This is a genomic window from Actinomadura coerulea, assembly GCF_014208105.1.
GTDB lineage: Bacteria > Actinomycetota > Actinomycetes > Streptosporangiales > Streptosporangiaceae > Spirillospora > Spirillospora coerulea.
Genome location: NZ_JACHMQ010000001.1, coordinates 4,007,341 through 4,065,011, shown reverse-complemented (window position 1 = coordinate 4,065,011; position 57,671 = coordinate 4,007,341). Strand labels below are relative to the sequence as shown.

46 protein-coding genes (1 of these 46 running past the window's edge) are annotated in these 57,671 nt (G+C 73.5%); 18 read left to right on the top strand and 28 right to left on the bottom strand.

Going from position 1 to position 57,671, the window contains the following annotated elements; all coding sequences use genetic code 11:
- The 3 genes from pdxR to BKA00_RS18595 all read left to right on the top strand — a co-directional run.
- Positions 1–62, top strand: partial view of a MocR-like pyridoxine biosynthesis transcription factor PdxR gene (gene pdxR / locus BKA00_RS18605; protein WP_185026699.1) — the final stretch only. The gene continues 1,348 nt to the left of window position 1, outside the view; the window shows 62 of its 1,410 coding nt (coding positions 1,349–1,410); the start codon falls outside the window, past its left edge; the stop codon is at positions 60–62.
- Between the two features lie 104 nt (positions 63–166).
- On the top strand, positions 167–1,135 hold the full coding sequence (locus BKA00_RS18600) for an acyl-CoA desaturase (RefSeq protein ID WP_185026697.1): 969 nt from the start codon (positions 167–169) through the stop codon (positions 1,133–1,135).
- Entirely contained in the window at positions 1,132–2,889 is a 1,758-nt protein-coding gene (locus BKA00_RS18595; protein WP_185026696.1) for a fatty acyl-AMP ligase, read from the top strand. Before BKA00_RS18600 ends, BKA00_RS18595 begins: the two co-directional genes overlap by 4 nt.
- Positions 2,890–2,905: 16 nt before the next feature.
- Here the strand turns inward: BKA00_RS18595 and BKA00_RS18590 are convergent, their stop codons facing one another.
- Both BKA00_RS18590 and BKA00_RS18585 read right to left on the bottom strand, forming a co-directional pair.
- The gene (locus tag BKA00_RS18590) at positions 2,906–4,150 is read right to left on the bottom strand and encodes a PucR family transcriptional regulator (protein ID WP_230298542.1); all 1,245 of its coding nucleotides are present in this window, start codon (positions 4,148–4,150) and stop codon (positions 2,906–2,908) included.
- A 143-nt stretch (positions 4,151–4,293) separates the two neighbouring features.
- A complete protein-coding gene (locus BKA00_RS18585) occupies positions 4,294–4,578 on the bottom strand; it encodes an EamA family transporter (RefSeq protein WP_185026691.1) in 285 nt (94 codons plus the stop codon).
- A gap of 36 nt (positions 4,579–4,614) precedes the next feature.
- Here BKA00_RS18585 and selA point away from each other — a divergent pair, with 36 nt between their 5' ends.
- The 3 genes from selA to selD are packed head-to-tail and all read left to right on the top strand — an operon-like array spanning position 4,615 to position 8,689.
- Positions 4,615–5,934: an L-seryl-tRNA(Sec) selenium transferase gene (gene selA / locus BKA00_RS18580; RefSeq protein ID WP_185026689.1), complete on the top strand. Its 1,320-nt coding sequence runs from the start codon at positions 4,615–4,617 to the stop codon at positions 5,932–5,934.
- Positions 5,931–7,697, top strand: coding sequence for a selenocysteine-specific translation elongation factor (gene selB, locus BKA00_RS18575; RefSeq protein WP_185026688.1), 1,767 nt, complete (start codon positions 5,931–5,933; stop codon positions 7,695–7,697). Before selA ends, selB begins: the two co-directional genes overlap by 4 nt.
- Positions 7,694–8,689, top strand: coding sequence for a selenide, water dikinase SelD (gene selD / locus BKA00_RS18570; RefSeq protein ID WP_185026685.1), 996 nt, complete (start codon positions 7,694–7,696; stop codon positions 8,687–8,689). Before selB ends, selD begins: the two co-directional genes overlap by 4 nt.
- A gap of 179 nt (positions 8,690–8,868) precedes the next feature.
- On the opposite strand, the gene fdh is transcribed toward selD, so the two are convergent.
- The 6 genes from fdh to BKA00_RS18535 all read right to left on the bottom strand — a co-directional run bounded on the left by fdh (position 8,869) and on the right by BKA00_RS18535 (position 17,303).
- On the bottom strand, positions 8,869–12,120 hold the full coding sequence (fdh, locus tag BKA00_RS18565) for a formate dehydrogenase (RefSeq protein WP_230298541.1): 3,252 nt from the start codon (positions 12,118–12,120) through the stop codon (positions 8,869–8,871).
- A gap of 147 nt (positions 12,121–12,267) precedes the next feature.
- On the bottom strand, positions 12,268–13,005 hold the full coding sequence (locus tag BKA00_RS18555) for an SCO6745 family protein (RefSeq protein ID WP_185026681.1): 738 nt from the start codon (positions 13,003–13,005) through the stop codon (positions 12,268–12,270).
- 79 nt (positions 13,006–13,084) lie between these two features.
- A complete protein-coding gene (locus tag BKA00_RS18550) occupies positions 13,085–14,491 on the bottom strand; it encodes a PP2C family protein-serine/threonine phosphatase (protein WP_185026679.1) in 1,407 nt (468 codons plus the stop codon).
- A 264-nt stretch (positions 14,492–14,755) separates the two neighbouring features.
- A complete protein-coding gene (locus tag BKA00_RS39040; RefSeq protein ID WP_185026677.1) occupies positions 14,756–15,280 on the bottom strand; it encodes a MarR family winged helix-turn-helix transcriptional regulator in 525 nt (174 codons plus the stop codon).
- A gap of 258 nt (positions 15,281–15,538) precedes the next feature.
- Positions 15,539–16,108 (bottom strand): TetR/AcrR family transcriptional regulator, encoded by a 570-nt coding sequence (locus BKA00_RS39910; RefSeq protein WP_185026675.1) that lies wholly within the window; start codon positions 16,106–16,108, stop codon positions 15,539–15,541.
- Positions 16,109–16,139: 31 nt separating this feature from the next.
- Positions 16,140–17,303 (bottom strand): acyl-CoA dehydrogenase family protein, encoded by a 1,164-nt coding sequence (locus BKA00_RS18535; RefSeq protein WP_185026673.1) that lies wholly within the window; start codon positions 17,301–17,303, stop codon positions 16,140–16,142.
- A 98-nt stretch (positions 17,304–17,401) separates the two neighbouring features.
- Here BKA00_RS18535 and BKA00_RS18530 point away from each other — a divergent pair, with 98 nt between their 5' ends.
- From BKA00_RS18530 to BKA00_RS18520, 3 genes are read left to right on the top strand one after another with little or no spacing between them, the layout of a single operon-like run.
- The gene (locus BKA00_RS18530; RefSeq protein WP_185026671.1) at positions 17,402–18,526 is read left to right on the top strand and encodes an enolase C-terminal domain-like protein; all 1,125 of its coding nucleotides are present in this window, start codon (positions 17,402–17,404) and stop codon (positions 18,524–18,526) included.
- A gap of 12 nt (positions 18,527–18,538) precedes the next feature.
- Positions 18,539–19,099 carry a DUF2243 domain-containing protein gene (locus BKA00_RS18525; RefSeq protein WP_185026668.1) on the top strand — a complete coding sequence of 187 codons (561 nt, stop codon included), beginning with the start codon at positions 18,539–18,541 and terminating at the stop codon, positions 19,097–19,099.
- Positions 19,096–20,025 (top strand): cytochrome c oxidase assembly protein, encoded by a 930-nt coding sequence (locus tag BKA00_RS18520; RefSeq protein WP_230298540.1) that lies wholly within the window; start codon positions 19,096–19,098, stop codon positions 20,023–20,025. Before BKA00_RS18525 ends, BKA00_RS18520 begins: the two co-directional genes overlap by 4 nt.
- Here BKA00_RS18520 and BKA00_RS18515 read toward each other — a convergent pair.
- The 6 genes from BKA00_RS18515 to BKA00_RS18490 form a co-directional block, all read right to left on the bottom strand.
- Positions 20,000–21,235, bottom strand: coding sequence for a cytochrome P450 (locus BKA00_RS18515; RefSeq protein WP_185026666.1), 1,236 nt, complete (start codon positions 21,233–21,235; stop codon positions 20,000–20,002). The genes BKA00_RS18520 and BKA00_RS18515 overlap by 26 nt on opposite strands.
- Positions 21,232–21,873 (bottom strand): GTP-binding protein, encoded by a 642-nt coding sequence (locus BKA00_RS18510; RefSeq protein ID WP_185026664.1) that lies wholly within the window; start codon positions 21,871–21,873, stop codon positions 21,232–21,234. The genes BKA00_RS18515 and BKA00_RS18510 overlap by 4 nt, the downstream gene beginning before the upstream one ends.
- Entirely contained in the window at positions 21,854–22,216 is a 363-nt protein-coding gene (locus BKA00_RS18505) for a DUF742 domain-containing protein (protein WP_185026662.1), read from the bottom strand. The genes BKA00_RS18510 and BKA00_RS18505 overlap by 20 nt, the downstream gene beginning before the upstream one ends.
- A complete protein-coding gene (locus BKA00_RS18500) occupies positions 22,213–22,617 on the bottom strand; it encodes a roadblock/LC7 domain-containing protein (RefSeq protein ID WP_185026660.1) in 405 nt (134 codons plus the stop codon). Before BKA00_RS18500 ends, BKA00_RS18505 begins: the two co-directional genes overlap by 4 nt.
- A 129-nt stretch (positions 22,618–22,746) precedes the next feature.
- Complete coding sequence (locus BKA00_RS18495) at positions 22,747–24,414, bottom strand: sensor histidine kinase (protein WP_185026658.1); 1,668 nt, start codon at positions 24,412–24,414, stop codon at positions 22,747–22,749.
- A gap of 224 nt (positions 24,415–24,638) precedes the next feature.
- Positions 24,639–25,862, bottom strand: coding sequence for a cytochrome P450 family protein (locus tag BKA00_RS18490; protein WP_185026656.1), 1,224 nt, complete (start codon positions 25,860–25,862; stop codon positions 24,639–24,641).
- 264 nt (positions 25,863–26,126) lie between these two features.
- On the opposite strand from BKA00_RS18490, the gene BKA00_RS18485 reads away from it, so the two are divergent.
- The 7 genes from BKA00_RS18485 (at position 26,127) to BKA00_RS18455 (ending at position 39,838) form a co-directional block, all read left to right on the top strand.
- Positions 26,127–26,915 (top strand): DeoR/GlpR family DNA-binding transcription regulator, encoded by a 789-nt coding sequence (locus BKA00_RS18485; RefSeq protein WP_185026654.1) that lies wholly within the window; start codon positions 26,127–26,129, stop codon positions 26,913–26,915.
- A 197-nt stretch (positions 26,916–27,112) separates the two neighbouring features.
- Positions 27,113–29,809, top strand: a complete 2,697-nt coding sequence (locus BKA00_RS18480; protein ID WP_185026652.1) for an alpha-L-rhamnosidase — start codon at positions 27,113–27,115, stop codon at positions 29,807–29,809.
- Between the two features lie 79 nt (positions 29,810–29,888).
- Positions 29,889–31,169, top strand: a complete 1,281-nt coding sequence (locus tag BKA00_RS18475; RefSeq protein ID WP_221493204.1) for an ABC transporter substrate-binding protein — start codon at positions 29,889–29,891, stop codon at positions 31,167–31,169.
- Between the two features lie 3 nt (positions 31,170–31,172).
- Positions 31,173–32,144 carry a carbohydrate ABC transporter permease gene (locus BKA00_RS40495; RefSeq protein WP_185026650.1) on the top strand — a complete coding sequence of 324 codons (972 nt, stop codon included), beginning with the start codon at positions 31,173–31,175 and terminating at the stop codon, positions 32,142–32,144.
- The gene (locus BKA00_RS18465; protein WP_185026648.1) at positions 32,141–32,968 is read left to right on the top strand and encodes a carbohydrate ABC transporter permease; all 828 of its coding nucleotides are present in this window, start codon (positions 32,141–32,143) and stop codon (positions 32,966–32,968) included. The genes BKA00_RS40495 and BKA00_RS18465 overlap by 4 nt, the downstream gene beginning before the upstream one ends.
- 157 nt (positions 32,969–33,125) lie before the next feature.
- Positions 33,126–36,815 carry a glycosyl hydrolase gene (locus BKA00_RS18460; protein ID WP_185026646.1) on the top strand — a complete coding sequence of 1,230 codons (3,690 nt, stop codon included), beginning with the start codon at positions 33,126–33,128 and terminating at the stop codon, positions 36,813–36,815.
- 491 nt (positions 36,816–37,306) lie between these two features.
- Positions 37,307–39,838, top strand: a complete 2,532-nt coding sequence (locus tag BKA00_RS18455; protein WP_230298539.1) for a collagenase — start codon at positions 37,307–37,309, stop codon at positions 39,836–39,838.
- Positions 39,839–39,956: 118 nt separating this feature from the next.
- On the opposite strand, the gene BKA00_RS18450 is transcribed toward BKA00_RS18455, so the two are convergent.
- From BKA00_RS18450 to BKA00_RS18430, 5 genes are read right to left on the bottom strand one after another with little or no spacing between them, the layout of a single operon-like run.
- Entirely contained in the window at positions 39,957–40,913 is a 957-nt protein-coding gene (locus BKA00_RS18450; RefSeq protein ID WP_185026644.1) for an ABC transporter ATP-binding protein, read from the bottom strand.
- Positions 40,910–41,878, bottom strand: coding sequence for an ABC transporter ATP-binding protein (locus BKA00_RS18445; protein ID WP_185026642.1), 969 nt, complete (start codon positions 41,876–41,878; stop codon positions 40,910–40,912). The genes BKA00_RS18450 and BKA00_RS18445 overlap by 4 nt, the downstream gene beginning before the upstream one ends.
- A 44-nt stretch (positions 41,879–41,922) precedes the next feature.
- Positions 41,923–42,912, bottom strand: a complete 990-nt coding sequence (locus tag BKA00_RS18440) for an ABC transporter permease (RefSeq protein WP_185026640.1) — start codon at positions 42,910–42,912, stop codon at positions 41,923–41,925.
- A complete protein-coding gene (locus BKA00_RS18435) occupies positions 42,909–43,856 on the bottom strand; it encodes an ABC transporter permease (RefSeq protein WP_185026638.1) in 948 nt (315 codons plus the stop codon). Before BKA00_RS18435 ends, BKA00_RS18440 begins: the two co-directional genes overlap by 4 nt.
- The gene (locus BKA00_RS18430; RefSeq protein WP_185026636.1) at positions 43,856–45,520 is read right to left on the bottom strand and encodes an ABC transporter substrate-binding protein; all 1,665 of its coding nucleotides are present in this window, start codon (positions 45,518–45,520) and stop codon (positions 43,856–43,858) included. The genes BKA00_RS18435 and BKA00_RS18430 overlap by 1 nt, the downstream gene beginning before the upstream one ends.
- Positions 45,521–45,619: 99 nt before the next feature.
- Here BKA00_RS18430 and BKA00_RS18425 point away from each other — a divergent pair, with 99 nt between their 5' ends.
- Positions 45,620–47,065 (top strand): aminopeptidase P family protein, encoded by a 1,446-nt coding sequence (locus tag BKA00_RS18425; protein ID WP_185026634.1) that lies wholly within the window; start codon positions 45,620–45,622, stop codon positions 47,063–47,065.
- 67 nt (positions 47,066–47,132) lie between these two features.
- On the opposite strand, the gene BKA00_RS18420 is transcribed toward BKA00_RS18425, so the two are convergent.
- From BKA00_RS18420 to BKA00_RS18410, 3 genes are all read right to left on the bottom strand, one after another.
- The gene (locus tag BKA00_RS18420) at positions 47,133–48,404 is read right to left on the bottom strand and encodes a S1 family peptidase (RefSeq protein WP_185026632.1); all 1,272 of its coding nucleotides are present in this window, start codon (positions 48,402–48,404) and stop codon (positions 47,133–47,135) included.
- Positions 48,405–48,585: 181 nt separating this feature from the next.
- Positions 48,586–49,254, bottom strand: a complete 669-nt coding sequence (locus BKA00_RS18415; protein WP_185026630.1) for a GntR family transcriptional regulator — start codon at positions 49,252–49,254, stop codon at positions 48,586–48,588.
- Positions 49,255–49,388: 134 nt separating this feature from the next.
- Complete coding sequence (locus tag BKA00_RS18410) at positions 49,389–50,345, bottom strand: LysR family transcriptional regulator (protein ID WP_185026629.1); 957 nt, start codon at positions 50,343–50,345, stop codon at positions 49,389–49,391.
- A gap of 241 nt (positions 50,346–50,586) precedes the next feature.
- Between BKA00_RS18410 and BKA00_RS18405 the strand changes: the two genes are divergently transcribed.
- The gene (locus BKA00_RS18405) at positions 50,587–51,405 is read left to right on the top strand and encodes an ATP-binding protein (protein WP_185026628.1); all 819 of its coding nucleotides are present in this window, start codon (positions 50,587–50,589) and stop codon (positions 51,403–51,405) included.
- 13 nt (positions 51,406–51,418) lie between these two features.
- Here the strand turns inward: BKA00_RS18405 and BKA00_RS18400 are convergent, their stop codons facing one another.
- The 6 genes from BKA00_RS18400 to gcvPA are packed head-to-tail and all read right to left on the bottom strand — an operon-like array spanning position 51,419 to position 57,612.
- Positions 51,419–52,087: a GntR family transcriptional regulator gene (locus BKA00_RS18400; protein ID WP_185026627.1), complete on the bottom strand. Its 669-nt coding sequence runs from the start codon at positions 52,085–52,087 to the stop codon at positions 51,419–51,421.
- Entirely contained in the window at positions 52,084–52,728 is a 645-nt protein-coding gene (locus BKA00_RS18395) for a GntR family transcriptional regulator (protein WP_185026625.1), read from the bottom strand. The genes BKA00_RS18400 and BKA00_RS18395 overlap by 4 nt, the downstream gene beginning before the upstream one ends.
- Positions 52,729–52,780: 52 nt before the next feature.
- The gene (locus BKA00_RS18390; protein WP_185026623.1) at positions 52,781–53,539 is read right to left on the bottom strand and encodes an SDR family NAD(P)-dependent oxidoreductase; all 759 of its coding nucleotides are present in this window, start codon (positions 53,537–53,539) and stop codon (positions 52,781–52,783) included.
- A gap of 14 nt (positions 53,540–53,553) precedes the next feature.
- Positions 53,554–54,660 (bottom strand): ATP-NAD kinase family protein, encoded by a 1,107-nt coding sequence (locus BKA00_RS18385; RefSeq protein ID WP_185026621.1) that lies wholly within the window; start codon positions 54,658–54,660, stop codon positions 53,554–53,556.
- A gap of 10 nt (positions 54,661–54,670) precedes the next feature.
- Complete coding sequence (gcvPB, locus tag BKA00_RS18380; RefSeq protein ID WP_185026619.1) at positions 54,671–56,251, bottom strand: aminomethyl-transferring glycine dehydrogenase subunit GcvPB; 1,581 nt, start codon at positions 56,249–56,251, stop codon at positions 54,671–54,673.
- Positions 56,248–57,612 (bottom strand): aminomethyl-transferring glycine dehydrogenase subunit GcvPA, encoded by a 1,365-nt coding sequence (gene gcvPA / locus BKA00_RS18375; protein ID WP_185026617.1) that lies wholly within the window; start codon positions 57,610–57,612, stop codon positions 56,248–56,250. Before gcvPA ends, gcvPB begins: the two co-directional genes overlap by 4 nt.
- Positions 57,613–57,671: the final 59 nt, after the last annotated feature.

The following is a 57,671-nucleotide window of genomic DNA, read 5'->3' as shown; positions in this document are numbered from 1 at the left end:
ACCTCGCCGAGAGCGCGATCCGGGACGGGATCCGGGAGGTGGCCGACATCCTCCGACCTTGAGTTGAGTGCTAATAACGGCGCCCCGGCATGTGACACGACTTCATTCCGCGCGTCGCGCCGGGTGCGGCACAGTCGTCGCAACCCGGAATCGAAGGAGTCGTGACATGACAGCGGGCGTCGCCGACGTCGGCAGCCGCACCCCGCAGCCGGACCTGTCCGGCACCGTCCCGTTCCCCGAGCGCGTCGCGGTCGTGGTGTTCGTGGTGGGGCCCGTCATGGGGCTGCTGGGCGCCGTCCCCTTCCTGTGGGGCTGGGGGATCGGCTGGACCGACATGGCCATCTTCGCGTTCCTGTATCCGCTGAACGCGATCGGGATCACCGTCGGCTACCACCGGCACTTCACCCACGGCGGCTTCAAGGCCAAGCGGTGGCTGCGGATCGCCCTCGCGATCCTCGGCGGGCAGGCCATGCACGGCTCGGTGGTCCGCTGGGTCGCCGACCACCGCCGCCACCACAAGTACGCCGACCAGGAGGGCGACCCCCACTCGCCGTGGGCCTACGGACCCGGCGTGTGGGGCCTCACCAAGGGCCTCTACCACGCGCACATGGGCTGGCTGTTCGGCAAGGAGCGCACGTCCCGCAGCAAGTACGCGCCCGACCTGCTGAAGGACCGGGACATCCGGTTCCTGTCGCTCGACCCCGTGTACGCCGTGATCGTGCTGTCGACGTTCCTCGTCCCGATGGGGCTGGGCGCGCTGCTCACCTGGTCGTGGCACGGCGCCGTCACCGCGCTGTTCTGGGGCGGGGTGATGCGCGTCTTCGTCGGCGACCACATCACCTTCTCGATCAACTCGATCTGCCACGTGTTCGGCAAGGAGGACTTCAGAACGCGCGACCGGGCCCGCAACGTGTGGTGGCTCGCGATCCCGTCGTTCGGCGAGTCCTGGCACAACCTGCACCACGCCGACCCGACCTGCGCGCGGCACGGCGTCCTCAAGGGCCAGATCGACATCAGCGCCCGCGTCATCTGGGTGTTCGAGAGGCTCGGCTGGGTCTGGGACGTCCGCTGGCCCGACCACGAGCGCCTCGCCGCCCGCCGCGTGACCGCCCCCGCCACCGGAGAACGATCATGACCGCCCTCCCCGCGCTCGACCGCACGCCGCTGATCGAGCGGCTCGCCCGGTTCGCCAAGGACTTCCCCGGCGACCGCGCCTACACGTTCATGGACTACACGACGGACCCGGACGGCGTCGCCACCGACGTCACCTGGGGGGAACTGGACCGGCGCTCCCGCAGCACCGCCGCCGCGATCCGCCGCGCCACCGAGCCCGGACGGCGGGTGGCGCTGCTCGCCCCGCAGGATCCGCACTACGTCACCGCGTTCCTCGGCGCCATGTACGCCCGCGTCATCGGCGTCCCGCTGTTCTCCCCGGACCTGCCGGGCCACGGCGACCGGCTCCTCGCCGTCTACCAGGACGCCGAACCCGACGTCGTGATCACCACGGGCGCGTCGCTGCCGCACGTCCGGGCGTTCCTCGCGGGCGACGGCGTCCGGCAGCCCGCCGAGGTCATCGTCGCGGACGAGGTGGACCCGGCGCTCGACTGGACGCCCGAGCCGATCGACCCCGGCGACGTCGCGTACCTTCAGTACACCTCCGGCTCGACCCGCACCCCCGCGGGTGTGATCATTACGCACGGGAACTTCGCGACGAACGCCGAGCAGCTGTGGCGGACGTTCGAGGGCATCCCGCGCGTGTCGTCCGGAGTGAACTGGCTGCCCGTCTTCCACGACATGGGCCTGGTCACCACCGTCGCGCTGCCGCTGGTCTACGGAAACCCTGGGGTGATCATGGACCCGGTGGCGTTCGTGATGCGGCCCGTCCGCTGGCTGGAGCTGCTCAGCGCGCAGGGCCACGCGTTCACCGGCGGCCCCAACTTCGCCTACGAGTACCTCACCGCGCAGGTCACCGAGGAGGAGAAGGCGAAGCTCGACCTGAGCGGCGTGCAGGTGTTCATGAACGGCGCGGAGCCGATCCGGGAGAGCACGCTCACGGGCTTCTACGAGGCGTTCAAGGACTGCGGGCTGCGTCCCGAGGCGCAGGTGTGCGCCTACGGGCTGGCGGAGGCGACCGTGTACGTGTCGGCGTCGTCGCGGTTCCGGGAGCCGACCCGCGTCGCGTTCGACCACGAGGGGCTGCGCCGGGGCGCCGCCGAGCCGTGCGACCCGGACGCGCCCGGCGCGGTCCAGCTGATCGCCTGCGGGACGTCCTACGGCCAGCACGTCGCGATCGCCGACCCCGGGACCGGCGTGCGGCTCGCGGACGGCGCCGTCGGGGAGATCTGGGTGCACGGCCCGAACGTCGCGGCCGGCTACTGGGGACGTCCCGAGGCCACCAGGGAGACGTTCGAGGCGGAGCTGGCGGACCACGGCGACCTGCCGCGCTCCCCGTGGCTGCGCACCGGGGACCTCGGCGTCCTGCACGGCGGGGAGCTGTTCGTCACCGGCCGGATCAAGGACCTGGTCATCGTGGACGGCCGCAACCACTACCCGCAGGACATCGAGTTCACCGTCTCCGGCGCGCACAGGGCGATCCGCCCCGAGTACGCCTGCGCGGTGGCGGTCGACACCGGCGGCACCGAGGGCCTGGTCGTGGTGGCCGAGCGGAACCGCCGGGTGCCGGCCGCCCTGCTCGACCGGGAGGAGGCGGCGCGGGCGGTGCGGGCGGCCGTGAAGCAGCGCCACGACCTGCGCGTGCACGACTTCGTGCTGATCGAGCCCGGCGGCCTGCCGCGCACCAGCAGCGGGAAGATCGCCCGGTCGGCGTGCAGGCGGGCCTACCTCGACGGGACGCTGCCGGTCGCGGAGGCGGCGCTCCGGCCCGAGTGAGCCGGGACCGCGCCGCTCAGGCGTGCTCCCCGCCGGCGTCGCCCCGCAGCCAGACGGGGAGCAGCAGCATCAGCTCCAGCCGGACCGCCGGGTCCTCGATGTCGTAGTCGAAGAGCTCGTGCAGCTGCGCCAGCCGGTACCGGACGGTCTGCGGGTGCACGCACAGCGCCTCCGCCGCGTCCGTCGCGTTGAAGCCGTGCTTGAGGCACTCCAGGAGCGTGGCCGCCAGCCGGCCGCCGCGGTGCGGTCCGAGCGCGGTGAGCGGGGCCAGCCGGCGCCGGGCGGCCGCCTCGGCGAGCGTCCAGCCCTCCTCCAGCAGCAGGTCGGGCACGTACCGGTCGGCGTGGACGAGCGTGCCGGGGCCCTGCCGGGCGAGCCGTCCGGCCGCCATCGAGTCGAGCGTGCGGTGCGCCCAGCGCAGCGAGACCCCGGCCCGGTCCAGCGGCACCGAGGGCCCGACCGCGCCCGCCCAGCCGCCGAGGGTGGCGGTCAGCCGGTCGGGCCCGCCGGGGCGGTCCGGGTCGGGCATCACCAGGCACGGCCGCCCGCGGTCCAGGCCGCTCAGCAGGGACGGCGGCAGCCCGGCGGGCCCCTCCCCGGGGGTGCCGGGCCGCGGCTCCAGCACGATCAGCGCCAGCCGCTCGGGCAGCGGCCAGCCGGCGAGGTTGGCCTGCTCGGCGACGACGTCCCGGGGCGCGGCCGGGTCCGACAGCAGCAGGCTCATCAGCCGGGCGCGGCGCTGCTCCCGCTCGCCCGCGGCCTTCTCCCGCGCCCGGGCGTAGCCCCGCGCGGCGGCGGACGCCAGCAGGTCCAGGTAGGCGAGGTTCGCCTCGGTGAGCGCGATCGCCAGGTCGCGCGGCTTCTTCAGCCGGTCGGCCTCACGCGACAGGTACCGCCACGCGGTCCTGGAGGCGACCCGCATCGCGTTCTGCAGGTGCTCCAGCCCGCGCCCCTCGACCGCCTCCCCGTACCCGATGTCGAAGTAGACCTGGTGCAGCTCCTGCCAGGAGGCGTCGGGGTCGGCGATCATCTGCACGAAGTGCCCCATGGCCCGCGCCGTCGCCAGCCGCATTACCTCGGTGTAGACGGGGTCGTCGGGGCGCGCGTACTCGGGGACGTTCCGCAGCACGCCCTCCACCATGGAGTCGACCAGGGCCGGAAGGTGGGGGCGGATCCACTGCGCCTCTTCCCGCGGGACGTCGCGCCAGGGTTCCCCTGACAGATCGTCGGCCTGTGCGGACCTCTCGTGCAGCTCCGTCAAAGTGTCACCTCCGTCAGCGGACACCTGGGGCCGCCAGGCTAGGTAGCCCGCGTCGCACATGACACTCATCTCGGTGACAACGCCGTCCGATTCCTTGTCACCCGCGATGGATGCGCCTGGTGGCACCGGACAAGAAGTGGTCCTCATCCCGCGGCGAGGGTCAGCAGGACGACGGCCGCGGCGGCGCCGGCCAGGCCCGCGGCCTGCGTCCGGGACAGGCGCTCGCGCAGCGCCGTGACGCCGAGCAGCACGGGGACCACGGGGTACAGCGAGGACAGCACGACCGCGACGACGACGAGCTGCTGCCGGGTCGCGAGGAGGTAGCAGACGAGCGCCGCCGCCGCGAGGCCGCCGTTCACCGCCGACCAGAGCGGCACCGTCCCGCCCGGCATGCGCCGCCCTCCGGGGCGGCGCCGTTTGCGTGCCATGCTGGCGGGGTAGCGCTGCATGTCGGAGGTCGCCTGATGGATCGCGGAACCGGGTCCGCCGCGGGGGAGGACGAGCGGCGGCGGATCGCCCGAACGGACGTGCTGCTCGCCGAACCCCGCCTCGCGAGCGCGGCGGGGCGGCTCGGGCGCGGCGTCGTGAAGGCGGCGGTCGCCGCGGCCCAGCGCCGGGCCCGCGCCGGAGAGATCGCGCCGGAGGCGGTGGCCGACGCCGCCGTCGCCTCGCTGCCGCCGAGCGCCTCCGGCCTCCGCCCGGTGATCAACGCGACCGGGGTCCTGCTGCACACCAACCTCGGGCGCGCGCCGCTGTCGGCGGCGGCCCGCGAGGCCGTGGCGCTGGCCTCCGGGGCCACCGACGTCGAACTCGACCTGGAGACCGGCCGGCGCGCCAGGCGGGGGCGGTCGGTCCTCGCGGCGCTGCGCGAGCGGGTGCCCGAGGCGGAGGCCGCGCACGTCGTCAACAACGGCGCGGCGGCGCTGGTGCTGGCCGCCGCCGTCCTCGCGCCCGGCCGGGAGATCGTCATCAGCCGCGGCGAGATGGTGGAGATCGGCGACGGGTTCCGCATCCCCGAGCTGCTCGCCGCCACCGGCGCTCGGCTGCGCGAGGTCGGCACGACGAACCGGACCTCGCCGGACGACTACGCGGCGGCCGTCGGCGAGGAGACCGGGTTCATCCTCAAGGTGCACCCCTCGAACTTCCGCATGACCGGCTTCACGCGGGGCGCGAGCGTCGCGGAGCTGGCCGGGCTCGGGGTGCCGGTCGTGGCCGACATCGGCTCCGGCCTGCTCGCCCCCGAGCCGCTCCTGCCGGACGAACCCGACGCCGCGTCCATGCTCAAGGCCGGTGCCGGCCTGGTCACCGCCAGCGGCGACAAGCTGCTCGGGGGTCCGCAGTGCGGGCTGGTCCTCGGGAAGGACGAGACGGTGCGGCGCCTCGCCCGCCATCCCCTCGCGCGGGCCCTGCGGGTCGACAAGCTGACGCTCGCCGCCCTGGAGGCCACCCTCCGCGGGCCGCTCACCCCGACCGCCGAGGCGCTGCGCGCCGACGCGGCGGCCGTGCGGGAACGGGCCGAGCGGCTCGCCGCCCGGCTGCGGGACGCGGGAGTGGACGCGGCGGCCGTCGAGAGCGAATCGGCGGTGGGCGGCGGCGGTGCGCCGGGCGTCGTCCTGCCGAGCGCGGCGGTCTCGGTGCCCGAACCGTACGCGGCGCGGCTGCGGCGGGGGGCGCCCGCCGTGATGGGCCGGGTCGAGGACGGCCGGTGCCTGCTCGACCTGCGGTCCGTGCCGCCGGACCAGGACGGCGTCCTCGCCGAGGCCGTCCGGGCGGCGGCGCCATGACGCACGTCGTCGCGACCGCCGGCCACGTCGACCACGGCAAGTCCACGCTCGTCCGCGCCCTCACCGGCATGGAGCCCGACCGGCTGGAGGAGGAGCGGCGGCGCGGCCTCACCATCGACCTCGGCTTCGCCTGGACGGCCCTGCCGGGCGGCGACCGGATCGCCTTCGTGGACGTCCCCGGGCACGAGCGGCTCGTCACCACGATGCTCGCCGGGGTCGGGCCCGTCCCGGCCGTGATGTTCGTGGTGGCCGCCGACCAGGGCTGGCAGCGCCAGTCCGAGGAGCACCTGGCGGTCCTGGACGCGCTCGGCGTCCGGCACGGCCTCCTCGTCGTGACGCGCCGCGACCTCGCGGACGCGGCGGCGGCGGACCGGGTGCGCGAGGAGGCCCTCGCCCACCTCGCGGACACCTCGCTCGGCCGCGTCGAGGCGGTCATGGTCAGCGGCGCCACGGGCGACGGACTCGACGAGCTGCGCGCGGCCCTGGAGCGCCTCACCCGCTCCCTTCCGGAACCCGACCGGGACGCCGACGTCCGCCTCTGGATCGACCGGGTCTTCACCGTCCGCGGCAGGGGCACCGTCGTGACCGGCACGCTCGGCGCGGGGACGATCAGCGTCGGTGACCGCCTCGCCGCCGGCGGCGCCCTCCTGCGCGTGCGGGGGCTGGAGAGCCTCAAGGAGGACCTCCGGGAGGTCGGGGCCGTCGCCCGCGTCGCCGTCAACCTGCACGGGAGCGCGGAGGACATCGGCCGGGGCGACGCCCTGCTCGCCCCCGGGCGCTGGCTCACCGCCGACGTCGTCGACGTCCGGCTGCGCGGCGACGCCGCGTCCGGCCTGCCCCGCGAGCTGACGCTGCACGCGGGCACGGCGGCGGTGCCGGTCCACGTCCGGCCGCTGGGGGACGACACGGCACGCCTGTCGCTGCGCCGCCCGCTGCCGCTGCGCGTCGGGGACGTCGCCCTGCTGCGCGACCCGGGGCGCCACCGCGTCCCGGCGGGCGTGACGGTCCTCGACGTCCGCCCCGAGCCGTTCGCGCGGCGCGGCGCGGCGGCGGCGCGGGCCCGCGTGCTCGCCGCCATGACCGGGCGCCCGGACGGCGCCGGGGAGGTCCGCCGCCGGGGCCTGATCAGGCGGTCGGACCTGGTCGCGATGGGAGTGCCCGTCCCCTTCGAGCCGGTGGCGGGGGAGTGGCTCGCCGACCCCGCCCTCTGGAAGGACCTGCGCGGGCGCCTCGCGGCGGCCGTCGAGGAGCACGCCGCGGCGAACCCCGCCGACCCCGGGCTCCCGGCCGACGCCGCGCGCCGCGCCCTCGGCCTCCCGGACCGCGCCCTCGTCGACGCCCTCGCCGAGGGCCTGCGGCGGCGCGACGGCAGGATCTACGGGCGGGCGACCGCGCCCGAACTGCCGCCGCCCGTGCGCGAGGCCGTCGACGCCGTCCGCCGCGACCTGGCCGCGGCCCCGTTCCAGGCGCCGGACGCGAACCGGCTCGCCGAACTCGGCCTCACGCCGAGGATGCTCGCCGTCGCCGCCGCGACCGGCGCGCTCCTCAAGGTGGCCGACGGCGTCGTCCTGCTGCCCGGCGACGACGCCCGCGCCGCCGGACTGCTCGCCGGGCTCGGCGGCCCCTTCACGCTGAGCGAGGCCCGCCGCGCGCTCGGCACCACCCGCCGCGTCGCCGTCCCGCTCCTGGAGTACCTGGACGACCGGGGCTACACGGTCCGGGTCGACGACCTCCGCCGCCGCTGCACCGGAAGGAAGCAATGACCGACCCGAAACGGCTCACCCAGTACGCGCACGGCGGCGGCTGCGCCTGCAAGATTCCGCCGGGCGAGTTGGAGGAGGTCGTCGCCGGCCTCGGCGCCGCGCCCGCCTCGCCCAACGCCGACCTGCTCGTCGGCCTGGACACCGGCGACGACGCGGCCGTGGTCCGGCTCCGGGACGGCCTCGCCGCCGTCGCCACCGCCGACTTCTTCACACCCGTCGTGGACGACCCGTACGACTGGGGGCGCATCGCCGCCGCCAACGCCCTGTCGGACGTGTACGCGATCGGGGGCAGTCCCGTCGTGGCGGTGAACCTGCTCGCCTGGCCCCGCGACGTCCTGCCCTTCGACCTGGCGCGCGAGGTCCTGCGCGGCGGCCTCGACGTCGCCGCCGAGGCGGGCTGCCACGTCGGCGGCGGCCACAGCGTGGACGACCCCGAGCCGAAATACGGCATGGCCGTCACCGGGGTCGCCGACCCCGCCCGCCTCCTGCGCAACGACACCGGCAAGCCGGGCACGCCGCTCAGCCTCACCAAGCCCCTCGGCCTCGGCGTCCTGAACAACCGGCACAAGGCGACGGGCGAGGTCTTCGCGCACGCCGTCGCGACCATGGCCGCGCTGAACCGCGACGCGTCCGCCGCCGCGCTGGACGCCGGGATCGCCTGCGCCACCGACGTGACGGGCTTCGGGCTGCTCGGCCACCTCTACAAGATGGCCCGCGCGTCCGGCGTGACGGCCGTGGTCGACGCCGCCGCCGTCCCCTACCTCGACGGCGCCCGCGCCTCCCTGCGCGACGGGTACGTCAGCGGCGGCACCCGCCGCAACCTCGACTGGGTGGCCCCGCACACCGACTTCGGCGCCGCCGGCGAGGACGACCGCCTCCTGCTCGCCGACGCCCAGACCTCCGGCGGCCTCCTGCTCGCAGGCGAGATCCCCGGCGCCCCCGTCATAGGCGAACTCATCCCCGCGGCCGACCACCCCGTCATCATCCGCTGAAGCCCGGGTTCCGAGACCCCGCGACGATCGGGGTGGTCGCGATCGCGTCCGAAGGCAGGTTCGAGCTCGCGAGAACCTGATCGCGCAGCGAGCCTCTGGGCGAGTCGGAGCGATGCCGGCGATCGCCCGCGTTTCTCGACGATGGAGGCCCGCCAGGCCCGAAGGAGGAGAGAAAGGCCCTACAACTCGGTGCCGGTCTCCTCTGTGATGCCGGCGCGTTGCCGGTACTCGCGGACCAGGGCGGTGGCGGCGGGGCCGCGGGGGCGGCGGCCGGGGCGGATGTCGACCGACAGGGCCTTCGACTCCTGGATGTGGGTGTTCGGGTCCAGGGACAGGTGCAGCAGCTCGTTGGCCGCGTCGCCGCGGCTGTAGCCGTTCGGGCCCCAGTGGTAGGGCAGTCCGACCTGGTGCAGCTTGCGGCCGTCCACGGTCAGCGGCGACATCCGCTCGGTCACCAGGACCCGAGCCTCCACGACGCCGCGCGGGCTGACGATCGTCGCCCAGCCGCCGTGCTTCAGGCTCCGCTCGGCCGCCAGCTCCGGCGAGACCTCGCAGAAGAACTCCGGTTGCAGCTCCGCCAGGTACGGCTGCCAGCGCGACATGCCGCCCGCCGTGTGGTGCTCGGTGAGCCGGTACGTCGTCGCCACGTACGGGTAGACGTCGGCCCCCGGGTCCGTGCCGCTCGGCGCGTACCGGTTGTCGGGATGCGGCGCCGGCAGGTGCCGGACGGGGTTGCGCTGCTGCTTGTACAGCGCGTTCTGGAAAGGCGAGTCCTGCGGCTCGTAGTGCGTCGGAAGCGGCCCGTCCGTCAGGCCGGCCGGCACGTAAAGCCACGCCTTGCCGTCGGCCTGCATGATGAACGGGTCGTTGCCCGCGAGCGCGTCCGGACCCGTCGCGTCGCGCGGAGGCTTGTAGTCGGGCGGGCGGTCGGCGATGAAGTCGGGCACGTCGTGGCCCGTCCACTTGCCTTCGTCGGCGTCCCACCAGACCAGCGCCTTGCGGTCGCTCCACGGCTTGCCGTCGGGGTCGGCGGACGCCCGGTTGTAGAGGATGCGGCGGTTCATCGGCCACGCCCAGCCCCACTCGGGAGCCACCCAGTTCTGGTCCTTGCCGGGCTTGCGGCGCGCGGTCTGGTTGACGCCGTCGGCGTAGCAGCCGCAGTAGATCCAGCAGCCGCACGAGGTGGACCCGTCGTCCTTCAGCTGCGTGTAGGACGACAGCGGGTTCCCGTCCGCGTCCCGGCCGTTGATCTCGGCGAGCACCGCCTCGGCGTCCGGCTCGGCGAGCTCGCCCTTCGTCGGGTAGTCCCACGTCAGGTCCAGGACGGGCCGGTCCATCTCGTCGGTGGACCCGGCGAGCCTCTCCCGGACGAGGCGGCCGAGGTGGTACATGAACCACAGGTCGCTGCGCGTGTCCCCGGCGGGCTCCACCGCCTTGTGGTGCCACTGGAGCATCCGCTGCGTGTTGGTGAAGCTGCCGTCCTTCTCGGTGTGCGCGGCGGCGGGCAGGAAGAACACCTCGGTGCCGATGTCCTCGGTGCGCATCTCGCCCGACTCGATCTCCGGGCCGTCCTTCCACCACGTCGCCGACTCGATCAGCGAGAAGTCGCGGACGACGAGCCAGTCGAGGTTGGCCATCCCCAGCCGCTGGATCTTGGCGTTGGCCGACCCGACGGCCGGGTTCTCTCCCATCAGGAAGTAGCCCTTGCACACCCCGTCGATCTGCGCCATGGAGGTCTCGTAGGTGCTGTGCGACCCGGTCAGCCGCGGCAGGTAGTCGAAGCGGTAGTCGTTGTCGGCCGTCGCCGCGTCGCCCCAGTACGCCTTCAGCAGGCTGACCATGTAGGAGCGCATGTCGCCCCAGAAGCCCTTGCGCGCGGCCTCCGCCTGGATGAAGGTGTCGAGGTCCTCGTTGCTGTGGGCGTGCGGCATGGGGATGTAGCCGGGCAGCAGGTTGAACAGCGTCGGGATGTCGGTCGAGCCCTGGATGGACGCGTGGCCGCGCAGCGCCAGGATGCCGCCGCCGGGGCGGCCGATGTTGCCGAGCAGCCCCTGCAGGACCGACGCCGCGCGGATGTACTGGACGCCGACCGTGTGCTGCGTCCAACCCACCGCGTACGCGAACGCGGTCGTCCGGTCGCGGCCGGAGTTCTCGGTGACCATCTCGCAGACCTTGAGGAACTGGTCGCGGGGGACGCCGCAGATCCGCTCGACCATCTCCGGCGTGTACCGCGCGTAGTGCCGCTTGAGGACCTGGAACACGCACCGCGGGTGCTCCAGCGTCGGGTCCCTCTCCGGGTCGCCGACACCGATCGCGGCGCCGCCCGAACCGTGCGCCTCGCCGCGCGCCGCCTCCTCGACCGGGCCGACGCGGTCCTCGTACTCCATGTCGCGCTGGCCGGACGCCGCCTGGACCTCCATGCCCTCGTACTGCCACGTCCGGTGGTCGTAGCCGCGCTTCTCCGGGTCCAGGCCGGAGAACACGCCGTCCAGGTCCTCGGTGTCGCGGAACTCGTCGGTGAGGATCACCGACGCGTTGGTGTAGGGCACGACGTAGTCGCGGAAGTACTTCTCGTTCGCCAGGACGTAGTTGATGATCCCGCCGAGGAACGCGATGTCACTTCCCGCGCGCAGCGGGACGTGCGCGTCGGCGAGCGCGCTCGTCCGCGTGAACCGCGGGTCCACGTGGATCAGCTTCGCCCCGCGCGCCTTCGCCTCCATCACCCACTGGAACCCGACCGGATGGCACTCGGCCATGTTCGAGCCCTGGACGACGATGCAGTCGGCGTGCTGCAGGTCCTGCTGGAAGGTGGTCGCGCCGCCGCGTCCGAACGAGGTTCCCAGACCGGGAACGGTGGAGGAGTGTCAAACGCGGGCCTGATTCTCGATCTGCACCGCGCCCATCGCGGTGAACAGCTTCTTGATCAGGTAGTTCTCCTCGTTGTCGAGCGTGGCGCCGCCGAGGCTCGCGAAGCCCAGCGTCCGCCGCACCCGCACGTCGTCCTGCTCCCACTGCCAGCCCTGCCGGCGGGCCTCGACCACCCGGTCGGCGATCATCTCCATCGCCGTGTCGAGGTCGAGCGGCTCCCACTCGGTGCCGTGCGGGCGCCGGTACAGCACCCGCTGCTCGCGGGCCGAACCGGTGGTCAGCTGGAGGCTCGCCGATCCCTTCGGGCACAGCCGCCCGCGGCTGACCGGCGAGTCGGGGTCGCCCTCGATCTGGGTGACCTCGCCGTCCTTGACGTACACGTCCTGCCCGCAGCCGACCGCGCAGTAGGGGCAGACGGACTTCACGACCTTGTCGGCGGTGCTCACCCGCGGCCTGATCCGCTCGGTGCCGGCGCTCTTGGCCGCCGCGCCCCGCCCCAGGGGGTCGTCGCCGCTGAACTGGCGGTAGACGGGCCACGACTCGATCCAGGTACGAACGCCCACGTCCCACCGCCCTTCTCGGCTCTGCCCGCCGCCCACCTACCCGCCGCCCGCACCGCGAAACACGGGGTGCGCGGAGCGGGCGGGGTCCGCGGGTCGGGGGATGCGCGTCACCCGGCGGCGAACGCGGCGAGGTTCGCCGAGACGGTGTCAGCGCAGGACGGCGGCGCCGACCGCGCCCATCCGCTCCGCGAACTCGGCGCGCTCGGACGGGGACAGCGCCCGCTCGTAGACGGCGGCGGAGAGCCGGTCGGTGATCTCCTCCGCCTCGGCCCGGCGCGGCCGGAGCGCCGCGCAGTCGGGAAGGTCGCCCTGCCAGCCGAAGAAGCGCGCGGTGTCCGGCCCGTCCTGGGTCAGGATCGCCTCCAGCGGGGAGAGCCCGACAGAGGTCGTCGCGACGAGATGCAGCCCGCCGCGCAGCTCCCGCAGCACCTGCACCAGCTGCATGAGCCGGGCCCGGGCGCCGTCCGGCAGCGGTTCGGCGCGCCAGCCGCAGAACAGCGGCAGGCCCGACCCGTCGGCGGCGCGCGCGACGCGCTCGGCCAGCTCGCACAGGCGCGGGTCGTCCGGCAGGTGCGACTCGCCCCAGGCCGCGCACCCGAGGGCGTACCGCCGCGTCGCCTCGCGCGCGCCGGCGACGGCGACGCCCTCGTCCCACTGGGCGCGGACGAACCCCGGCTCGAACCAGCCGAGCGCCGCCGCGACGACGTCGGCGTCGACGTCGCCGAGCACCCCGCCGCGCCCGGCGAAGTAGTACGCGAACGGATTGCCGTACCCCTGCTTCTTGCCGTGCTCCGCCGTCCCGCGCGACAGCATCCACCGCGACCCGACACCGTGAATGATCCTGTCGGCGGAGCGGACGGTGTCCGCGGCGCTCAGTTCGCCCATCGACGCTCTCCCGGTTCCTCGCCGTCAAGTAACCGGAAGGTTACTGCCTGGGCGGGGGCGCCACGAGGGCGGTCCCCGGCTAGATCGCGGACTCGCCCCGCACGGCCCTGCCGGGCGCGTCGGGCGAGGAGCCGCCGGGCGGGCGGTGCCAGTCGAAGCACACCACGACGGCGTCGTCGGCGAGGTCGCTGCCCTCGTGGAACTCGATGAGCTCGTCGATCACGGTCAGCGGGACCTCCGCCGCGGGCTGCAGCCGGCTGCGCCGGGTGGCCTGCTCCAGCAGGTGCGTCCCGTACTCGCCGGCCGGGGCCCTCGCCGCGAAGACGCCGTCGCTGACGATGACCAGCCGGTCGCCGGGTTCGAGCGAGAACCGCTGCGGCCGGTACTCGGTGTCGGGGAACATGCCGAGGGGCATCTGCTGCTCCAGCGGCACCGCCGCCACCTCGGCGCCGCGCAGCAGGAGGATCCGGGGGGACCCCGCGTCGATGACGTGCACGACCCCCTCGGCGAGGTCGATCCGCATGACGAGGGTCTCGGTGAACTCGCGGCCGCCGTGCCGCACGTGCACCATGTCGTTGGCGAGGCTCGCCTGCTCGCCGAGGTCGGCGCCCGACCGGCGGGCGTTGCGCAGCGCGCCGACGGTCAGCGACGTCAGCAGCGCCGCGCTGATGCCGGTGCCCGAGCCGTTGGTCACGGTCAGCGCCAGGTGGTCGTGCTCGACGGACCAGTCGAAGTTGTCCCCGCCGATCGAGTAGGCCGGCTCCAGATGCCCCGCGAGGCTGAACGAGTCGTCCGCGTGGGCGTGGCCGGGCAGGAGCTGCCACTGCAGCTCCGCGGCGAGGGTGAGGCGGTGCCGCCGCCTGGCCCGCTCGTACCGGTCGGTCCGGTTCCACGCGACCTTCAGCGCGCTGCCGACGAGCTCGCCGATCTCGGCCAGCTCGCCGACCTCGTCCGCGCTCCAGGGCGCGGACGAGCCGATCTCCAGGACGCCGATCCGCTCGCCCCGCGCACGGACCGGTACGTAGGTCGTGGTCTCGCCGGCCCCGGCCCCGTCGCCCTCGGGGGAGGAGAGGACCCGGCCGGTGACGAACGACCGCCCGGCCGGGCTCTGCCGGATCCCGATCGCCTCCGCGATCTCCTCGGTCACCTCCTCGGCGGCCGACACGTCACCGTCCGGGACGGTCAGGGCCAGGCTGTCCGGGTGGGGCAGGGCCAGAAGCGGCGCGACCGCCATCAGGGCGCGCGAGTGGTAGTCGCAGACCAGGAGCCGGGCGGCGGACACCGCGGGGTACTCCCGCGAGAGCGTCGCCGCCAGCACCTCGGGCAGCGCGTACGCCGGGGCCGCGCGAAGCGCCCGCTCGACCCTGGCCGTGCGCCTTCCCCCGGCCCCGGTGGGCCGGCCCCGCTCATCTCTGGGCGGGCGACCCTGTTCATCCCTGGCCGGGCGACCCTGCTCATCCCTGGCCGGGCGGCCGTGCGTACTCATCGCGACCTCATCCTCATCATGCCTGCCGACGCGCCGGACGCGGCCGCGTCCCAGGCGCGGTCCGGTTCTGGTGCGCCGGGCCGCGGGAACGGCCGTGCCCCCCTCGACCGGCCGTCCAACCGCTGGAATGCGGCTCTTCCATCGGGTCCGCCGCGTCTCGGACGCAGGACCGCAGGGGAAGACTGCCAAAGAGTTTGCCGTATGGCAAATACTTGATATCGAGCCGCGGATGAAGGGGGTCGCGCCGGGGCGGGCGGGCGGCGGTCAAGCCGTCCGGGATCCGGCTATCCCCCTCCCGCCGCGCTCGCCCCGCTCGCTCGCCTGGCCGAACTCGGTGAGCGCGTCCAGCAGCCGGGCCCGGGACGCCGGAGACATCTGCGCCAGCACGTCCCGCACCGCCGCGCGGCGCCGCCGGACCAGCTGGGCGTGCAGGCGTTCGCCCTGGTCGGTCAGCCGCAGCACGATCTCGCGCCGGTCGGCGCGGGCGGTCTCCCGCGCGATCAGCCCGGCCGCCTCCAGCCGGTCGCAGAGCCGGCTCGTGGACGAGGGGATCGCGCCCAGCTCCTCCGCGAGCCCGCCGAGGTTCAGCCGGCCGAACCGCGCGATCACCTCGACGGCGCGCAGCTGGATCGGCGAGATGGCGGGTTCGAGGCCCTGGTCGGCACGGTTCCAGAGCAGCGCCGTCGAGCTCAGCACGCGTTCCACGGCGACCGCGACGTCGTCCGGGACGGCGCCGTGTCCTTCTCCCGCCTGCTCTTCGCCTGACGGCCGCGGTAGTCGCTGACTCACACCCCAGCCTTTCGCACGGAGTCCCCGCCGGCGGCATCTCACTCGCCCCCGGTGGCCCCGCCGCGCCGCCCCCGGTCAGGGCCGGGCGGTACGGTCGCGGGCGGTACCACGATAGGGGCTCGGGCCGTCGCGTTGCACGGCCGCGCCCCCGGCGGCCTGCGGCGGAGGCGGAAACCGCGCGACGCGCAGCACCCCCACCACGTTGGCTTGCGGCGTGTTGCCCCTAAGAGCGCTCTCAGAAGGGCAACACGCCGCAAGTCAACGCCCCTCGTCACCTAGGAGGATCTCCAGCATGCGGTCGTGGGGGGCGAGGGCTGGTTCTTCGACCAGGTAGCCGCCGACCCAGACTCGTAGCATGAGCTGCGCTCGCAGGCCGGCCTCCTCCTCGTCGAAGCCCAGATCCTCCAGGCAAGCGGCGATGTGCCCGAGCAGCGCCCGGTCGGCGTGCCGCACCGCCTCCTCCGCCGCGGGCTCGTCCTGGGCCCACAGCCGCATCGCCCGGTCGATCGGCGCGACGTCGCGGCCGAGCGCCTGGATGCGCCGCAGCCGCTCGCGCGGGTCGGCGGTGCTGCCGAGCGCCAGCCCCAGCACCTCGTCGGTCCGCTCGTGCGCCCACCGGTCCAGCAGTGCCCGCATCAGCTCCGGGCGGTCCCGGAAGTGCCAGTAGAAGCTGCCCTTGGTGACGCCGAGCCGGGCCGCCAGCGTGGTGATCGCCACACCCCGCTCGCCGGCGCGGGCCAGCTCGCCGTAGGCGGCCTCGATCCAGTCGCGCCGCGCCACCCTGGGCCGCGCGGCCTTCGCGCCGGCCGTCCTCGTGCGGGCCGTCATCCCACCCCCTGCCTCCACGGCGCGGACGCCGTCACACCAGGGTCACCGGGCCGGGGTCCAGCCCCAGCTCGATCCTGCCGTAGAGGGCGTACGCCGCGTCCGGTTCGAACACCACGTGCCCGGTGATCGTATTCACGTCCCGCTGCGCCCGCTGGAAAGGGGAGTCGGTGAACTGCGCGCTCGCCCCGGACGCCGAGCACAGGTCGTTGACGACCCGCCGCGCGGTCCCGGCGACGTGCGCCGCCACCAGCCGGGCCCGGGCACGCCGCCGCAGGTCGCAGTTCCCCTCCGCCACGGCGCGGACGACGCCGCGCAGGGCGTCCTCCAGCAGCAGCCGGGCGGCGGCCAGGTCCGCGGTCGCCGACGCGAGCCGGACCTGCGCGCCGGCCGTCTCGCGCTGCCGCTCGCCGGAGTAGGCCGCCACCCGGCCCCGTGTCCGTTCGGCGAACCGGGCCAGCACGCCCTCGGCCGCGCCGAGCACGGGCGCGGCACCGGTCAGCGCGAACACGGGCACGAGCGGCGTCCGGTAGAGCGCCGCGGGGTTGACGAGGGAGCCGGGCGAGCGCCCCTCCGCCAGGTCGGCGAGCGGCACCGACCGGTGCGCCGGGACGAACACGTCCGCCACCTCGACGTCGTTGCTGCCGGTGCCCCGCATCCCGCTGGTGTGCCAGACGTCGTGGACGGCCACCTCCTCGCGCGGCAGCAGGAACAGCCTCGGCTCGATCGCCTCGCCCGCGGCGGCCAGCGCCATGACCATGACGTACCCGGCGTGCATCACCCCGCTGCCCCACGACCAGCGCCCGGTGACCCGGTGCCCGCCGTCCGCGGGCGCCGCCGTCCCGGTCGGCGCGAGGACGCACGGGATCAGCGCGTACGGCCGGTCCGCCCAGACCTCGGCCTGCGCCCGCTCGGGGAAGAGCCCGACCATCCAGTTGTGCAGCGTGTAGATGACCGACAGCCACCCCGTCGAGGCGCACCCGGCGCCCGCCTCCCGGCAGGCCGCCGCCATCTCCTCGAACCCGCGCTCGGCCCCGCCGAACCGCTCCGGCACCAGCATTCCGAAGAGCCCGGTCGCGGCCAGGTCGGCGATGGTCTCGTCGGGCAGCCGCCGCGCCTCCTCGGCGGCCCGCGCGCGTTCGGCGAGCGTCGGCGCCAGGTCCCGCACACGGCGCGCGATCCCGTCTCCATACTCCATGGTACGGAACCATACTCACAGGTATGGTCCGGGGTAACCCCCTCCTCGGTTTAGCCCGGTTCCCAGCGGTAGGTAGACGCCGACGGAGGGAGGCGACGATGCGTTCGCGGGCCGACGCCGAAGTCGACGGCGTCCGGGTGCACGCCTTCGAGGTGCCCACCGACGGCCCCGGCGGCGGCGAGGAGGACGGCACGCTCCGCTGGGACTCCACGACCCTCGTCCTCGTCGAGGCGCGCGCGGGCGGGCGGACCGGGCTCGGCTACACCTACGGCGACGTGTCGGTCGCCGCGTTCGTGGAGTCCGCTCTCGCGCCCGCGGTGCGGGGCGCCGACGCGCTCGCACCACCCGCGGCCTGGGAGCGGATGTCCGCCGCGATCCGCAACGCCGGGCGGCCCGGCGCGGGCGCGATGGCGGTCTCGGCCGTGGACGTCGCGCTCTGGGACCTCAAGGCGAAGCTGCTGGGGCTCCCGCTGTTCAGGGTGCTGCCGGCCTTCCACGACCGGGTGCCCGTCTACGGCAGCGGAGGCTTCACCAACTACCCCCTGGACCGGCTGGCCGCCCAGCTCGCCGGCTGGGTCGAGCAGGGCATCCCGCGCGTCAAGCTGAAGGTCTCGCGGCGTCCGGACGAGGACCCGCGGCGCCTCACCGCCGTCCGGGACGCCATCGGGGACCGCGCCGAACTGTTCGCCGACGCCAACGGGGCCCTGACCCGCAAGGACGCCCTGTACTGGGCGCGGCGGTTCGCCGAGGAGTGGGACGTGCGCTGGTTCGAGGAGCCGGTGAGCTCCGACGACCTCGCGGGCCTGCGCCTCGTCCGCGAGGAGGGCCCCGGGCGGCTGGAGGTCGCGGCGGGGGAGTACGGATTCGTGCTCAGGGACTTCGCCGACCTGCTCGACGGCCCCGCCGTGGACTGCCTCCAGGCCGACGTCACCCGGTGCGGCGGCATCACGGGCCTGCTCCAGGTCGCGGGGCTGTCCGCCGCGCGGCAGACCGACCTGTCGGCGCACTGCGCCCCGGCGGTGTCCGCGCACGCGTTCTGCGCGGTCGACCGCCTGCGCCATCTGGAGTACTTCCACGACCACGTGCGCGTCGAGCACGTGGTCTTCGACGGAACGCTCACCCCGGCGGACGGCGCCCTCGTCCCCGACCCCGGCCGTCCCGGCCTGGGCCTGGAGGTCAGGTGGAGCGACGCCGAGCCCTACCGCACCCACGGAAGCCGCTGAGATCGGAGAGAGATGACCGCGACCGTCCGAGAAGGCCGCGCCGACGTGACGCCGGTGAACCTGCGACTGCCGGGGATCGTCCTCGGGGTGGGGCTCGGCGGGTTCGTCGACGGCATCCTGCTGCACCAGCTGCTCCAGTGGCACCACATGCTGACCAGTACCAACACCGACAACATCGGGGTGAAGTACTACTCGCCGCACACCGTGTCGGGACTGGAGATGAACACGGTGTGGGACGGCATCTTCCACGTCGTGTGCTGGCTGTCGGTCCTGACCGGCCTCGCCCTCCTTTACTCGCGGGTCACGCGGGACCGCCGCCGGGTGTGGACCTCACCGGCGCTGTGGGGCTGGATCCTGGTCGGCTGGGGCCTGTTCAACGTGGTCGAAGGAATCATCGACCACCAGATACTGGGCATCCACCACGTCCACGGCGGCCCTCACCAGATCTGGTGGGACGTCGGGTTCCTGCTGCTGGGCGTCGTGCTGGTCGCCGCCGGCTACCTCGTCCAGCGCACCGCCAAGCCGCAGACCCCGTCCGCGACGCGCCCGCCGCACCCTGGACCTGTCGGATGACCCCCGAGATGCGCGGTCACCCGATGCACGAACACGGCGGGGGCGCGTTCTCCCTGGAGACCTTCCTGCCCCTGGCGGCCGTCGGGCTCATCGCGGCCTGCTACCTGGCGCTGTGGTGGCGGGGCCGCCGCCGGAACCCGGCGCGGGGACCGGGACGGACGCGCGCCGCGGCGTTCCTGACCGGCTGCGCGCTGCTCGCCATCGCTCTGTCGGGCCCCGTGGACGCCTTCGCCGGTCGCGACTTCCGCGGGCACATGCTCCAGCACCTCATCATCGGCATGTACGCGCCGCCGGCGCTGGTGCTGGGCGCCCCGATCACCGTCCTTCTGCGGGCCGTTCCCGCCTCCCGCGCCAGGCGTCTGACCGGCGTCCTGCGCAGCCTCCCCCTGCGGATCCTGGCCCACCCGGTGACCGCGCTGGTGCTGAGCGCGGGCACCCTGCCCCTGGTGTACTTCACCCCGCTGTACAACGCCACGATGGAAGACGCGGGGCTGCACATGGCGCTGCACGTCCACTTCCTGCTCTCGGGCTGCCTGTTCGCCTGGGTCATCGCGGGCCCGGACCCCGCCCCGTCCCGTCCCGGCGTCCTGGCGCGGCTGGTGGTCCTGGGCGTGGCGGTCGCCGTGCACGCGACCGTCTCCCAGCTCGTCTACGGCGGTTTCCTCATCGACATCCACGCGCCCATCGCCCAGGTCCGCGGCGGCGCCGAGCTCATGTACTACGGCGGCGACATCGCCGAACTCCTGCTCGCCTTCGCCCTCGTCGCCACCTGGCGCCCCGCCCACCGCCCAGCCGAGCGCCCCGTTCCGGCGTTCTCGGGGTCCATCGATCCAGGATCGGCGGGCCGTGAGAGCCGGGCAAAACCCTTTACGGGCGCCGGAGGGCGGGCCGGTCAGGGGGTCAGTGGGGAGTCATGGCCGGGGTGAACCTGACGGGGAGGGAGGCCAGGCGGCGGACCCAGAACGACGGGAGCCACAGGAGTTCGTCCGGTTTGACGGCGAGTTCGATGTCGGGCAGGCGGTCGAGCAGGACCTCGACCGCCGTCCTGGCGACGACCTCGGCGAGCTCCGGGGCGGGGTAGGGGCAGCCGTGGTCGCCGTGGCCGAACGACAGGTGGGCGCGGTTGCCGGCGCTCGCGCCCTGCGCGGGCGGCTGGACCTGGGGGTCGGCGTTGGCCGCGGCCCAGCCGAGGATCAGCATGTCGCCCGGACGGATCTTGCGGCCGGCCAGCTCGCAGGAGCGCACGGCGAAGCGGCCGATGTTGTTCTGGGACGGGGTGTCCTCCCACAGCACCTGGTTCAGGGCCTGCGTGACGCTGCCGCGGCCGCCCTGGAGCGTCACGGCGAACTGGTCGTCCACCAGCATCAGCCGCAGCGTGTTGCCGATCCAGTGGCCGGTCGGCAGGGTCCCGGCGCTGAGCATGGGGATCAGGTCGCTGATCAGCTCGTCGACGGTGTAGCCGGCGGGGTGCTGGAGCAGGCGGGAGGTGACGTCCGCGCCGGGGTGCGCCCTGCGGGTCTCGGCCAGCCGGCGCATGGTCTCCTGGAGCCGCTGGTAGGCCGCGACGGCGCTCTCGTCGGAGCCCGCCACGGCCTGGATGTCGCGGATCATGTCCGGCACCTCGGCGTCGGGGACGCCGAAGATCCCCACCATCACCATCGGGGGAAGCCGGTCGGCGAACTGGCTGCCGAGGTCGGCCTCGCCGTCCCCCGCGAACTCGTCGATCAGATGGTCGGCGACGCGCTCGCAGATGCCCGCCAGCTCGGTGCGGTCGACCGCGTCCAGCGCGTCGCTGATCGCCGCGCTGCGCCGGTGGTGCTCCTCGCCCTCGGCGAGCATCACCGAGGGGTTCCAGCCGACGAACGGCAGCAGCGACCAGTTCTCCGGGACCATGTCCCAGGCGTTCCAGCGGCGGGTGTCGCGGGCGAACAGCGCGGGGTTGCCGGTGACGTGGTTGACCTCCCGGTACCCGATCACGTACCAGGCGGGGATGTCGCCCTCGAGCAGGACGGGCACGACGGGGCCGTGCTCGCGCCGCATCCGTTCGAAGAAGTCCTTCGGCCGCTGGTCGAAGTCCTCCCCGTACAGGCGGACGGCGTTCTCGTCGGCGGGGGGCCGGACGGTCTCGTCGGTCACTGCGCGGCCTCCTGGAGCGCGGCGGGGTCGTGGAGGGTGGTGAGGTGCCGGACGAGCGTGATCAGCACGCTCTTGGAGGACTCGCGCTGCCGGGCGTCGCAGTCGACCAGGGGGACGCCCTCGGGAAGGGACAGCGCGTCGCGGACCAGGTCGAGCGAGGGGCGCGGCTCGGGGCCCTCGAACCGGTTGACGGCCACCACGAACGGCATCTTGTGATGCTCCAGCCGGTCGAGCGGGTAGAAGGACTCCTCCAGGCGGCGCGTGTCCACCAGCACCACCGCGCCCAGGCTGCCGGAGAACAACTGGTCCCAGATGAACCAGAACCGCTGCTGGCCGGGGGCGCCGAACAGGTAGAGCACGCGGTGGGCGTCCAGGGAGATCCGGCCGAAGTCGAAGGCGACCGTGGTGGTCCGCTTGTCGGCGACGCCGCTCGGGTCGTCGATGCCGACGCCCGCCTTCGTCATGACCTCCTCGGTGCTCAGCGGGCGGATCTCGGAGATCGAGCCGACCATGGTGGTCTTCCCGACGCCGAACCCGCCCACGATCACGATCTTCAGCGCGTCCCGGACGCTGCTGCGCAGCGGAACGCCGCCCGCGGTCGCCGGGGCCGGTGCGCGGTCAGAGGGCTTTGAGTCCAACGAGCACCTCCTTCAGGGTGTCCAGGTCGGCCAGGTGGGTCGTCGCGGAGGCCGACGTCGGATGGCGGACGGTGATGTGGCCGGTGTCGCGCAGGTCGAGCAGGAGGATCTTCACGACGCTCACCGGCAGCCGCAGGTGGGAGGACAGCTCGACGACGGCCACCGGCTCGTTCCGGCACAGCCGCAGGATCGCGACGTGCTCGGACTGCATGCCCGGCGCCGGGTCGTTCTCCGCGACGATCAGCGTGACGAGGTCGAGGTCGGCGTCCGCGGCCCGGCTGCGGCCACCGGTCACGGTGTACAGCCGGTCCGGATCGTCGAGATCCAGGGGGCGCGGGTTCATCTCGACGCGGACGTGCGCGGAGCCGCGGTCAGATAGCCGCCGATCTGCTCCACGAGCTCGTTCATGCTGTGCCCGACCAGGCCGACGTCGGCGTCGTCGCGGGCCACGACGGCGAGGTGCGCGCCCTCGCCGGCCGGGATGATCAGCAGCAGCCCGCCCGGGAACTCCACCATCGCCTGGCCGGCGCCGACGCCCTGGCCGAACTCGTGGGAGGCGGTCATGGACAGGCTCTGGATGCCCGAGGCGATGGCCGCGAGCTGGTCGGCCCGGTCGTTGTTCAGACCGGGGGTGTGGCAGATCTTCAGGCCGTCCCGGGACAGCACCAGGACGTGCTGGACGCCGGGGGCCCGTTCGGCGAGGGACGTCAGCAGCCAGTCGAGTCGACGCTCATCGGTGCTCATCAAGATCACGGGGCGCCGTCCGCCGCAGACGCGGGCCCCTGCCTCCTATCTGTCGATCCTGCGGTCCGGACGAGGCCGCCGGGACCGGTCGGCCGGCGCCCGTCCGCGGGACGGGCGCCGGGTCATGAGCTACTGATCGGGGTCTTCGGTGGACGGGACCTGCTCGGCGTCGCCGGTCTCGGCGCCGCCGGTCGTCCGGTGGCTCCCCGATGTGGACGCGCGGAACGCGGCGAACCGGGCCCCCGGGTCGCGGGGGAGGGGCGGCGGGGCCTCCTGCGGCTCCACCACGTCGGTGAGCGTGGCGCCGCGACGGCGCTTGGGCAGGTACGCGGCCGGGTCGGCGGCGTCCGCCGCGGTGGCCGCGGGCGCCGCCGCGGCGGCCATGGCGGGGGCGGGTTCGCGGGCCGGTCCGCGGGCGTGGGCGCCGGTGCTCCTCGGCGCGTTGCGGATGGACTCCGCCAGGGTGCCCGCTCCGGCGCCGCCGGAGGAGTGGGTGACGAGCTGGCGCGGGATCAGCACGACGACGCCGACGCCGCCGCGCGAGGACGGCCGGAAGTTGATCCGCAGGCCGTGCTTGCCCGCCAGCCGCCCGACCACCGCGAGGCCCAGCCGGGTGCCGGGCAGCGACGTCAGGTCGGCGGCCTCGGAGACCAGCCGCTCGGCGCGCTCGCGCTCGCGCTGGCGCATGCCGAGCCCGCTGTCCTCGACCGTGATGACGATCCCGGCGTCCTCCTCCTCCGCGTAGACGTGCACGGCCGAGCCGTGAGGGGAGAAGTTGGCGGCGTTGTCCATCAGTTCGGCCAGCGCGTGCATGACGCCCTCGGCCGCGAACCCGGCGATGGCGGCGGTGCTGGTCGAGTGGTACTGGACGCGCTGGTAGGACGCGATCCGCCCCATGGCGCCGCGGATGACGCTCTCCAGGACGATGGGCTTGGTCCAGCGGCGCCCCGAGCGCCCGCCGCTGAGCAGCGCGATGCTGTCGGCCAGGCGCCCCATCTGGGAGACGTGGTGGTCGAGGTCGAGCAGGTCGCCGAAGACCTCGTCCTCGCTGTAGCGGTCCTCCAGCTCCCGGAGCTGGGCGAGCATGCGGGTCGTCTGCGCCTGGATCCGCGCCGCCGCGGCCGCGGAGGCGGCCATGGCCGCCGCCCGGGTGCGCTCCCCGGCGGCCACGTCGTCGGCGAGCGCGCGCAGGAGCCGGTCGAGCGCCGCGTGCGCGGGCGCCGGGAACTCGGCCAGCACGGCGGCGGCCGAGGCGCGGTCGCCGCGGATCCGTTCGATCAGGGCGGGCAGCGTCGAGTCGGCGAGCCGGTCGACCTCCTCCTCCAGCGCGGCCAGCTCGCCCTCGGCCCGGGACGCGTGCCGCTCGCTCGCGGCGACGCCCTCGGCGACCAGGCGCACCAGGCGGCCCAGCAGGTGGTTCGGGACGGCCTGCAGCTCGGCCAGGGTCTCGTCCGGCGCCGCTCCGGCGTGGAGCCGCTCGATCAGCGCCGGGAGCGGTCCGTCGACCAGTTCCTGGAGCCTGCGCTCCAGGAGGTCGCTCTCGCTCTCGACCCGGGCCAGCCGCGCGCGGGCGGCCCGCGCGCACTCGGCGTAGTAGGCCGCGGCCCCGACGGCGATGCTCACCAGGAGCGTCCCCGCCCCGCCGCCGAGGGCGACGATGGTCCGCGCTGCCTCGTCCACGGCGAGGAGCGCCCCCAGCCACGCGCCGCCGCTGACGATCGCCACGATCAGCCAGACCCAGAAGGCGCGTTCCAGCGCGGCGCGCTCGGTGCGTGCTCGATCCGCTCCTGTTGCCATCCCTCGTGTCCCTGTGAGCGTCGGTGACTGGCGCGCAGGACTTTCTCGACCCGCTGCACGGTGGTCATATCGGTATAAGGCGTGACAAGGATGCACCAAAACGCCGGGGCGCACAGGTGATCACAAGAAAAAGGGTGATCTTCCCCGGTCGCATGGCGTGCGGGCGCGCCGCGTGCTCGCACGCCTCCGGTCCGGCGGCCCGGCCGCCGGACCGGGGTGGGGGCTCAGGGCCGGACGGGGCCGAGGCTGACCGGCAGGCTGAGCGGGCCGACCGTGAAGAACGACGGCGAGTAGGGGATGTCGTCCGGGTCGACGGCGAGGGTGAGGTCCGGCAGCCGCCGGTACAGCGCGGCGAGCGCCAGCCGGCCCTCCAGGCGGGCCAGCGACGCGCCGATGCAGTACCGGGGGCCGTGGCCGAAGCCGACGCGCCCGTTGGACTCCCGGGTGATGTCGAACCGCTCCGCGCTCTCGCCGTGCTCCGCCGGGTCGAGGCCGGCGGCCTGGAAGGCCACCCCGACGGCCTGGCCCTCGGGGACGCGGACCCCGGCGATGGTCACTTCCTTCGCGGTGAAGCGCCAGCTCGTCATCATCACCGAGTGGCGGTAGCGCAGGGTCTCCTCGACCACGTCGGCCCACCGGTCCCCGGCCTTGGCCAGTTCCAGCTGGTCGGGGTTCTGGGACAGCGCCACGATGGCGTGCCCGAGCAGGTGGACGGTGGTCTCGTGCCCGGCGACGAGCATCAGCCACAGCACGCCGACCAGTTCGTCGGTGGTGAGCCGGTCGCCCTCGTCGCGGGCCTCGACCAGGTCGGAGGTGAGGTCGTCGCCGGGTTCCCTCTGCTTGCTCTCGGCCAGTTGGTGCAGGTAGGCCTGAAGGGCGTTCTGCGTCGCGAACGCCTCCTCCGGCGGAGTGGTGTGCGCGAGCAGCGTCGCGGTCCACTCGCGCATCCGGGGGCGGTCCTCGGCGGGGACGCCGAACAGCTCGCAGATCACCCACATCGGCAGCGCCTCGGTGAAGGCGGGGACCAGGTCGACGACCTCGCCCGCGGACACGACGTCGTCGAGCAGGCCCTCCACGATCTGCTGGACGCGCGGCTCCAGCGCCTGCACCCGCGCGGGCGTGAACGCCTTGCCGATCAGGCCGCGCAGCCGGCGGTGGTCGGCGCCGTCCTTGGTGGACAGGTGGCCGCCCTCGACGATGGCGCGCAGCGGCCAGTCCTCGGGGATCGACCCGTCGTGCAGGGCGGGCCAGTGGCGCGGGTCGCGCAGGAAGGTGCGGTTGTCCCCGGCGAGGATCTCCCGGACGGCGTCGTGGGTCAGCGCCAGGTAGGCGGGGACGCCGCCGGGGAACTCCACCTCGACCACGGGAGCGATCTCCCGCAGCCGACGGCAGGTGTCGAGCGGGTTCTCGTTCGCGGCGGGGAAGGGGGGCAGGGGGCTCGTCGTCATTCTGTCCCATTCGGAGATGAGGTAAGTGACAGATGGACCATCCTTTCCTCTGTGATCACCGCGCGGCAAGATTTTCACTAAATAGGTGTTATGTCATTTCGTGTGGTACTCGCAGCGGACGAACCCGTGCCGGGCGCGGCGGTCCAACGGGTGACGTCAACTCGGCTGACCCGTGTGTTAACAGATCATCCGAACGTGTTACCTTGTGTGGCGCCCGGCCTCCGCCGACAGCCCGTCGCGCGCGCCGGCCACGGGAGGTTCCGGATGGTCGAGCAGGGCGGAGGCGCGCGCGGACCGGAGCGGCGCCGGCAGGACATCGCCGACATCGTCCTGTCCGCCGGGTCGGTCTCGGCCGCCGGGCTCGCCGAGCGCTTCGGCGTCAGCCTCATGACGATCCACCGCGACCTCGACGAGCTCGCGCGCCAGGGCGTCGTCCGCAAGCACCGCGGCGGGGTGACCGCGCAGCCGTCCGGGGTGTTCGAGAGCAGCGTCGCCTACCGGATGAAGTCGATGCGGCCCGCCAAGGACGCCATCGCCGCCAGGGCCGCCGAGATGGTGGAGCCGGGCATGGCGGTCATGCTCGACGACTCCACCACGGCGCTGGCGCTGGCGCGCAGGCTGGCCGGCGTGGCGCCCCTGACCGTCGTCACCAACTTCCTGCAGGCCGTCAACCTGCTGTCCGCCGAGCGCGACATCCGGCTGATGGCGCTCGGCGGCGACTACGACCCGCTGCACGACTCGTTCCTCGGGGTCTCGTGCGTTGACGCGATCGAGGCGCTCAACGTGGACCTGTGCTTCGTGTCGACCTCCGCGGTGTCCGGCGGGTTCGCCTTCCACCAGGAGCAGCGCATCGTGTCGGTGAAGCGCGCGATGCTCGGCGCGGCCGCCCGCAGCGTGCTGCTGATCGACCACTCCAAGCTCAGCCGGGTGGCGCTGCACCGGGTGGCGCCGCTGTCGGCGTTCGACCGCGTCATCGTCGACGACGGCGCCGGGGCCGACGCGCTGCGCGGGCTCGACGAGCACAAGGTGGCCTACGAGCTGGCGACGGCCTGACGGTCCCGCCGGGCCGGACGCCCACCGGACACCCCCTGATCGCGCCGGTGACGGCGTCCCCGCACGGGTTCGGCACCGCCGGAATCGACCCGATCCCGGACCTTGACACCCTGATCAGCGCCCTCCTACTCTCAAGCTCACATTTTTAACGTTAACTTCACAGCCCACCTTGTTGGGATTGCGATCGGAGTGGGTGAGTGACGGGTTCCCTTGGCCGAGGCCTCACGCCCTACGGGCTCCGCTGCGACCACCGGGCGGAACCGCTCGGGGTCGACGAGCCCGCGCCGCTGCTGTCGTGGCGGCTGGCCTCCGGGCGGCGTGGCGACGCGCCCGCGGGCCTCCGGGTCCGGGTCCGCGCCGACGACGGCGCCCCGGTCTGGGACACGGGCGCCGTGGCCGACCCGTCCGCCGTCTCCGTCCGCTACCGCGGCCCGGCGCTGCGGCCCCGCACCCGGTACCGCTGGACGGTCACCGTCACCGACGCGGCCGGCGCCGCCTCGCGGGAGGAGTCCTGGTTCGAGACCGGGATGCTGAGCCCCGCCGCCTGGTCGGCCGTCTGGATCACGCACGACCCGTCCGTCCAGGACGTCATGGACGCGCCCGAGGAGGGCGAGCTCGCCCTCGCCGACCACGGCCTGCAGCCCGCCGTCCGCCTGCGGAAGGCGTTCGAAGCCGCCGCCGCGCCGGTCGCCGCGCGCCTCTACGTCACCGCCCGCGGCCTCTACGAGACGCGCCTCAACGGCGCGCGGGTCGGGGACGCCGAGCTCGCCCCCGGCTGGACGGACTACCGCGACCGCGTCGACTACCAGGTCTACGACGTGACCGACCTGGTCCGGACGGGCGCGAACATGCTGGCGGCCACGGTCGCGGACGGCTGGTGGAGCGGGTTCGCCGGCTTCGACGAGCGCCGCGCCGGCGCGCACTACGGAACGTTCCCGCAACTGCTGGCCGAGCTTCACCTCGTGCACGCCGACGGCTCCGCCGACGTCGTCGCGACCGGCGACGACTGGCAGAGCGCGCGGTCGCCCTTCCGGTACGCCGACCTGCTCAAGGGGGAGTGCCACGACCTGCGCCGCGAGACCCCGGGCTGGGACCTGCCGTCCGGCGGCCGCGACGGCGCGGGATGGCGGCCCGCCTGGGTCGCCGCCACCGACCGGAGCCGGCTCACGGCCTCGGTCGCGCCGCCGGTCCGCGCCGTCCGGGAGCTGCCGGCGCGGTCGGTCGCCCGCGTCTCAGGCGACCGGTTCCTGGTCGACTTCGGGCAGAACTTCGCCGGACGCGTCCGGCTCACCGCCCGCGGGCTGACCCCCGGCGGCCGGGTGGTCGTCAGGCACGGCGAGGCCCTGGACGAGGCGGGCGCGCTCTACACCGCCAACCTGCGCACCGCCGACGCGACGGACGTGCTGATCGCCGGGGAGGACGCCGAGGCCGTCTTCGAGCCGCGCTTCACCTACCACGGCTTCCGGTACGCCGAGGTGACCGGCCTGAGCTCCCTAGCCGCGGCCGACGTCACCGGGGTGGTGCTGCACAGCGACACGCCCTGGGCGGGGGACTTCACCTGCTCCGACCCGGACGTCGACCGCCTCCACCAGGCGATCTCCTGGGGGCAGCGCTCCAACTTCGTCAGCGTCCCCACCGACTGCCCGCAGCGCGACGAGCGGCTCGGCTGGCTGGCCGACGCGCAGGTCTTCCTGCCGACCGCGTGCCTCAACGCCGACGTCGCCGCGTTCTTCGACGGCTGGCTGCGCGAGGTGCGCGGCGCGCAGTCGCCGGACGGCGCGTTCGGCAACGTGGCACCCAAGATCGCGGGCGTGGCCGACGAGGGCGCGCCCGGCTGGGGCGACGCGGGCGTCCTCGTTCCCTGGCACCTCTACCGCGTGTACGGGGACGAGCGCTTCCTGGAGCGCAACCTCGACGCCATGTGCGCCTGGGTCGACCACGTCCACCGGCACAACCCCGACCTGGTGTGGACCCGCCGCACCGGCCCGCACTTCGCCGACTGGCTCGCGCCCGCCCCCACCCCGCGCGACGTCCTCGCCACCGCCTACTTCGCCCGCAGCGCCGCCCTGACGGCGCGCGCCGCCGAGATCCTCGGCGCGGACGAGGCCGCGGCCCGGTACGGCGCGCTCGCGGCCCACGTCCGCAAGACGTTCGCCGAGCGGTTCGTGTCGCCGGACGGGCGGGTCAGCGGCGACACCCAGACCGCCTACCTGCTGGCCCTGGCGTTCGAGCTGCTCCCGGGCGAGCTGGTCCCGGGCGCGGTGCGTCGCCTCGCCGAACTGGTCGAGGAGGCCGGGCCCGGCCTCACCACCGGGTTCCTCGGCGTGGGGCTGATCGCACCCGTCCTCGACGCGCACGGCCGCGCCGACCTCGCGCACGCCCTCCTGCGCCGCACCGACCCGCCCTCCTGGCTGTACCCGCTGCGGCACGGCGCGACCACCGTGTGGGAGCGCTGGGACGGCTACACCCCCGAGCGCGGGTTCCAGGCCGCGGCGATGAACTCGTTCAACCACTACGCGCTCGGCTCGGTCGGCGAATGGCTCTACCGGGGCGTCGCCGGACTCGACCAGGCGCCCGGCTCGGCCGGGTACCGCGACCTGCTGATCCGGCCGAGGCCCGGCGGGCTGACCGAGGCGAGCGCCCGCTACGAGTCGGTGCGCGGGCTCGTGTCCACCGCCTGGACCCGCCGCGACGGCGTGTTCGACCTGCGGGTGGCGGTGCCGCCGGGCGCGACCGCCACCGTCCACATCCCCACCGACGACCCGGGCGGGGTGCGCGAGAGCGGGATCCCGGTGGCGGACGCCCCCGGGGTCTCGGTCGCCGGAACGGCGCGGCGGGAGCTCCGCTGCCGGACCGGCTCGGGGGAGTACCGCTTCACGGCGCCCCTTCAATGACGTCCGTCCCCACGCGGGACGGCCGCGGCCGGGACCGCCGCCACCCCGGCGGTCCGCGCCGCGAACGCGAGGAGGAAAGATGACATCGTCGTTCCAGAACGCGGCCCTCAGCCGCCGAGGATTCCTGCGGATGTCCGGAGGTGTCGCGGCCGCGGCCGCGCTGCCGGCGGGACTGGCCGCCTGCGGGGGGTCGTCCGGCGGCTCGGGGACCCTGCGCCTGGTGGGGGTCGCCGACCAGCAGAAGGCGCTCGACCTGCTCACGAAGGCCTACACCGGAGCCAAGTTCAGCACCTCGTTCGCACCCACCGACCAGGTGCAGACGTCGGTGCGGACCCAGCTCGGCGCCGGCAACGCCCCCGACCTGCACGTGGTCTTCCCGGGCAACGGCAGCGCGATGAGCATGGCGCAGATCGCCCAGGCGGGGCTGCTCGCCGACCTGAGCGGCCAGGCGTGGACGAAGAAGATCCCGGCGAGCCTGAAGCCGGCGTTCCAGAAGGACGGCAAGACCTTCCTCTACTCGGCCGGGTCGAGCGTCATCGGCGCGATCTACAACACGAAGGTCTTCGAGAAGGCCGGAGTGGAACCGCCGAAGACCTGGAGCGAGTTCCTCGACGTCTGCGAGAAGCTCAAGAAGAAGGGCACGGTCCCGATCGCGCTCGGCGCGCAGACCCCCTGGGTCACGCAGCTGATCACCTACGCGCTGGTGCCGTCCACCGTGTACGCCAAGAACCCGCAGTTCGACAGCCAGATGCGGGCGGGGTCGGCGTCCTTCGCCCAGTCCGGCTGGGTGCAGGCCCTCGACATGTACCTGGAGCTGCAGAAGCGCGGCTACTTCAACGACAACCCCAACGGCACGACCTTCGAGCAGCAGACGTCCATGGTCGCGACCGGCAAGGCCGCCATGGCGATCCAGGTCTCGGCGGTCCTGCCCGACTTCCGCAAGGCGGCGACGAACGCCGCCGACCTGTCGATGTTCCCGGTGCCGGGCGCGGACGACGCGGCGCAGGTGCGGATCCCCGCCGGGGTCGTCGTGGGGCTCGGCGTCAGCGCCCGCAGCAAGAACAAGGAGGCCGCCGAGAAGTTCGTCGCGTTCCTCGGCGAGCAGCAGAACATCAACCGATGGGCCGAGGCCGTCGCCTGCGTCCCGCTCGTCCGCGACTCCTCCTCCAAGATCGACCCGGTTCTGCAGCCGTTCCTGCCGTACCTCGACGGCGACAAGGCCGACCCGTTCATGGACCAGGCGTGGCCGAACGCCGAGGTGCAGCCCGCCCACTTCGCGCTGGTGCAGGAGCTGCTCGCGGGCAAGACGACGGTGGCCGAGGGCCTGGCCAAGCTGGACGAGACCTACCGGAAGAAGTAGCCCGTGCCCCCCACCGCACGTCCGGCACCGGCCGCTTCGGCGGCCGGTGCCGCGGGACCTCCCGAGAGCGCGGCGCGCCTCCCGGCGCCGCCCCGCCGCCGGCGCGGCGGGTTCCTGAACCCGCCGTGGTGGTTCGCGGCGCCCGCCCTGCTGGTGTACGCGCTGATCGTCCTGTATCCGAGCGCCAGCGGCATCGTCTACGCCTTCACCGACTGGAACGGCATCGGCGACCGGTCGTTCGTCGGCGTCGACAACTTCGACCGCCTGCTGCGGGACGACGCCGCGCGCGGGTCGCTGGTCAACACCCTGCTGCTGACGGTCGCGATCGTCGTCGTCCAGAACGGCATCGGACTGCTGCTCGCGCTGGGCGTGCACACGCGCATCAGGTCGCGGGCGGTGCTGCGGGTCGTCTTCTTCGCGCCCGCCGTCGTCAGCCCCGTGATGGTGGCGTTCCTGTGGAAGTACGTCTACAACCCGGCGCCGGACGCGGGGCTCAACGGGATCCTCGGCGCGGTGGGGCTCGGCTCCCTGCGCCAGGACTGGCTCGGCGACCCCTCGCTCGCGCTGTGGTCGGTGGCCGGCATGGTGATCTGGCAGTTCTCCGGCTACTCGATGGTCATCTTCCTCGCGGGGCTGGAGGGGGTGCCCGTGGAGCTGCACGAGGCCGCGATGATCGACGGCGCCGGGCGGTTCCAGCGGTTCCGCAGCGTGACGTGGCCGCTGCTCGCGCCCGCCGTCACCATCAACGTCATGCTGTCCACCATCGGCGGGCTCAAGCTGTTCGACCAGGTCTACGCGGCCACGAGCGGCGGGCCGGGCCACGCCAGCGAGACGCTCTCAACGGTCCTGTACAAGCAGGCGTTCGTGTTCGGCAACTACGGCTACAGCACGGCGATCGCGCTGGTCCTGGCGCTGTTCGTCGCCGCGGTCTCGCTGATCCAGATCCGGTACCTGCGCGGTCGGGAGGTGGCATGAGCCTGCGTTACGGACTGCGCACGTTCGTCCTGGAAGTCGTGATGATCGCGGTCGCGCTGGCGTTCCTGTTCCCGGTGTACGCGCTCGTCACGCTGTCGCTGAAGGACAAGCAGCAGATCGCCTCGGCGCCGCTGTCCCCGCCGTCGTCGCCGACGCTCGGCAACTACTCCGACGCCTGGTCGCGGGCGTCGCTGGGCTCGGCGCTGCTGAACAGCACGGTGATCACGGTGGTGAGCCTGGTGGCGCTCATCGCGATCGGGGCGTTCGCGGCCTACTTCCTGGCCCGCTGCGCCTCGCGGCTCGGCTACACGCTGTACGTGCTGTTCCTGCTCGGCATCGTGCTGCCGTTCCAGCTCGGCATGATCCCGCTGTTCAAGCTCGCCGACTCGGCGGGCCTGCTCGGCACCTACCAGGGAATGATCATCTTCTACACCGGCATCCAGCTGCCGTTCACGATCTTCCTGTACACGGGGTTCATCCGGGCGCTGCCGGGCGACTACGCGAACGCGGCGCTGATCGACGGCGCCGGCCACCTCCAGGCCTTCACCCGGGTCGTGTTCCCGCTGCTGCGGCCGATCACCGGCACGGTGCTGATCCTCAATGCCGTGTTCATCTGGAACGACTTCTTCACACCGCTGCTGTACCTGGGCGGATCGGCGCGGGAGACGGTGCCGGTGCGGGTCTTCGCCTTCGTCGGCCAGTACGTCTCGGACTACGGCCTGGTCTTCGCCGGCCTGGTCCTCGCCGCCCTCCCGATCATCGTGATCTTCTTGGTGCTGCAGAGGTATGTGATCAAGGGTTTCGCGAGCGGGCTCAAAGGATGAGCGGAGCGAACCGGGGGGTGTGGGGGGTCGTCCCCCCACAGGGCATGGGGATGAGCGGAGCGAACCGGGGGGTGTGGGGGGTCGTCCCCCCACAGGGCATGGGGATGAGCGGAGCGAACCGGGGGTGTGGGGGGTCGTCCCCCCACAGGGAGCGGCGATGAGAGTGGTCTCGGGGCGGTTGGGGGCGGTGCTGGATGCGCCGCCGCGGGCGTTCTCGCCTGCGCCCATCTGGTGGTGGAGCGGGGAGCGGCTCGACCGGCGGCGGTTGCGCGACCAGCTCGAGCGGTTCGCCGAGGGCGGCGTCCACAATCTGGTGGTGCTGAACCTGGCGCCGTCCGGTCCGATGTTCGGCGCGGACGCCGACGATCCGCCGTTCTTCTCCGACGGGTGGTGGGACCTGCTGGACGCCGTCTGCGAGGACGCCGCCGAACTGGGCGTGTCCCTGTGGTTCTACGACCAGCTCGGGTTCTCCGGCGCCGATCTGCAGGCCCGCCTGGTGCGCGACGTCCCGGACTACGCGGGACGCTGGCTCCGGCCGGACGGGGCGGCGGACGTGCGGGGCTTCGACTACCTGTCGGCCGATGCGTGCGCGGCGCTCCTCGACCGGGTGCACGGGGAGTTCGCGCGGCGGCTGGGGCACCGGCTCGGCAACGTGATCGTCGGGTCGTTCCAGGACGAGCTGCCGTCGTTGCCGACCTGGTCGGAGGGGTTCGCCGGGGAGTTCGAGCGGCGCCGCGGCTACGACCTGGAGCCGCGTCTCGCGGCGCTGTGGGGGAGCGGCGGAGAGGACGCCTTGCGGGTCCGCCGCGACTACCATCTCACCCGCGCCGAGCTGGCCGAGGACGCGTTCTTCCGGCCGCTGGCCGAATGGCATGAGCGGTACGGGCTGCTGCACGGCTGCGACCAGCAGGATCCGGCGCGGGCCGGGCTCCCCGTGGACGGGGTCAGGCTGTACGCCGACTACGCGCGCACGCACCGCTGGTTCGGCGCCCCCGGCTCCGACCACCACGGGGACGCCCGGGTCCACTCCTCGCTCGCGCACCTGTACGGCCGGGACCGGACCTGGATCGAGGCGTTCCACTCCAGCGGCTGGGGCGGGACGCTGGAGGAGACCTTCGACTGGCTGCTGCCGTGGCTGCGTGCCGGTGCGACCCTCTACAACCCGCACGCCGTCTACTACACGACCAAGGCGGGCTGGTGGGAGTGGGCGCCGCCGTCCACCGACTGGCGTCAGCCCTACTGGCGGCACCACCGCGTCTTCGCCGACGCCGTCGCGAGGCTCTGCGCCGCTCTCTCGCTGGGGCGGCACGTGTGCGACGTGGCCGTGCTGTTCCCGACCGCGACCGCGCAGGCCGGGACGCGGCTCGACGGCGTGGACCCGGACGCGACGCTCGCCCAGGAGACCTACCGGGATCTGGTCGGCGACATGGCCTGGTTCCGGATGGTGCCCGGCGTGCTCGACCGGCTGGGGATCGACGCCGACGTCGTGGACGACGACTCCGTGCAGCGTGCCACGGTCACCGAGGGACGTTTGGACGTCGCGGACGAGGCGTACGGCGTCGTCCTTCTCCCTTCATGCGCCGTGCTCGAAGGGGAGACGGCGCGCAGGCTCACGGCGTTCGCCGAGAACGGGGGGCGTGTCGTCGCTGTCGGCGCGCTGCCCAGGCTCGGGGTCGGCGACCCGGGCGCCGACGAGGCGGTGGCCGGGCTCCGCGCCGTGCTGGAGGCGGTGCCGGACACCGGCGCTCTCGGTGCCGCCCTCGCGGGTGTCCGCCGGGTGGACGCGCCGGTGCCCGCCCTTGTCCGGGAGGTCGACGGCACAACGCTGGTGTTCCTGACGGCGGCGCCGTCGATGGCCAGCCGCGTGTCGGTGGGACGCCCCGACGAGCGCGGGGCCGATCTCGGCTGGCTCGACGTGACCTACGACTTCGATCCCGGCCGGTACGCGCGGGACATGCGGGTGCGGGTCCGGGGCGTGCGCGGCCCGGCGTTCGTCGCGAGCCCGTTCGGGGGCCCGCCGCGCCGGCTGGAGACGCGCGCGGTGGACGGGACGTGGGTCGAAGCCGTCGTCCCGTTCGACGACGGGCCCGCCGCGCTGCTCCTCTTTCCCGGCGGCGAGGACGTCGCGGCACCGGATCCGGCGCCCGCGACGCGGGAGACGGTCCTCGACCTCGGCTCGTCCTGGACGATGGACCTGGTTCCGACCCTCGACAACGCCTGGGGTGATTTCGCCCGGCCGGCCGGGCGCGACGTTCGTCTAGAGCGGTGGACCGTGAGCCACCGAACGGAGGCGGAGCAGGCGTGGTCCGAGGCGCATGCGACGTTCGGTCCGCACGGTGTCTGGTCCAGGGAGAGCGAGGGACGATGGAAGCCCTTCGTGTACTCCGAATCCCGCGGCATCCGCAAGGACGCCCTGCACCGCGCCTTCCTCGGCCCCAAGGGTCACGTCCCTGAGGAGTTCCTCGATTTCGGGGAGGTCCGGTCCGGGGACGCGGTCGTGTTCCGGACCCGTCTGACCGTGCCGGGAGAAGGCGGTTTCGTGGCCGTCGGCGCCGCGGCCGCCAAGACGCTGCGAGTGGACGGCGCCCCCGTCCCCCTCGACGACCGGGGCCACCTGGCGATCGCCGAGACGCCCCTCCCCTCCGGTGACCATGACGTCGAGGTCCGGCTGGCCCCCGGCGAGGACGTCCGGTTGCGCGCCCACCTCGCCGTCGTCGCCGACCGCGACCGCTACCGGCGGCCGGAGTGGATCACGGCGGCGGGCCCCGCGCGGCCGGGCGCCGAGATCATGCTGAGCGTCCCCCTTCCGGGGGCCGCCGCCGGAGAGGTGGTCCAGGTGGCCTCGGCCGCGCCCTGCCGCGTCCTCGTCGACGGCGAGGAGGTCGGCCGCCAGGGAGGGTTCGACCCGTATGCCGAGCAGGAGGTCCCGCGCGTCGGCCGCTACCGCGTGACGGGCGGCGACCTGACGCTCGTCCTCACCGAGGGCGGCCCCCCTCCCGCGGTCCTCGTGGACGGCCCCGCCGTGTCCGGTGCCGGCTGGACCGCGGCGCGCGACGGCGAGCCCGTGCCCGTCTTGGCGCGGCCTGCCCAGTACGGCGACCCGGCGTCCCTGCACCTGCGGCGGCGGCCCCATCCGCTCCCCGGCGCGGCGTGGCTTGAGGACGATCCGGAAACGGACGTCGTCCTCCCCGCGACGCTCGCGACGCCGGACGCGACGCCGCGGGTGGAGAGGCTGCGTTTCGCCGTCCCGCCCGGGGCGACGGGTATGGCCGTCGACGTCCGCGGCGAACTGCTGGAGGCGACCCTGGACGGGGAGCCCCTGCGACCCGCCCCCGAGATGGTGCTGCCGGGCCCGGAGGCTCCCCCCGCCCGGACGGCGGAACTGCGCATCCGCACCCTTCCAGGCCACCGGGAGGGCGCGGCGCTCGCGGGGCCGGTGCGTTTCACCGTGGGTTCCGGAACCATCGGGCTGGGTGATTGGGAGGACGCGGGGCTCGCCGGCTACAGCGGCGCCGTCCGCTACCGGCGCTCGTTCCGCCTCACCGCACCCGCGTCCGCCGCGACGCTCGACCTCGGACGGGTGCGCGGCACCGCCGAAGTCACCGTCAACGGCGACCCGGCCGGAGTGCGCATCTGCGCCCCGTACCGCTTCGACATCGGAGCGGCCCTGCGCGATGGCGACAACGAACTCGAAATCCTCATCTGCGGGACGCTCGCGCCCTACCTCGACGAGGTGAGCCCCACGCATTTCGTCTTCCAGGGCCAACGAGCCTCGGGCCTCTACGGGCCCGTCCGGCTTCTCATGGAGGCCCCGGCCGCCGAAGGCGCTGACCGGACGGGACGGTAGCGCCGCACGGCGGCCGGTGCCCACGTCACGAACTGGCGCGGGACGGCGGTCGCCTGCGCGTGCGGGGCCGCGGCCGGGGCGGGCGTGACCCAGACCGGTGCCGGGTCAGGGTTCTTGGCGCAGGTGCGGTCGACCAGGCCGCGGTCCGGCGGCACCTTCCCATCGCGGAGGTAGTCGACCAGCAGTACAATTTCACCTTTGTTTCGTCATTGTCCGGAAACGGCATCGGGTGCGCCTCGCCGCCCGGAACGGGGCGCCACCTCGGCGAATTCCTTTCCCGCGTTACCGGGGGAGATCCGCCCGGGAGATCCATAACCCAGATCGATGGCGCGGCGTATGACCACGGGTCGTTTCCGCCCCACAAACTGCGGGCGCACGCTTCCCCGACCCTCCGGGCCCTGGACCCCGGAGCCCTCCGGGCCCTGGACCCGGAGCCCCGCGAATCCGTCCGGTACCCCCACCGGACGCCCGCCCCATGGAGGAAGACCCCCGTGAGAAACAGACGCAGATCGACCCGCTGCCTGCTGGCGTCAATGGCGGTGGCCCTCGGGACGACGTTCCTCGTCGCGCCCGCGAACGCCGCCCCGAAACCCCCTCCCGCCAGCGTCCGCCCCGACGGCGGCGATGCCCGCCACGTGCAGAAGGCCCCGCTCCCCGCCAAGGACCGGCCGCCGCTCTCCGCCGACAAGAACGACCTGAAGAGCAGCCCCGACCAGTCGAAGAAGCCGGCGGAGCACAAGCGTCCTTCCATGAAGGCCGCCCCCAAGACGAGCGCCAAGGCCGCTGCCGCCGCGTGCAGCGCCAGTGACTTCACGAGCCGTTCCGGAAGTGCGCTCGTCCAGCAGATCAAGTCGTCCACGACCGACTGCGTCAACTCGCTGTTCAGCCTCACCGGCACCGACGCGTACTACGCGTTCCGCGAGTCGCAGATGGCGAGCGTCGCCTACGGGCTGCGCGACAACGGGCTCTACTACCCGGGCGACAACACCACCGGCACGGCTCAGCTGGTCCTCTATCTGCGAGCCGGCTACTACGTCCACTGGTACAACCCGTCGACCGTGGGGACCTACGGCCCCACGCTGAAGACGGCGATCCAGTCGGGTCTGGACGCCTACTTCGGCAACTCCAAGTCCTCGACGGTCAGCGACGCCAACGGCGAGGTCCTCGCCGAGGCGGTCACGCTGATCGACAGCGCGGAGGAGAACGCCCGCTACATCTACGTCGTCAAGCGGCTGCTGACCGGCTACAACAGCTCCTACGACGCGTCCTGGTGGATGCTCAACGCGGTGAACAACGTCTACACGGTGCTGTTCCGCGGCCACCAGGTCCCGGAGTTCGTCTCGGCGGTCGGGTCCGACCCGAGCCTGCTCGACACGCTCAACTCCTTCGCCGCCGGCCACCTCTCCCTGCTCGGCACCGACCGCGGCTACCTGACGTCCAACGCGGGGCGCGAGCTGACACGCTTCGTGCAGCACTCCGCGCTGCAGGCCAAGGTCCGGCCGCTGGCCAAGGGGCTGCTCGGGCAGAGCGCCATGACGGGGAAGACCGCCCCGCTGTGGGTCGGCGTCGCCGAGATGACCGACTACTACGACAAGGCGAACTGCTCCTACTACGGCACCTGCGACCTGGCGCAGCGGCTCGCCCAGAACGTCCTGACCATCACCTACACCTGCAGTTCGAGCATCAAGATCCGGGCGCAGGACATGACGGCCGCCCAGCTGTCGGACAGCTGCGCCAGCCTCCAGAACCAGGACGCCTACTTCCACGGCCTGGTGAAGGACGGGAACCGGCCCGTCGCGAACGACAACAACACCACGATCGAGGTCTGCGTCTTCGACTCGAGCACCGACTACCAGACCTACGCCGGGGCGATGTTCGGCATCGACACCAACAACGGCGGCATGTACCTGGAGGGCGACCCGGCCGCCGCGGGCAACCAGCCGCGGTTCATCGCCTACGAGGCCGAATGGGTGCGCCCGGCGTTCCAGATCTGGAACCTCAACCACGAGTACACCCACTACCTCGACGGCCGCTTCGACATGTACGGCGACTTCAACGCCGGTGTCACCACGCCCACCATCTGGTGGATCGAGGGATTCGCCGAGTACGTGTCCTACTCCTACCGCAAGGAGGTCTACGACGCGGCGATCACCGAGGCGGCGAGGAGCACCTACGCGCTCAGCACGCTGTTCGACACCACCTACAGCCATGACACGACCCGCATCTACCGCTGGGGCTACCTCGCGGTGCGGTACATGTTCGAGAAGCACCCGAGCGACGTCTCGACCGTCCTCGGCTACTACCGGTCCGGCAACTGGAACGCCGCCCGGACGTTCCTGACCAGCACGATCGGCACCCGCTACGACAGCGACTGGCGGACGTGGCTCGCCGCGTGCGCGTCCGGCGCGTGCGCGGGCGGCGGGACCGGCGGCAACCAGGCGCCGGCCGCGCGGTTCTCCGCCTCGGCGAACGGCCTGGCGGTCGCCTTCACCGACCAGTCCACCGACTCCGACGGCACCATCGCCTCCCGGCGGTGGGACTTCGGCGACGGCGCCACCTCCACGGCGGCCAACCCGTCCCACACCTACGGCGCGGACGGCACCTACACCGTCTCCCTCACCGTCACCGACGACAAGGGCGCCACCGGCACCGCGACGAAGCAGCTGGCGGTGTCGGCCGGTGGCGGCGGGACGACCGAGTGCACCGGGACGGACACCCGCCAGCTCGGGCAGAACTGCCAGCGGAGCAACCTGTCGGCCACCCAGGGCAACCTGGCCTACCTGTACCTGTACGTGCCGGCCGGCACGCGGTCGATCAAGATCACCTCGTCGGGCGGCACCGGCGACGCGGACCTGTACTACAGCCCCACCACCTGGGCCACGTCGACGTCCTACACCCAGAGGTCCGTCAACACCGGCAACAACGAGACCCTGACCATCACCAGCCCGCCCGCGGGCTACAACTACATCAGCCTCTACGGGAAGCAGGCGTTCAACGGAGTGACGGTGAAGTCCGAGTACTGATCCGACCCCCCGCAACACGATCGCCGGGGCCGGACCGAGAGGTCCGGCCCCGGCTCCGTCACGGCGTGAGCGGCTCCGTCACGGCGTGAGCGGCTCCGTCACGGCGTGAGCGGCTCCGTCACGGGGTGAACGGCTCGGTCTCCGGGTAGTGGCAGGCGACCTGGCGGCCCGCGGCCATCCGGAGGGACGGCGGCTCGGCGCGGCACCGCTCCTGCGCCTTGAAGCAGCGCGGGTGGAAGGGGCAGCCCGGCGGCGGCGCCGACGGGCTCGGCGGGTCGCCGCGGAGCACGACGCGCTCCCGCGCCCGTTCGGCCACCGGGTCGGGCAGCGGGACCGCCGACAGCAGAGCCCTCGTGTAGGGGTGCGCCGGCGCGCCGTAGACCACGTCCCGGGCGCCCGTCTCCACGATCCGGCCGAGGTACATCACGGCGATCCGGTCGCACACGTGCCGGACCACCGCCAGGTCGTGGGCGATGAACACGTACGCCAGGCCGAGCCGCCGCTGGAGGCCGGCCAGCAGGTTGACGATCTGGGCCTGGATCGACACGTCCAGCGCCGACACCGGTTCGTCCGCGACGACCAGCCGGGGGCCGGTGACGAGGGCGCGGGCGATCCCGATCCGCTGGGCCTGGCCGCCGGAGAACTCGTGCGGGTACCGGTCGAGGTGCTCGGCGCCGAGCCCGACGTACTCCAGCATCTCCTGGACGCGGGGCCGCGGGTCCCGCTCGCCCTGCACCCGCAGCGGCTCGGCCACGATGGAGCCGACCGTGTGGCGCGGGTTCAGCGAGGCGAACGGGTCCTGGAAGATGATCTGCAGGTCGCGGCGCAGCGGCCGCATCGCCCGCTGGGACAGCCCGGTGATGTCCTCGCCGTCGAAGGTGATCCGCCCGGCGGTGGGGTCCAGGAGCCGGACGAGCATCCGCCCGGTCGTGGACTTGCCGCAGCCGGACTCGCCGACCAGGCCGAGCGTCTCCCCGGCCCGCACCTCGAGGTTCAGGCCGTCCACCGCCCGGACGGCGCCGCGCCGTGTCCGGAACGTCTTGGTCAGTCCTTCCAGGCGGAGCAGCGCCGTCATCCGGTCGTCCCCTTCGCGGTGGTGAGCAGGTGGCAGGCCGCCTGATGGGACGTGCCGAGGAGCACCGGACGGGTGGTCCCGCACACCTCGACCCGTTCGGCGCATCGCGGATGGAACGGGCACCCCGCCGGCGGAGACAGCGGAGACGGCGGGGCGCCCGCGATCGGGGCCAGCTCGCCGGGCGGGCCGGTGAGCCGGGGAAGGGAGCCGAGGAGGCCGCGGGTGTAGGGGTGCAGGGGCACGGCGAACAGCGCGTCGGCCGGCGCCCGCTCGACGGCCCGTCCCGCGTACATCACCAGGACGTCGTCGGCGACCCGCGCGACCACCCCCAGATCATGTGTGATCATCAGGACCGCCAGCCCGCGCTCGCGCTGGATCCGGGCGATCAGCTCCAGGATCTGCGCCTGCACGGTCACGTCCAGCGCGGTGGTCGGCTCGTCGGCGATCAGCAGGTCGGGCTCGCAGGCCAGCGCCATGGCGATCATCACGCGCTGGCGCATGCCGCCGGAGAACCGGTGCGGGTGGTCGCCCGCCCGCTCCCCGGGATCGGGGATGCCGACGTCGGCGAGCAGCCGGACGGCCTCCCCGCGCGCCGCGCGGCGGGACGCGCCGAAGTGCAGCCGCCGCGCCTCGGCGATCTGCTCGCCCACGCTGTAGTGGGGATGCAGCGACGACAGCGGGTCCTGGAAGATCATCGCGACCTTCCGGCCGCGCAGCGCGCGGACGCGCTCGCGGTCCGCCCCGACGACCTGGGTCCCCGCCAGTTCGATCGACCCGCTCACCCGGGCGCCGCCGAGCAGCCCCATGATCGCCAGGCTGGCCGCGGACTTGCCGGACCCGGACTCGCCGACGATGCCGAGGGTGCGGCCCTCCTCCAGGGAGAACGACAGCCCGTCCACCGCGCGGACCGGCCCCTTCGCGGTACGGAACTCCACGGCGAGGTCCCGGACGCTCAACAGGCTCATGCGTGCTCCTTGCGGGGGGCGACTTCCCACACCCCCCGGTTCGCTCATGTGAATCTCACCTGGGGGTCGATCGCGGCGTAGAGCAGGTCCACGGCGAGGTTGGCGAACGTGATGAAGAACGCGGCCAGCAGCGCCACGCCCATCACGACCGGCTGGTCGGACTTGTCGATCGAGTCGATGGTGAGCCGCCCGATGCCGGGCAGCCCGAACACGCTCTCGGTGATGAGGGCGCCGCCGAGCAGCGCGCCGAGGTCCATGCCGAAGACGGTGAGGACCGGCGTGAGCCCGGCCCGCAGCCCGTGCTTCGTGACGACCGTCCGCTCCGGAAGGCCCTTGGCGCGGGCGGTCCGGATGTAGGGCTCGGCCATCGTCTCCACCATCGACGCCCGGGACAGCCGCGCGTACATGGCCGCGTACAGCAGCGCGAGCGCGATCCACGGCAGGACGAGGTTCTTCGCCCAGGTGGCGGGGTCCTCCGCGAACGGGACGTAGCTGGAGTAGGGGAGCAGCCCCCCGATCTGGACGACCAGGACGGTGAGCGCCATCGCCGTGAAGTAGATCGGCAGGGACGCGGAGGTGAGCGTGCCCACCATCAGCGCCCGGTCCAGCAGCGAGTCCTTGCGCAGCGCGGAGACGACGCCGACGGTCACGCCGCCGGCGAGCCACAGGACCGCCGCGCCGATCCCGATCGAGAGCGTGGTCGGCAGCCGCTGCATCATCAGGTCCCAGACCGGCATGTTGTTCTGGTAGGAGAACCCGAGGCAGGGGAAGTGGCACTGGACGGCCTGCCGCCCCGAGCCGTAGTCGCGTCCCGCGAAGACGCCGCCGAGGTAGTCGGCGAACTGCCGCCACAGCGGCCGGTCCAGCCCCATCTGGTGGTGGAGCATGGCGAGCCGCTCCGGCGTGCACGACTTGCCGCACGCCTGCAGCGCGGGATCGGCGGGGAACACGTAGAAGATCGTGAAGGTCACCGCGCAGATGACGAGCAGCACCCCGGCGACCCCGGCCAGGCGCGTCGCGACGTACCGGGTCACCGGCCCGCTCCCCTCGGGTCGAGGGCGTCCCGGAAGGCGTCCCCGAGCAGCGTGAACGCCAGCACGGTCAGCAGCAGGCAGACGCCGGGGACCACGAAGAACGTCGGGTCCACCTGGTACCAGTCGATCGCCTTGGCCATCATCTGCCCCCACGACGCGTCCGGCGGCCGGACGCCGATGCCGAGGAACGACAGGGCCGCCTCGGTGCCGATGTTCACCGGGATGGTGAGCGTCGCGTAGACCAGGACCGGCGCCAGCAGGTTCGGCATGACCTCGCGGAAGACGATCCGGTGGCGCGGCATGCCGGTGGCGCGCGCGGCCTCCACGAACTCCCGGTGGCGCAGCGACAGCGTCTGCCCGCGGACGATGCGGCCGATGTAGGGCCAGCCGAAGAAGCCCATGACGAACACCAGCTCCAGCGTCCGGTTCCCCTCGGGCAGCACCGACACCAGGGCGATCATGAAGATGAGCTGCGGGAACGACAGCACCAGGTCCATGACGCGGCTGATCGCCGCGTCGACCCGGCCGCCGGCGAAGCCCGCGGTGAGGCCGAGGGCGGTGCCCGCGGCGGTGGCGACGCAGGTCGCCGCGACGGAGATCAGCAGCGAGATCCGGGCGCCGTAGACCACGCGGCTGAACACGTCGCGGCCGGTGCCGGGCTCGACGCCCAGCCAGAAGTCGCCGTCGATGCCGCCGAACGCCCCTCTGGGGGCGCCGGCCAGCGCCTTGTCGATCTTCTCGGGGTGGAACTCGTTCGGACCGTGCCCGCTCAGGGCGGTGAGCAGCGGGGCGGCCAGCGCCAGCAGGACGAACAGCGCGATGATCGCCAGGCCGGCGAGGGCGGCCGGGTCGCGGCGCAGCCGCCCGCCGGCCAGTCGCCACGGCGACCGGCCGGCGGGCGCCGGCACGCCCTCCGCCGCCCCGGTGAGAAGCGGGGCGGACACTACGCCACCCCGATGGTCGCGAAGTCGAACTCGCCTTCCCAGATGGCGTGGCCGAACGCGCCGGTGACCTTGGAGCCGCGCAGCAGCGGCAGCTTGTCGTGGATCAGGGGGACCATCGGCGACAGGCCCATCAGCTCGCGGTCGAGCGCCGTCCACGCGGCCGGGTCGCTCCCCTTCGCGGCCGCGCCGATCCTTTCGTTGACCGCCGTGTCGTTCAACTGCGAGACGACGGTGTTGCCCTTCGGGGCGATGTTGCGCCCGTCGAAGACGGGCGGGATGAACGAGGCCGCGGACGGGTAGTCGGCGCACCAGCCGTAGAAGACGAGTTCGTCCTCCTTCGCGGTGTCGCCGATGGTGTCGTAGTAGACGCTCTTGGCGACGGAGTTGATCCGGACCTTCACCCCGACGCGGGCGAGTGACTGCTGCACCGCCTCGGCCTCGGCCTTGCCCAGCTCGCTGCTGGTCGTCGTCAGGTCGATCGTGACGCCGGCGCCCTTCCCGGCCGCGGCGAGCATCTGCCCGGCCTTCGCCGGGTCTCCTGTCGGCGGCGCCTGGTAGACGTCCTGCGCCCGCCCGCCGGTCATGGCGGGCGGCAGGTAGGACCCGGCGAGCTCGCCGACGCCGCTGCCGCCGTGCGCGGTGCGGTAGGCCTCCTTGTCGACCGCGAACTGCATCGCCTGCCGCACCTTCGGGTCGTCGAACGGGGGCTTGGAGGTGTTCATCGCCAGGAAACGCGTGCACAGGCTGGTCGCGCTGACGAACCGCTTCCTCACGTCCGGGCGGGTGAGGATGCGCGGCATGCTCGCGGGCGCGACCGAGTACAGGGTGACGGCGCGCTGGTCCCTGCCCTGGTCGGCGATGAGCCGCTGGTCGATGGTGGCCTGCGCGAGGCCCTCCTCCACCACGATCCTGTCGGGGTTGGCCCGGCGGACGCCGTCGGTGGCCCTGTCCCAGTGGGCGTTCCTGACGAGGATCAGCCGCTGGCCGCGGTCGTAGGACTCGACCTTGTAGGGGCCGGAGGAGAAGGGGCGCTTGTCGAAGTTGACGCCGGTGTCCTTGGCCTTGGGGACGGGGGCGAACGTCGGCAGTGTGGTGACCTTCGGCCAGTCCATCGACGGTTCCTTGAGCCGGAACACGACCGTCCGCGCGTCCGGTGTCGCGATGGAGGCGAGACCGTCCTTGTCCTTGTAGGGCCCCTTGTACCTGTCGCCGCCCTCCAGCATCGTCCTGGCGTAGCCGGGGCCTTCCGGCAGGTCGGGCGCGAAGGAGCGCTCGACCCCGTACTTGACGTCGGCGCTGGTGATGGGCGTTCCGTCCTCGAACTTCAGCCCCGGCTTGAGGTGGTACGTCCACGTCCTGCCCTTGTCGGGCGTGGTGCCGGTGCCGGTGGCGAGGTCCGGGACGACCTCGGTGCCAGCCTGGCCCTCCTCGGCGGCGTAGGTGGTGAGCGTCCGGTAGAGCAGCCGCGTGCCGAAGTCCATCGCGAACATCACATAGTTGCGCTGGGGGTCGAGATGGGCGAAGTCCTGCGTGTACAGGACGGTGAGGGTGCCCCCGGCCTTGGCGGCGGCGCCGTCGCCCGAGCCGCAGGCGGAGGCGCCGCCGGCGGCGACGAGCGAGAGGGCGAGGGGGAGGGCGAGGGTGGTCCTGACCGGACGTCTCATGGCGTCTCCGTGCATCGTCGGGCGGAGTGCCATATAAAATAGTACAGTGCAATTGCACTACAAGCCCCGTTATCGAATCTCCACATCCAGGACTTTCACATGGACGACCCTGCAGCCGGCCGCTTCGCGACGGGCAGCCACGACCTGCCCGTCTCCGAGACCCTCGCCTCCTTCATGACCCGGGACTGGGCCCCGAGCGGGAAACCGCTCCCCGTGCGCCGGTCCGTGGCGCCGTACGCGGAGAAACGCCGCGCGGCCCTGTCGGCCCTGTTCCCCGGCGAACGCCTCGTCCTGCCCGCCGGGCCGCCGAAGGTGCGCAGCAACGACACCGACTACCGCTACCGCGTCCACACCGCCTACGCCCATCTCACCGGGGACACCGGCGCCGACACCGGAACCGGCGCGGTCCTGGTGCTGGAACCGGCCGGTACGGGCCACGACGCCGTCCTCTACCACCGGCCCCGGTCCTCGCGGGACGACGCGGGCTTCTTCCGCGACCGCCGGCACGGGGAGTTCTGGGTCGGCCCCCGCGCCTCCCTGGCCGAGACCGAGGAGAGGCTCGGGCTCGCCTGCGCGCCACTGGACGACCTGGCCGGCGCGCTCGGCGGCCAGGTCCCGACCCGGGTGATCCGGGGCGTGGACCCGGAGGTCGACCGGGCCGTCCCGGCACGCGCCCCAGGGCCCGACGCCGAGCTGGCCGCCTGCGCCGCGGAGCTCCGCCTGGTCAAGGACGACTGGGAGATCGCCCAGCTCCAGGCCGCCGTCGACCACACGGTGGACGGCTTCACCGCGGTCGCCGCCGGGCTGGCGCGCGTCACCGGGATGCCGCGCGGCGAGCGGTGGGCGGAGGGCACCTTCGAGCGCGTCGCGCGCGTCAAGGGCAACGGCGTCGGTTACGACACCATCGCCGCGGCGGGGGCGCACGCCTGCGTCCTGCACTGGACGCGCAACGACGGGACGCTGCGGCTCGGCGAGATGCTCCTGCTCGACGCCGGGGTCGAGACCGACACCCTCTACACCGCCGACATCACCCGCACCCTCCCGATCAGCGGGTGGTTCACCCCGCGCCAGCGGCAGGTCTACGACCTCGTCTACCACGCGCAGGAGGCGGGGCTGGCGGCCGTCCGCCCGGGCGCCCGCTTCCGCGACTTCCACATGGCCGCGATGCGCGTCATCGCCGAAGGACTCCAGGACTGGGGCGTGCTGCGCAGCGCGGAGGACGCTCTCGATCCCGAGTCGGGCATCTACCGCCGCTACACGCTCTGCAGCAGCGGGCACATGCTCGGCCTGGACGTCCACGACTGCTCGGCGGCGCGGGCGTCCCAGTACCTGGACGGGGAACTGCGCCCCGGCCACGTCCTGACCGTGGAGCCGGGCCTCTACCTCCAGCCCGACGACCTGACGCTGCCCCCGGAACTGCGCGGCATCGGCGTGCGCATCGAGGACGACGTCCTCGTCACCGAGACCGGCGCCCGGCTGATGTCCTCCGCCCTTCCCCGCCACCCCGAGGAGATCGAGACGTGGATGCAGTCCCTGAAGGACTGACGCGGTGAAGGGGCGGTGCCGGACCCGGGCCACCGGGCACGGCACCGCCCCTGTCCGCGGCGAGGGGTCAGCCGCGGAGCAGGGACACCCCCAGACCGGACAGGGCCCGGCCGATGGGCTCGTGGATCATTCCGCATCCCGAGTCGGGACCACCGCTCAGGATGCCGTGGGCGTAGTGTCCGTCGAAGACGCCGCTGCCGCTGTCACCGGGCCCGTCGCACGCGGTGCTCCAGGTCATGCCGGACAGCGTCCGGTCCGGGTAGGAGACGGTGGCGTCGACCTCGGTGATCGACCCGCAGGTGTAGCCGGTCGTCGAGCCCTGCTTGCAGACGTATCCGCCGACGTAGTCGCCTTCGCTTCCGTAGACGGACGTCTGGGGGAGCACCCAGCCCCGGGGCTGCCACCAGCCCGGATCGTCGACCGAGACCGCGGCGTAGTCGCCGTACCAGCCGAAGGTGTAGTCCGCGGCGCCTCCCACGTTCTGGTAGCCGTAGCTGTAGGTCGACACGTCCCACCAGTAGCCGAGCTCGGCGCAGTGGCCCGCCGTGAGCATGTAGTACCGGCTGCCCGAGTAGGTCATGAACGCGCTGGTGCAGCGCGCCCCGCCGGTGAAGATGGCCAGACCGGACCGTAGCGGCGGGTCGCAGCTGTAGTCGTCGTAGCAGTAGCGGGGCACCGACTTGCGGGCGTAGGTCGACACCTGGACGGCGCCGCCGAACGTCCGCCGCGCCCAGCTGATGACGCCGCGCTGGGCCGGGGTCAGCGCGGCGCCCCTGAGGCTGCTCAGCCTCACGGTGTTGCCGGACGTGACGATGCCGGTCTGCAGGCCGCTCGCGGCCCCCTTGTTAGCGGCGGCGACCCGCTTGGCCAGGGAGGCGGACACCTGCCGGAGGTGCCCGAAGCCGTACCGGACCCTCTTCGTCCTGGTGGTGCCCAACCCGGCGCTCTCGGCCTTGGACCGCACCTTGGCCGCCGCGGCGGCCTCGGTGACGCCGACGGTGAGCTCGCCGCCGCGCCCCTGGTCGATCCAGGCGCCGCCGTACGCGGCGCCCAGGTCCTTGCCGAGCCGGGCCGCGAGCCCGAACTGCGCGGGCTGCCGGTCGGCCCGGCGGGCCGCCTCGGCCGCCGGGACACCGTGGTCCTTCGCGATCTGCTTGACGAGTGTCTCCTTGGCCTCCTGCTGGGTCTGGGTCCGGGAGCTGGCGTGCGGGGAGGGGGCGGGGGGCGCGCCACGGCCATCGGGGGCGTCGGCGCGGGCCGGCGCCGCCAGTGAGGCCGCGGTCAGGGCGGCGGCCACGGCGACGGCCGCGGCTGCCCTTCTGCGTTTCGGGCGGACCATACGGGAGCCTCCTTCGCGGACGGGGGTGCCGCGGCATCCGGCCGCGGCGTCCGCAATGCAATGTGAAATTGCACTGTAAAATGTGAAACCACACTTGCCAAGAGCGACCGCTCAGGCGAAAGCCCAGCTCCGGAGAGTCATGACCGGATCCGGCCAGAAGGAAGGCGGGCGGGGAAGGCCCTCAGCGTTGGTCGCCCCGCACGTGGTCGAGGTGGCGCGTCATGAGCTCCCGCGCCTTCTCCGCGTCACCGGCGACGAGCGCGTCCAGCAGCGCGAGGTGCTCCTCCGCCGACGCCGCCAGCGTCTCGGTGGCGGCGGGACGCGCGAGGCCGTGCATCTGCGAGCGGCCGCGCAGGTCCAGGACCGTCCGGACGAGCGTCCGGTTGCCGGTGAGCCCGAGCAGTTCGGAGTGGAAGCGGTGGTCGGCGTCGAGGAAACCGACCGGGTCGCCTTCCCGGGCCGCCGCGAGCGCCTCCTCGGCGAGGGCCCGCAGGCGCGGACGGACCGCCTCGGGAACGGCGCCGGCCAGCCGCACGACGGCGGGGACCTCGACCAGTTCCCTGATCTCGGTGAGTTCGGCGAGGTCGCGGGCCGAGGGCCGCACGACGCGGAAGCCCCGGTTGCGCACGGCCTCGAACAGGCCGTCCCGAACCAGGTCGATCATGGCTTCGCGGACCGGGGTGGGGGAGATCCCGAACTCGTCGGCGAGGGTCGGGGCGGAGTACACGACGCCCGACCGCAGCGTGCCCGTCGCCAGCGCCTTGCGCAGCGCGTCGGCCACCTGACCGCGCAGGCTGCTCTGGCCGCCGAGGTCAGGCAGCCCGACCATGGCATCGGCCACCGGATCCATTGGCCCTCCTCACCCGCGATCAGAATACCGCCACGTGGGCGGCCCGGAGGCCCGCCGTACCGCACCGGACGGCAAGATCACGGGCGCCGGACCACGGGCGCCGGACCACGGGCGCCGGACCACGGGCCGCGCGGTCACAGCAGCGGGTGCACCTGGGGGTGGGCGCGCCACCAGGCCTCGAAGGTCGGATGGCTGTCGGTGTGCTCCAGGTAGGCGGCCGCGAGGCCCCGGTAGAGGGCCGCGGCCTCCTCCTCGCCCAGGCGGTCCCGCCGCCAGGCGACGATGAGCCTGGCGACCTGCGGTTCTCCGGCCAGGGGCCGCACGACCGTGCCCGGGTGCGGCGGCCAGGACGGGTCCACCATCCGGACGCCGTGCCCTGCCGCGACCAGCGGGCACGCCGCCCCGCTCGGCGCCTCGTAGCGCACGATGGGCTCGAAGCCGGCGGCGCGGCAGGAGGCCCGCAGGGAGGACAGCGAGCCGTCGTCGGCGCCCGGCGGGGCGATCCACGCCTCGTCCCGCAGGTCGGACAGGTCGATCTCGTCCCTGCCGGCGAGCGGGTGGTTCTCGGAGAGGGTGACGAATATCGGGTAGCGCGGCACCAGGGTGCGGCTGACCACGGGCGCCGCGATCGGGATGTCGAAGCCCTCCATGAGCCCGATCAGCGCGGCGTCGAGATGGCCGCGGGCGAGGGCGTCGCCGAGCAGGGCGGACGAGGGCTCGATGCGCAGCGAGACCTCGCGGCCGGGCAGGGCCTCGCCCACCCGCGCGACGATGCTCCCGACGCAGGCGAGGTGGACGCATCCGAGGCCGAGGGTCTCCTGCGGGCCGCGCGGTCCGCGCAGGTCGCCGAACAGGGTGTCCATCTCGGACAGGATCGTCCGCGCCCGGCTGATGACCTGGCCGCCGAGCGGCGTCGGCTCCAGACCGGACCGGCTGCGGGTGAACAGCGCTCCGCCGACGATCTCCTCGACCCGGCGGAGCTGGTTCGACATCGCGGGCTGGGACATTCCCATCCGGGCCGCCGCACGGGTGACGCTCCCGGTCTCCGCCATCGCGCACACCATCCGAAGGTGACTGATGTCGAGATCCATAGCTGGAAATTATGCATCAGCCGATGACCGGCGACTCGGACCGACCGCAATAATCTCCGTACTCCTCAACAAAGGTGGGCGATCACGGTGCCAGCGGCACCCTCACCCTCGGTCTCCCGGCCGTGGTCGCGCGGATGGAAGAAGGGAGATCCCGTCTCGCCGGCCCCCAGGACGAGAGCCCTTCTCACCCTTTTCTCTTCCTGGGGGCCGGACGCGCCGCCGACAACTCTCACGGAAAGCGATGTTCATGCCGGAAAAGCCGCAGACGGTGGAGACAACGGGGTCGAAACTGACCGACGGCGCGTTTCCGGCATGGCCCTTACCGCCCGGTCCGACGGCGGCGGCGGTCGCGCGCTCCATCGCCCGGTCGGTGCTCGGCGAGCTGGACATGCCCCCGGCCGCCGCCGAGGACGCGCAGACGATCATCTCCGAGCTCGCCACCAACGCCGTCGTGCACGGCGACCGGGACCGGGCCGAGGTGTGGGCGTACCTCAGCCGCCACCCTTCCCCCCGGCTCACCCTCAAGGTGTTCGACGCCGCGCCCTGGCGGGGGGCCGGCGCCGCGGATCCGGCGGACGCCGGCCCGCCGGTCCCCGGGGAGCCCGCCTCCGACGCCTGCGGCGGCCGCGGGCTGATGCTCGTGAACGCGCTGACCGAGGAGGCCGGCGGCTGCTGGGGCGTGCACCCCACCCGCGGCAGGCTCGGCCCGGACCCGGTGCCCGGCAAGGCCGTCTACTTCACCGTCCCGCTGCCGGCGGCGTCCGTGGCCGTCCTGCCCCCGCCCGACCCGGGCCCGCTGCCCGACCGGCTCCGCGAGCTCGCGGGGGCGCGCGGCCTGCGGTCCCTCGTCTCGCTCGGCGAGGCGACGGTGGTGCACTTCGGGGCCGGGCTGTGGGTCTGGGTGAAGGACGGGGCGCTGCTGTACGAGCTGCCGGGGCGGGGCGTCATCCGGCACCCGCCCTCGGACGCGGTCGAGGTCGTCGAGCAGGTGGTCCGGCTGAGCGAGGAGGGCGCGGCTGGCGGCCCCGCCCCGCGCTCGCCGTCGTGGGACCTGTGCTGAGCGGCGCCCCGCCTCACCGCCCCTCGGGCCGGTCCGCCCAGATGCCCCGGACATGCCGGAGGTGGTGGCGCATCAGCGCCTCGGTGCCCTGAGCGTCGCCGTTCGCCACCGCCTCGATCAGGTCCTCGTGCTCGCGCGCGGACGGTTCGAGCTCGCCCCGCTCCGCCAGTCGCGGCACCCCGTAGAGGCGGGACTTGTACCGCAGCTCGCTCACCAGCCGGACGAGCTGGTCGTTGCCGCCGAGCCCGAGCAGCGCGAGGTGGAAGCGGTGGTCGGCGTCGATGTAGGCGACGACGTCGCGCCGCTCGGCCGCCGCCACGATCGCCTCGGCCAGCGGCCGCAGCGCGCGGACCCGCGCGGCCATGCCGGCCCGCGCGAGCCCCACGGCGACGGGGATCTCGATCAGGGACCGGACGTCGGTGATCTCGTCCAGCTCGTGGTCGGACAGCTCGGGGACCCGGAAGCCCTTGTTGCGGACGACCTCGACCAGCCCCTCCCGGGCCAGGTCGATCATGGCCTCCCGGACGGGCGTCGGGGAGACGCCGAACCGCTCGGCGATGGCCGGGGCGGAGTACACGACGCCCGAGCGCATGCCGCCGCTGACGATCGACGCGCGCAGCGCGTGGGCGATCTGGACCCGCACGCTCTTCCTCGGGCCGAGCGAGGGCAGGTTCGGCGTCATCGCTCGGTGAGGCGCGCGAGGATCCTGGCCTTGCCGCTCTGCCAGTTGGCCTTCAGGGCCTCGACGGCCCCCTCGACGTCCGACTCGACCAGGCGTTCGGCGATCCGCTCGTGCTCCTCGGCCGAGCGCTCCAGCACCTCCCAGTCGCCGACCACGACGCGCTCGTAGCGGTGCATGGTGAGCTTGAGCGAGGTGATGAGGTCCATCAGCCGATCGTTGGGGCAGCCGGAGAGCAGGAGATCGTGCCAGGCGTCGTCGTAGCGCTCTATGACGGCGTGCTCCGCCTCGGGAACGGAGAACGCGCGGGCCTCCTCCAGGAGCCGGGGGGCGACCGCGCGCAGGAACCCGGGGTCGGTCGACTCCAGGGCCAGCGACTCCAGGGCGGCGACGATCGTGGTGAGGTCGTCGAACTCCTTCGCGCTCATCGGGGCGAACCGGAACCCCTTGCCGCGCTCGCTCACGATGATGCCCTCGCGCTCCAGTCCGATGAGCGCCTCGCGGAGCGGCGTGCGGCTGACGCCGAGGTCCGCGGCCAGCACCATCTCGTTGATCGCCTGTTCGGGGGCGAACTCGCCCTTGCCCAGCCGGTCGAGGATCTCGTCCTTGATCTGTTCGCGAAGGGGGCGGCGGTCGATCGGCATGCTGTCGTCTTCCTCTCCTGGTGGACCGGACGGTCAGGCCGCTGCCGGACGGTCAGGCCGTGCCGGCGCCGTCGACCGGGATGACGGCCCCGCTGACGAACGCGGCCGCGTCGCCGGCGAGGAACGCCACCATCGCCGCGATGTCGGCGGGCCGGCCGATCCGGCCGAGGGGGCGGTCCGCCGCGTCGGCGTAGAAGGCCTCCGCCGACTCGCCGAGCTGGCGGGCCTCCTCGGCGAGCATGCCGGTGTCGGTGTCGCCGGGGCACACGCAGTTGACCCGGATGTTCTGCGGCCCGTGGTCGATCGCCATGGCCCGGGTCATGTTCACCACGGCGCCCTTCGAAGCGCAGTAGGACACGGCTTGCGCTCCCCCTTGGATGCCCCAGCCCGAGCCGGTGTTGATGATACTGCCGCCCCCGGCGGCGGCCATCAACGGTATCGCCGCACGGCTCATCAACATGATCGATTTGACGTTGACGGCCATCACCAGGTCCCAGTCGTCCTCCTCGATCTCCAGGACGGTGGAGCGGCGGATGACGCCCGCGTTGTTGAACAGGACGTCCACCCCGCCGAAGGCGTCCCGCGCGGCGCCGACGATCCGCGCGCAGTCGGCCGCTGCGGACACGTCCCCGCGCACGAAGGCGGCACGGCCGCCCGCGGCCCCGATCGCCTCCGCGGCCTCCGCTCCCGCCTCGTCGACGTCGGCCAGGACGACCGCGGCGCCGAGGCCGGCCATCAGCTCGGCGGCGGCCCGCCCGATGCCGCGCGCGGCCCCGGTGACCACGGCCGTCTTGCCTTCGAGTGTGTTCACGTTCGGTCTCCCTTTCATCGGACGGGGTACATGGCGAACCGGCCGTGCCCGGTCAGCACGGGCAGGTGGCCGCGCAGGCCGGCGTCGAGCTCCTCGTCGCCGGTGTCGACCAGCAGAGGACGGCCGCCGAGCGAGGCGAGCTTGGCCTCGGTCGCCGCGACGGCGAGCCGGTCGCGGCCGGCGGCCCGCAGCACGGCGGGGGAGATCTGCTGGTTGCCCCTGCCGAACAGGAAACCCTGCCCGCCGATCGGAGTCACGGCTATCCACGCCGGCGCCGTGCCCGCGAGCGCCTCCAGTTCGGCCGCGGCGGCGTCCGCCGCGACGACCGTCCCGTCGCCCGCGACCACGTTGACGCCCATGAGCGGGACGCCGGCGCCGAGGGCCGCCGCGACGGCGCGCATCGTGGTGCCGGGCCCGAGCACCAGCAGGCCGGACGGCCCGGCGCGCTCCGCGAGTCCGGCGGCGATCCCGGCGACCGACGACGGATCCGCGACCGTGCCGCCCACCTTCCGCTGCTGCACGCGCACCGGGACGTCGGGCACCCGCACGTGGCCGTACAGGCGGGCGGAGACGCGGCCGTCCCGGACGGCGTCCTCGTCCAGGTCCATGACCTCGGCGTCCCGGATCCGCACGCCGCCGGCGGCCATCAGCGCGGCCGCCTCCCCGGCGGCGCGGGGCGTGGCCCCGAACACCGCCGAGTGCATCTTCACGCCGGTGGGCACGCCGAGCACGGGGACCGAGGCCCCGACCGCGTCCAGCACGTCGCGCGCCGTCCCGTCGCCGCCGGCGAACAGCAGCAGGTCGACGTGCGGCGCGAGCGCGGTCGCGGCGCGCACGGTGTCGGCCGCGGTGGTGGGCTCGCCGGGCCGGTACCGGACGTCGGGCACCAGCCCGGCGCGCAGGACGGCGCCCTCGCCCATGGACCCGCCCGCGGTCGGCACCGCGAACGGGATTCCGAGCCGGGAGCGCAGTTCCGCCAGCGCGGTCGCGGCGCGCTCCGGCGCGCGCGGCGTCGCGCCGAGCGCCCGCGCCTTCTCCTGCACGTCGGCGCCGTCGCTGCCCTTGAGCCCGACCCGGCCGCCGAGCCCGGCGACGGGGTTCACCACCAGCCCGATCCTCATCGCCGCGCCCTCATTCCCCGAGGATCTTCCGGCGGTACGCCCGCCAGGTGACCGCCCAGGTGGCCGGGTCGTCCAGGACGTCCACGCGGGCGCGGTGCACGGTGGAGCGGTGCGGCGCGGTCCGGACGGTCTCGGGGTCCTCGTAGGCCTCGCGGGCCACCTCGGCGAGGATGGCGGCGTACTCGTCCAGCTCGGCCCGCGAGTAGGACTCGGTCGGCTCCAGCGTCATCGGCTCGGGGACGATGTACGGGTGGTGGCTCGTCCAGTAGTGGGTGCCGAAGTCGGCCGCGCGGACGCCGATGTCCTCGCTGTGCACGCCGGTCTCCTCGGCGAGCCGCTCCCAGCTGTAGCGGACCTGCTCCACCCGCGGCCGTCCCGGCGCGTACGGCACCGACGCCCCGCGGATCTGGAGCACCTTCGCCATCAGGTAGTTGTTGTTGAGGACGGCCACCTCCGCGGCCTCGCGCAGCCCCGCACCGCCCAGTGACATGATCCAGGCGTAGGCGCGCACCAGGTTCGGCACGACGCCGTAGAAGGGCCGGATCTTCCCGATCGACTCGGGCCGGTCGTCGTCCAGGCGGTAGCGGGTGCCGTCGAACTCGACGGTCGGCGTCGGCAGGTAGGGGGCGAGCTCCGCGCTCACGCCGCAGGCGCCCGCGGCGGGCCCGCCGCAGGCGTGCGGCGTGGAGAACGTCTTGTGCAGGTTGAAGTGGCACAGGTCGAACCCGGTGTCGCGGGCGCGGGTGATGCCGAGGATGCCGTTGGCGTTGGCCTGGTCGTAGGCGCACAGGCCGCCGGCCTCGTGCACGATCCGGACGAACTCCTCGATCCGCGGGTTGAACAGCCCGGTGTCCTCGGGGTTGGTGATGAGCAGGGCCGCGGTCCGCGGGCCGACGGCCTGCCTGAGCGCCTCGATGTCGGGGTAGCCGTCCGCGTCCGGGTACAGGGTGATGACCTTGAACCCGGCCGTCTTCGCGCACGCCGCGTTGGACGGGTGCGAGAAGATCGTGGTGATGACCTCGTCGCGGGTCTCGGCCTCCCCGCGCGCCGCGAAGTAGGCGCGGATCATCGCGACGTTGGTGTAGATCGCGGCGGAACCGGCGCCGGGCTGGAGGGTGAACCGGTCCATGCCGGAGATCTCCCGCAGCAGCCCCTCCAGCCGGTACATGATCTCCAGGACGCCCTGCACCGTCCGCTCGTCCTGCAGCGGGTGCAGCCCGGCCACCTTCGGGTCGCGGACGAACCGGTCGTTGACCTTGGGGCTGTACTTCATGGTGCAGGTGCCCTGGCCGACGTCGACGTTGAAGTCGGCGCCGAGGTTCTCCTGGGACAGCCGCAGGTAGTGCCGGAGCACCTGGGGCTGCGACAGCTCCGGCAGCGCGGGCGGCGCGGCGCGGCGCAGCCCGTCCGGGAGGACGACGTCCGCGGGCGCCTGCGCGAGGGGCGGCAGCACGCCGCGCTCGCCCGGGGAGCCCAGCTCGAACAGCAGCGGTTCGTCCCACCGGGCCTGGTGGAACCGGCGCAGCGGGGGCTTCGGGCCGATCTTCGCGTCGGCGGGGGCGAGGGGGGAGGGGGTCGGGCCCGTCTTCACTTGGCGATCTCCTGGAGGGTCGCGGCCAGCCGGTCGATGTCGTCCTTGGTGTGGATCTCGGTGACGCAGTACAGGGCGTCGGTGTCCGACAGGACCCTGCCGCCGAAGATCCCGTGTTCCAGCAGCGCCTCGCCGACCTCGGCGGCGGTCCGCGAGCCGGTGAAGCGGAGCGTGAAGTCGGCGAAGTGGGGGGCGTCCGCGTAGGGGGTCTCCACGCCCGGGACCGAGGCCAGCCGGTCCAGCGCGTACCGGGTGTTCGCCAGGATCGTCTCGGCGACCTCGCGCATGCCCTGCGGCCCCATCAGCGCCAGGTAGACCCCGGCGGCGATGCCGTTCAGGGCGGCGGCCGTGCCCACCCACTCCTTGCCCTCCTCGCGGAGGGCGAAGGAGGTGCGCTCGTAGGCGACGTCGCCGAAGCCGTACTCGCCCTCGACGCTGGTGGGCGCCAGGCCGAACAGCCGCGAGGGGAACTCGCCCACGTAGAGTTCCTCGTCCCGCGTGGCGATGAAGCCGCCGTTCATCCCGCCGTAGCTCATCGGCAGCCCGAGCGGCTGGACGTCGCCGCAGACGATGTCGGCGCCGTACGCCGCGGGCGGGGTCACCGCTCCCAGCGAGGTCGGGTTGCAGCCCACGACGTACTGGGCCCCGGCCTCGTGCGCGATCTCGGCCAGCGACGGGAGGGCGGGGTCCAGGATCCCGGACGCCGAGGGCGCCTCCGCGAACACCGCCGCGACGTCCCCGGCCGCCAGCTCCGCCCGCACCGCGGCGGGGTCGGCGAGCCCGGTGGCGGGGTCCACCGGCACGAGGACCACGTCGTGGTCGGGACGGACATAGTCCTCGATCTTGGAGAGCTTGTCCGGGGCGACGGCCGTCACCAGCAGCAGCCTCCGGTGGCCGGTGATGCGCCCCGCCATGCGCAGCGCGGTGGCCGCGGCCTGGAAGCCGTCGTACACCGGCACGCTCACGACGTCCATCTCCAGCAGCTCGCCCATCAGCGACTGGTACTCCCAGAGCGCCTGGAAGCGGCCGTGGTCCTCGTACGGCTCGCCCGCGTAGGCGGTGAGGAACTCGCTGCGGTTGACCACCTCCTCGACGACCGCGGGCACGTGGTGGTGGTAGCAGCCGGCGCCGAGGAAGCTGAGCGCCTCCTGGGCGCTGGTGTTGCGCCCGAGCAGCCCGCCGACGTGCCGGACCAGCTCGGCCTCGGAGCGCATCGGCGGGGGCAGGTCCAGCGGGCGGTCCAGCCGGATGCGGCCGGGCACGTCCGCGTAGAAGTCCTCGACGCTCCGCGCGCCGATCGCCTCCAGCATCTCCCGTTTCACCTCGGGCACCGAGTTCGGGATGTAGGGGTGCGCGTTCATCTCGCTCTCCTTCACATTCCTTGCCTCACCCTCTTGACGAGAACACAGGATGCAGTGTG

Coding starts and splice junctions, on each gene's coding strand:
- BKA00_RS18600 (WP_185026697.1), top strand. CDS start 167: ATGACAGCGGGCGTCGCCGACGTCGGCAGCCGCACCCCGCAGCCGGAC.
- BKA00_RS18595 (WP_185026696.1), top strand. CDS start 1,132: ATGACCGCCCTCCCCGCGCTCGACCGCACGCCGCTGATCGAGCGGCTC.
- BKA00_RS18585 (WP_185026691.1), bottom strand. CDS start 4,578: ATGGCACGCAAACGGCGCCGCCCCGGAGGGCGGCGCATGCCGGGCGGG.
- selA (WP_185026689.1), top strand. CDS start 4,615: ATGGATCGCGGAACCGGGTCCGCCGCGGGGGAGGACGAGCGGCGGCGG.
- selB (WP_185026688.1), top strand. CDS start 5,931: ATGACGCACGTCGTCGCGACCGCCGGCCACGTCGACCACGGCAAGTCC.
- selD (WP_185026685.1), top strand. CDS start 7,694: ATGACCGACCCGAAACGGCTCACCCAGTACGCGCACGGCGGCGGCTGC.
- BKA00_RS18555 (WP_185026681.1), bottom strand. CDS start 13,005: ATGGGCGAACTGAGCGCCGCGGACACCGTCCGCTCCGCCGACAGGATC.
- BKA00_RS18550 (WP_185026679.1), bottom strand. CDS start 14,491: ATGAGTACGCACGGCCGCCCGGCCAGGGATGAGCAGGGTCGCCCGGCC.
- BKA00_RS39910 (WP_185026675.1), bottom strand. CDS start 16,108: ATGACGGCCCGCACGAGGACGGCCGGCGCGAAGGCCGCGCGGCCCAGG.
- BKA00_RS18535 (WP_185026673.1), bottom strand. CDS start 17,303: ATGGAGTATGGAGACGGGATCGCGCGCCGTGTGCGGGACCTGGCGCCG.
- BKA00_RS18530 (WP_185026671.1), top strand. CDS start 17,402: ATGCGTTCGCGGGCCGACGCCGAAGTCGACGGCGTCCGGGTGCACGCC.
- BKA00_RS18525 (WP_185026668.1), top strand. CDS start 18,539: ATGACCGCGACCGTCCGAGAAGGCCGCGCCGACGTGACGCCGGTGAAC.
- BKA00_RS18520 (WP_230298540.1), top strand. CDS start 19,096: ATGACCCCCGAGATGCGCGGTCACCCGATGCACGAACACGGCGGGGGC.
- BKA00_RS18505 (WP_185026662.1), bottom strand. CDS start 22,216: ATGAACCCGCGCCCCCTGGATCTCGACGATCCGGACCGGCTGTACACC.
- BKA00_RS18500 (WP_185026660.1), bottom strand. CDS start 22,617: ATGAGCACCGATGAGCGTCGACTCGACTGGCTGCTGACGTCCCTCGCC.
- BKA00_RS18495 (WP_185026658.1), bottom strand. CDS start 24,414: ATGGCAACAGGAGCGGATCGAGCACGCACCGAGCGCGCCGCGCTGGAA.
- BKA00_RS18490 (WP_185026656.1), bottom strand. CDS start 25,862: ATGACGACGAGCCCCCTGCCCCCCTTCCCCGCCGCGAACGAGAACCCG.
- BKA00_RS18485 (WP_185026654.1), top strand. CDS start 26,127: ATGGTCGAGCAGGGCGGAGGCGCGCGCGGACCGGAGCGGCGCCGGCAG.
- BKA00_RS18475 (WP_221493204.1), top strand. CDS start 29,889: ATGACATCGTCGTTCCAGAACGCGGCCCTCAGCCGCCGAGGATTCCTG.
- BKA00_RS18465 (WP_185026648.1), top strand. CDS start 32,141: ATGAGCCTGCGTTACGGACTGCGCACGTTCGTCCTGGAAGTCGTGATG.
- BKA00_RS18460 (WP_185026646.1), top strand. CDS start 33,126: ATGAGAGTGGTCTCGGGGCGGTTGGGGGCGGTGCTGGATGCGCCGCCG.
- BKA00_RS18450 (WP_185026644.1), bottom strand. CDS start 40,913: ATGACGGCGCTGCTCCGCCTGGAAGGACTGACCAAGACGTTCCGGACA.
- BKA00_RS18445 (WP_185026642.1), bottom strand. CDS start 41,878: ATGAGCCTGTTGAGCGTCCGGGACCTCGCCGTGGAGTTCCGTACCGCG.
- BKA00_RS18430 (WP_185026636.1), bottom strand. CDS start 45,520: ATGAGACGTCCGGTCAGGACCACCCTCGCCCTCCCCCTCGCCCTCTCG.
- BKA00_RS18425 (WP_185026634.1), top strand. CDS start 45,620: ATGGACGACCCTGCAGCCGGCCGCTTCGCGACGGGCAGCCACGACCTG.
- BKA00_RS18420 (WP_185026632.1), bottom strand. CDS start 48,404: ATGGTCCGCCCGAAACGCAGAAGGGCAGCCGCGGCCGTCGCCGTGGCC.
- BKA00_RS18415 (WP_185026630.1), bottom strand. CDS start 49,254: ATGGATCCGGTGGCCGATGCCATGGTCGGGCTGCCTGACCTCGGCGGC.
- BKA00_RS18410 (WP_185026629.1), bottom strand. CDS start 50,345: ATGGATCTCGACATCAGTCACCTTCGGATGGTGTGCGCGATGGCGGAG.
- BKA00_RS18405 (WP_185026628.1), top strand. CDS start 50,587: ATGTTCATGCCGGAAAAGCCGCAGACGGTGGAGACAACGGGGTCGAAA.
- BKA00_RS18400 (WP_185026627.1), bottom strand. CDS start 52,087: ATGACGCCGAACCTGCCCTCGCTCGGCCCGAGGAAGAGCGTGCGGGTC.
- BKA00_RS18395 (WP_185026625.1), bottom strand. CDS start 52,728: ATGCCGATCGACCGCCGCCCCCTTCGCGAACAGATCAAGGACGAGATC.
- BKA00_RS18385 (WP_185026621.1), bottom strand. CDS start 54,660: ATGAGGATCGGGCTGGTGGTGAACCCCGTCGCCGGGCTCGGCGGCCGG.
- gcvPA (WP_185026617.1), bottom strand. CDS start 57,612: ATGAACGCGCACCCCTACATCCCGAACTCGGTGCCCGAGGTGAAACGG.